Here is a 57,671-nt window from a genome sequence, read left to right on the forward strand (position 1 = left end):
ACCGCGGCAGCTTCGGCTTCCGGCTCGCTGTCGGACTCGTCCTCGTCCTCGTCGTCATCCTCGCTGCGATAGGGCACGCTTTCGGCGGTGATCACCTTCTGCACCGGCGGCTCGCCGTCGCTGCGGGTCTTGCTGCGCTCCAGGCTGAAATCGGACGGGCCCAGCTCGTCGTCGTTCTTCACCAGGACGCGAATGCCGTAGCGGCCCTCGATCTCCTGCAGGACCTCGCGCTTGCTGTTCAGCAGGTAGATCGCGACGGTGGTGGGGACGATCAGCGTGACCTCGGCGCTGCGCTCGCGGATGCCCTCGTCCTCGGCGGCGCGGATCGCCCTGATCGCGGCCGATTCCACCGACCGCACATGGCCCTGGCCGTCGCAATGCGGGCAGACCACCATCGACTGCTCGACCAGGCTCGGCCGCAGCCGCTGGCGGGACATCTCCAGCAGCCCGAAGGAGGAGATCCGCCCCACCTGGATCCGGGCGCGGTCCAGCTTCAGGCATTCCTTCAGCTTGCGCTCGACATTGCGGGCGTTGCGGCCGTCGTCCATGTCGATGAAGTCGATGACGATCAGACCGGCCATGTCGCGCAGGCGCAGCTGGCGGGCGACCTCTTCGGCCGCCTCCATGTTGGTCTTGTAGGCCGTCCCCTCGATGTTGTGCTCCTTCGTGGAGCGGCCCGAATTGACGTCGATGGCGACCAGCGCCTCGGTGGCGTTGATGACGATATAGCCGCCGGACTTCAGCTGGACGGTCGGATAGAACATCTCGTCCAGCTGGTTCTCCACCTGATAGCGGTGGAACAGCGGGATCCGGTCCTTGTAGGGCTGCACCCGCTTCGAATGGCTGGGCATCAGCATCTTCATGAAGTCCTTGGCGTGGCGATAGCCGTTCTCGCCCTCCACCAGGACCTCGTCGACATCCTTGTTGTAGACGTCGCGGATCGCCCGCTTGATCAGGTTTGCCTCCTCATAGACCAGGCAGGGCGCCATGGAGGCCAGGGTCAGTTCGCGGATATTGTCCCAGGTGCGCAGCAGGAACTCGAAGTCGCGCTTGATCTCCGCGCGCGTGCGCTCCATCCCGGCGGTGCGCACGATCATGCCCATCCCCTCGGGCACGTCGAGCTCGCCGGTGATCCCTTTCAGCCGCTTGCGGTCGGTGGCGGAGACGATCTTGCGGCTGATGCCGCCGCCATTCGGCGAATTCGGCATCAGGACGCAGTAGCGGCCGGCCAGCGACATATAGGTGGTCAGCGCCGCGCCCTTGTTGCCGCGCTCTTCCTTCACGACCTGCACCAGCAGGATCTGGCGCCGCTTGATGACTTCCTGGATCTTGTAGCGACGGGTCAGGGGCCGGCGCTTGCTGCTGCGGCGGCGGACCTCGTCGACCGCATCGCCGCCGAAGGCCTCGACCTGGTCGTCCCGCTCTTCCGCCGGACGGTCCTCGTCATCGACCTCGGCCAGCATAAGGGCCTGCGGCTCCTGCGTGCCGTCGACATCCCCGGCTGCGTCCCCTGCGGCGGTCGGCTCATCCCGCTGCGGCCGGCCGTCGCTCCCCGCTTCGGTGTCCTGGTCGCCATGCGCCACGGCCGAGGTTTCCCGGTCGTCGTCATACCGGTCCTCGTCATACCGGTCGTCGTCGTCCTGGTCGCCGTCATGCCGGCTGTCCGTGTCGGCAGCGGCCGGCTGCCAAGCCCCGGCATTGCCCCCGGCATTACCCTGCGGGTCCTCGTCCGCGCCAAAGCCGAACAGGCGCGCCACCCGCCGCAGGCCGCTGCGCTCGGGCAGGGTCGCTGCGGGCAGGTCGGCAGGGGAGGCAGGCTGGGCCGAAGCCTCCGGCTCGGCGCGAGCATATTCGTCGTCGCCGGTCGGGGCATCCGCCGCCCCGGCAGGAAGCGCCGCGGCAACCTGGCCGGCGGGGGCTCCCTCCTCGGCCGTGGCATCGCCGCTGCTGCCGGCATCGCTACCCTGGGTCTCGCCGCCCTGGGTCTCGCTGCCCTGGGTCTCGCTGCCCTGGGCGTCGCGGCGTCCCCGGCCGGCGGCCGCCCCCTCCTTGCCGGAGGTCTCTTCCTCTTCTTCCTCGTCGTCGTCGTCATCCTCGTCGGCAGCGGCGGCTTCGGCCTCCTCCTGCTTCAGGCGCTCCCGGTCGGCGACGGGGATCTGGTAGTAGTCGGGATGGATTTCGTTGAAGGCGAGGAAGCCGTGCCGGTTGCCGCCGAAATCGACGAAGGCGGCCTGCAGCGACGGCTCGACCCGGGTGACGCGGGCCAGGTAGATATTGCCCTTGAGCGGACGCCGAGCGGCGGTCTCGAAGTCAAACTCCTCGACCCTGTTCCCCTTTACGACGACGACCCGCGTCTCTTCTTCGTGGGTCGCGTCGATCAGCATGCGTGTTGCCATGTGTAGACGTGCTCCGTAGCGGTCGGACCGCTGCCGCGCCGCCAGGGCGCAGCAAGATCGGACAGCCGCAAAGGCGGGCAATCCGGCCGCTTGTAGGTGGGGGCGAGCGGCGCGGGCGCGGTCGCGCGGGCATTGGGATGCGCGCGGCAGCGTGGCGTTCGGTCGCCGGGATGGTTGTGTCTGCGCGGTCGGTTCTCGGCCGTGGCGAACATGCCCGGCCCTGGGCCCCCGGCGTCCGCGCGGGGCGCCGTCCGGCGGCGATGGCGCCGGGCCGCGCAGGCCCTGCGGTATCGTCCGTCCTGGAAATGTGGGGCAGGTTCAGATGCATTCCTTGCCGACTCTGTCGGGTTTCTCCTTGCCGCCGCCGGCCGGGGACCCGGTTCGACGGCGGCCGATCCGCCTCCGTCCCTGGCCTTGCGGTCCGGAGCGAGGGCGTTTGCCGCTGTTCCCGGCGCTACTCCTGGCCGAAGCGACCTGACAGGGCAGGTCCGCTCGGGCGGCTGAGGGCGGCGGGAACCGCGGCAGCATCCGGCATATCCGGTTCGCCAGACATGTCACGCCAACGCTGGGATTCGGTCCGAGCTTCGCCTCTGTGCCAAGCCAGCGACGGGCCGCCTCCGAAGGGGGCGGCGGGCAACCAGCATAGCGGTTGATGCATGGCCGGCACCGGCCCGTCCCTCGGCTTCGAGCCTCGGCTGATCGGGCAATGGCCTGGCAGCAGCATCGGCAGAGGGCGACGGCAGGGCGATGTCTGGCCCTTCGATGCCCTGGATCCGTGTCAGGACCCTGAGATGCAGTGCAATTGTAAACCGCAGTGCGGCAATATGCCAGTGCTCCGCGCTGCATTGCGGCGGGCCGCTTCACAATCGCCGGATCGCGGCCGACGGAGGGACGGTTTCCTTGTGTCTGAAGCTCCGCATTGGCAAGATCTGGTAGAGTGATGCGCCCAAGGCCCAATATGTCTATGACCGGTCACATTCTGCCACGTGCCATGGCATGGTCGCGATCCGTCATGGCCCGACCTCGGGCTTCTCTCTGCCTGCCGGTCTGGGCCTGTCTTCTGGTCGCGGCCTGCCTGTTGCTGCCGCTTCGCGATGCCATGGCGTCGCCGGTCGTCCATGCGGCACGAATCGGCGAACATGGCGAAGTCACCCGCTTCGTACTGGAGACCGACCGTCCGCTGGACGGTCATCTGTTCTACCTGCAGAACCCGGACCGGATCGTGCTCGACCTGCCGGAGGCGGAGTGGGAACTGTCGGCAGCGGACGGCGATGCCATGGGCGGCTTTACCGGTCGCGGCGTGATCCGCGCCTTCCGCTATGGCCTGTTCCAACCCGGGACCTCGCGCCTGGTGCTGGACCTTGCCCGACCCGCGACGGTCGCGCGGCAGTTCCTGCTGCAGCCTGCCGGCGCCATGCCCCATTACCGGTTTGTCCTGGACCTGGAGCCGGCCGACAGAACCGCCTTCGGCCGGGCCGCGGGGAGCACGGCGCCCAAGGTGCAGCGGGCGGCGATTCCCGCGCCGGCGGTGAAGCCGCGCGGCGACACCGACAGGCAGGTGGTGGTGATCGATGCCGGCCATGGCGGCGTCGACCCGGGCGCGATCGGCATCAGCGGCCTGCACGAAAAGGACGTGACCCTGGCTGTCGCGATCAAGACCGCCAACCTGCTGCGGCGCAGCGGCCGGTATGACGTCTACCTGACCCGCGACCGCGACGTCTTCCTGAAGCTGCGGGAGCGGGTGGCGATCGCGCGTGCGCGCGGCGCCGACCTTTTCGTCTCCATCCATGCGGATTCGGTGGGAGATCCCTCGGTGCGGGGCGGTGCCGTCTATACCCTGTCGGAGACCGCCTCCGACAAGGAGGCGGCGGCCCTGGCCGCGCAGGAGAACAAGGCGGATCTGATCGCCGGTGTCGATCTGGGTGGCGAAAACGACGATGTTGCCTCGATCCTCATCGACCTGGTGCAGCGGGACACCAAGAACCGCTCGGCGGAGATGGCCAGCTTCACCGTCGACGAACTGCGACAGCAGGCGCGAGTGCGCACGCGCCCCCATCGCTTTGCCGGCTTCCGGGTGCTGAAGGCGCCGGACGTGCCCTCGGTGCTGGTGGAACTGGGCTTCATGTCGAACCGTGACGACGAAGCGATGCTCCGCGGCGATGCGGGCCAATTGCGACTTGCGCGCGCGATCGCGGCGGCCATCGACCGTTTCCTGGCGCGGCGGGAAGCGGCGGTCCGCCAATAGGCCCGCGCCGGACGAGGACGGGGGGCAGGCATGCGCCGGGAACGGCCGGCTGTGGCGCGGGCGCCACATCATCGCCATATTGAGCGCGCTAGGCTGCGCTCCGGGAACCGGTCCGCCGGTCCCGCGGTTCACCCCAGGGTCCCATGAGCATTCTCAGATTCTTCTCCTTCCTCGTCCTGCTCGGCGTCATCGGTGCGATCGCCGTCGCCGGGGTCGTGGTCTACGGGCTTTGGCACTACGGGCGCGACCTGCCGGAATATGCGCAGCTGGCGGAATACGAGCCGCCGGTGGCCAGTCGCGCCTATGCCGGCGACGGCCGCCTGCTGGCGGAATTCGCGCGCGAGAACCGGCTCTACGTGCCGATCGAGTCGATCCCGAAGCGGGTGAAGGACGCCTTCCTGGCGGCCGAGGACAAGTATTTCTACGACCATAAGGGCGTGAACTTCCTGTCGATCGGCCGGGCCGTGCTGCAGAACGTTCAGAACTACCTGGACAACCGGCGTCCGGTCGGCGCCTCCACCATCACCCAGCAGGTGGCGAAGAACTTCCTTCTGACCAACGAGGTCTCCGTCGACCGCAAGGTGCGCGAGGCGCTGCTCGCCATGCGGATCGAGAAGGCGCTGTCCAAGGACCGGATCCTCGAACTCTACCTGAACGAGATCTTCCTCGGCCACCGTTCCTACGGGGTCGCCGCCGCCGCGCTGAACTATTTCGACAAGACCCTGGAGGAGCTGACCATCGAGGAGGCGGCCTTCCTCGCCGCCCTGCCGAAGGGGCCGAGCAACTACGATCCCGAGCGTCACCCGGCGCGCGCCAAGCAGCGGCGCGACTGGGTGATCGGCGAGATGGCCGAAGCCGGCTTCATCGGCGCGGCAGAGGCGGTGGCGGCGAAGGCGGTACCCCTGACCCTGCGGCCCCGCCGCAAGGTCGAGACGGTGGATGCCGACTGGATCTCCGAGGAGGTGCGCCGCACCCTGCTCGACCGCATGGGCGAGGAGGCGGTCTATGGCGGCGGCCTGATGGTCAGCAGCACCGTCGATCCCGATCTGCAGGCCCTGGGCGAGCGGGTGCTGCGCGACGGCCTGGAAGCCTATGATCGCCGGCACGGCTGGCGCGGCCCGCTGGCCGAACTGTCGATGGATGCCCTCGCCAGCGATCGCGCGGCGGCGGCGGCCCTGGCCGAACTGCCGGACAGCAAGGGGCTGCGGCCGGGCTGGGAGCGGGCGGTGGTCACCGATATCGACGCCAAGGGGGTGGGTATCGTCTTTGCCGACGCCCGCAGCGGCCGCATTCCCTTCGCCGCGATGGAATGGGCGCGCCCCTGGCGGGAGGAGCAGCGGGTCGGCCGCGAGCCGCGCAAGCCGTCGGACGTGCTGAACCCCGGCGATGTGGTGGCCGTGTCGCCGCGCAGGAACAAGGAAGGCGCGGCCGTCGAGGGCGAATTCGCGCTGGAACAGGTGCCCGACGTGAACGGCGCCCTGGTCGCCATGGACCCGCATACAGGCCGGGTGCTGGCGATGGTTGGCGGCTGGGACTTCCAGTCCAACCAGTACAACCGCGCCACCCAGGCCAGGCGGCAGCCGGGCTCCGCCTTCAAGCCCTTCGTCTACGCCGCCGCGCTGGACAGCGGCTATACGCCGGCCACGATCGTCGTCGACGGGCCGATCTCGCTGCCGCAGGGACCGGGCCTGCCGGACTGGACGCCGACGAACTATTCCAACCGCTACTACGGCCCCTCGACCATGCGCCTGGGGCTGGAGAAGTCGCGCAACCTGATGACCGTGCGCATGGCCCATGACATCGGCATGGAGAAGATCGTCGACTATGCCAGGCGGTTCGGCGTGGACGAGAACATGCCGGCGCTGCTGGCGATGTCGCTGGGCTCCGGCGAGACGACCCTGATGGACATGTCCGCCGCCTATGCCGAGTTCGTCAATGGCGGCAAGAAGATCACGCCGACCCTGATCGACCGGGTGCAGGACCGCAACGGCCGCACGGTCTATCGTCACGACACGCGGCCCTGCGACGCATGCGAGCCCCTGGACTTCGCCACCGCCGAGGTGCCGCGGATTCCCGATACCCGCGAGCAGATCATCGATCCGCATACCGCCTATCAGGTCGTCTCGATGCTGGAAGGGGTGGTGCAGCGGGGCACCGGCGCCAGGATCAGCGCGATCGGCAAGCCGCTGGCAGGGAAGACCGGCACCACCAACGATTCCAAGGATGCCTGGTTCATGGGCTTCTCCCCCGACCTGGTGGTCGGTGTCTTCGTCGGCTTTGACGATCCGAAGACCCTGGGCCCGCGGGAGACCGGCAGTTCCGCGGCCGTCCCGATCTTCAAGGCGTTCATGGAAGAGGCGCTTGCCGACGATCCCGGTACGCCGTTCCGGGTGCCGCCGGGGATCCGCCTGGTCCGGGTCAATGCCGCGACCGGCGAGCCCGCCCGCTATGGCGACACCAAGACGATCCTGGAGGCGTTCAAGCCGGGCACCGAGCCCAATGCCCTCGACCGGCCGCGCGGTGCCGCCTGGGGAAGCGGTGGCTTCGATGACGGCGACGGGATCGACCGCGCGGGCCTGAGCGGGACCTCGGCCGCCCCGGACCGCCGTGAGGCCGTCACCACCGGCACCGGCGGCCTCTACTGACCCGGATGGCCGGGCCCGGCCGCGGATCTGGTCTTGCAGCCCGCGACGATGACCGCTATCTGACCGTTCCCGCCATCGGCCGGCCCTGGACCCGCTTCCAGCCGCCAGCCGGCGGCCACTATCGAATGGGTGTTTCAACATGCGAGCGGAAACGCAGACGCTTGTCGACCGGATCAAGCAGGGGCTGGCCCTGCTGAGGAGGCATCTTTGACTGGGATAATGCCCTTCTCCGGCTCGATGAGCTGAACGCCCTCTCGGAGAATCCCGAGCTCTGGAACGACCCCGCGCGCGCGCAGGACCTGATGCGCGAGCGCACCCACCTGCAGGATGCGATCGCAGCCCAGCAGCGGCTGGAGCAGGAACTGGACGACCAGGTCGGCCTGATCGAACTGGGCGACGAGGAAGGCGATGCCGATGTCGTCGCCGAGGCCGAGGCTGCGCTGGAGAGTCTGCTGCAGGATGTCGACCGGCGGCGCCTGGAAAGCCTGTTGTCCGGCGAGGCCGACGGCAACAACGCCTTCCTGGAGGTGCATGCCGGTGCCGGCGGCACCGAGAGCCAGGACTGGGCGGAGATGCTGCTGCGGATGTACACCCGCTGGGCGGAAGCCCATGGCTACGGCATCGAGTGGATCGAGGAGAGCGCCGGCGAAGAGGCCGGCATCAAGTCCGCCACGATCAAGGTCAAGGGCCGCAACGCCTATGGCTGGCTGAAGACCGAGAGCGGCGTGCACCGCCTGGTGCGGATCTCGCCCTTCGACTCGAATGCCCGCCGCCATACCAGCTTCGCGAGCGTCGGCGCCTATCCGGAGATCGACGATACGATCGAGGTGGAGATCGAGGACAAGGACCTGCGGATCGACACCTATCGTGCCTCCGGCGCCGGCGGCCAGCACGTCAACCGGACCGACAGCGCGGTGCGGATCACGCATGAACCGACCGGCATCGTGGTGCAGTGCCAGAACGATCGCAGCCAGCACAAGAACCGGGCCGCGGCGATGAACATGCTGCGGGCAAGGCTTTACGAGCTCGAACTGCAGAAGCGCGACGCCGAGCGCCAGGCGATGCACGAGTCCAAGTCGGATATCGGCTGGGGACACCAGATCCGGTCCTACGTGCTGCATCCCTATCAGATGGTGAAGGACCTGCGGACGAGCACCGAAACCTCCAATGCCCAGGGAGTGCTGGACGGCGACCTCGATGCCTTCATGGCGGCGGCGCTCAGCGACCGCCTCGGCGACAGCGACACGGACGAATAGGCCGCCGGCGGTCCCGACCGCGAACGAGGATCGTCAGGCGTGATGCTGTTCGTTCTGGCCTATCCCGAACTCGCTCCCGAAGCCGCGAGCGCGATCGAGGCGCTGCGGCGCCGGCATGAGCCGGACAGGGCGGCGCTGGTGGCGGTCCATGTCACCCTGGTCTTCGGCGTCGCGGGGATCCAGGTCGATGCGCTGGTCGCCCATGCGGCTGCGATCGCGGCGACGGAGCGTCCCTTCCCCTTCACCCTGGACTCCACCGAACCGTTCATCGGGGCGGGGGAAGCGAAGCTCTTCCTCAGGGTGGGGCAGGGCGACGACAGCTTCCGGCGGCTCCATGCAGGGCTCTATACCGGCATCCTGGCACCGCACCTGCGCAGCGACCTGCCATTCGAACCGCACATGACGATCGCGACGGTGCGTCAACCCGTCACCCTGGATTCCGCCCAGACCGATGCCGGCCGCCTCGACCTGCCGCTGGCGGGCAGGGTGCGGGCCCTGACGGTGGCCGCCCTGGACGGTCCGGTCCTGCGCGACCTGGAGCAGTTGTCCCTGGCCGGCTGACGCTCCGGCAACTCCGGGTCCTCAGGCGGTGGCCCAGAACGCAAGCAGCGTGGACGCAGGCTAGAGCATTCCCGGGTTTGCAGGAAAACCTGTCGTTCTCCGGCGTGACCCGTCCACGGGCTTCGCCCGTAAACCCCATTCCGCCAGCCGCTCAGAAGCCGCAAGACTGGTGGAATGGATCCCGGCTCAAGGCCGGGATGACGATCGAATTCGCGTCGCCGTTTCTACCCAAGTTGGGGACGCTCTAGGTCGTGCGGCGGCGAAGGACAGGGCCGCCGCACGCCGGTGATCAATCCTTGCGGAAGCCCCCGTCGGGCTTGGCGACCGCGACCGCGACATTGCTGCGGTCTTCTTCCTGCGCGCGCCGCCAGGGCGGCGTCGTGGCAGGTGCGTTGCCGAACTGCAGCGGTGCGCCATGTTCGGTGGCCAGCACGGGCTTGCCCGGCTCCATCGCCAGCGTGTCGCCGCTGCCGGCCTCCTCTGCCTTTGCCGGGCCGCGCTCGACCGCCTTGCCGGCGCTCTCGCGCGGGTTCTCGGTGTTCTGGCACAGGCCCTGGATGAAGGCGCCCGCCTCCACCGACATGGTGCGGTGGAACACGTCGCCGTGGATCTTGGCGCTGCGCTCGATCGCCACCGTGACCACCCGGAGGCAGCCGGTGACCTCGCCACGGATCAGGGCATCGTCGGCAACGACCTCGCCCAGGATCCGCGCGCCTTCGCCCAGGGTCAGGCGTTCCGCCTTCACATCACCGATGACGGTGCCGTCGACCTGGATCTCGCCGTCGCTGTCCAGGTTACCGGTTACCGTCAACCCGCTCGAGATCAGCGATGGCGGCCCGATCGACTTGCCACTGGCCGACTTTTTGCTGGTCTTTTTTGCTTGTCCGGAAAACATCTCGTCCTGCCCGAATGAAGTTCATGGGATTTAGTGCGTTTTCCTGGTAGCGGACCTCATAGTGCAGATGGGTCCCGGTGCTGCGTCCGGAACTGCCCATCGTGCCGATCTTGTCGCGGAAGTCGACAATGTCGCCTTCGGAGACCATCAGCCGGTCGAGATGCGCGTACCGTGTCGTGATGTCGAAGCCGTGGTCGATCTCCACGAAATTGCCGTAGCCGATCTTGCGGCCGGCGAAGATGACCTTGCCGGATGCGGTCGCCAGCACGGAGGTGCCGCGGTCGTCGGCGATATCAAGTCCGGAATGGAACGCCCTGCGGCCGGTATAGGGGTCCTTGCGGTAGCCGAAGCTGGAGGAGAAGCGGCCGGTATCGGTCGGCCGCACCAGCGGCAGATGGCGGAGCAGGGTGCGCATCGCGTCGAGCCGGGCGAAGCGGCTGTCCAGGGCCTCGACCCCGGCGCCGAAGGCACCCGAGGGTTCGACATCGGCGCGGGTCAACGCGGCCTGGACAAGGGATTCCTCTTCCTGCCACTGCCCCAGGGTTCCGTTCGCCCAGGCGGTCTTCAGGTCGACGGCCTTGGCGCCGATCCCGGCGCCCATCACGAACTTCGGCGGCCCGAACTCCGGCAACCCGAACTCCGGCAACCCGAATTCCGGCGGCCCGAATTCCGGCGGCATGGCACCGACTTCGGATGCGCTGCTGTGGAACGGTCCGCCGACGCCGTCGGCCCTGGCGGCGGCCTCGGGCAGGAGCCGGCCGAGCAGGCCGTCGATATCCAGGCCGGTCAGCTTCAGGCTGCCGTACAGGGTGTTGATTTCATCGTCGGTCTGGCGGCCGGCGCGGTTCAAGATCTCGGCCTGGCGGGCGACCAGGTCGGAGATCTCGCGCTCGATCTGCGCCTTGCGGCTTTCCGCGCCTTCGAACAGGTCCAGGCTCTGGCGGCGGGCGATCTCCGCCTCGACCAGGCTGGCATTCAGCCGGGCGATCTCGTAGCGCAGGTCCCTGTGTTCGGTGCGGGCCTGCAGCAGCTGCTGCTCGGTTTCCGCCAGGCCGTCGTTCAGTGAAGCGATCTGGTCCTGTGCGGAGGCGTAGCGCCGTGCAAGGGAATCGTTGCTGCGCAGCAGGGCTTCCGACCGCTCGCGCTCGGCAATCAGCCGGTCGTCCATCATCGCCAGCTCGATGCCGGAATAGCCCAGCCACCCGCACAGGGCCGTCACCGCGAGGGCGATCGCGGTCTGCGACTTCCAGCCAAAGTTGAAATAGCGGACTTCACCGCGGCTGCGGTAGATCAGCTGTCTGTCCGGGAATGCACGCCGGAAATTGCCGGTCCCGGAAAGGCTCTTGCCTCCCCTCATGACCCCCCTCGTCTCTCAGATCTGGTCCGAACCGGGATCCCGCCGCGCTGCCGCGACAATGGACCCGCCCCATCGAGCTGTTGCATCCATCGAGCTGTCGCATCCATGGACCTGCGCGACCGCCACACCGCGCAGCCTTTCCGGGATCCGCCGCCCTTCGGCGCCGGATCCCCGCCCGGCGGACTTCCCGGATCCGAACTCCGCCGCAGACTATGACAAAAAGCAGGGTGGCGGCGCAACCTTGCCACCGGCACCCGATACCTAAGGTCGCGCCTCAGCCGGCCTGGACCGCGGCAAGCACCTCGTCCGCATGGCCGGCCACCTTCACTTTCGGCCAGATCGCCTTGATCCGGCCGTCGGTGCCGATCAGGAAGGTCGACCGCTGGATCCCCATCGAGGTGCGGCCGTACATCGTCTTCTCGACCCAAACGCCATAGGCCTCGCAGACCTCGCCCTCGGTATCGGCGACCAGGCGGATCCCCAGCTCATGCTTGGCGATGAACCTGTCATGCTTGGCCACACTGTCCTTGGAACATCCAAGGATCGTCACCTTTGCCTTCCTGAAGGCGGGCAGGGCCTCGGTGAAGGCGATCGCCTCCTTGGTGCAGCCGGGCGTGTCGTCCTTCGGGTAGAAATAGAGGACCACCGGCCCCTGCTTCAGCGTCTCGGCGAGCGAGATCTCGCCACCGCCATCCGCCGGCAGGGTGAAACCGGGTGCCGTGTCGCCGACCGACAGACTGGTCATGATCTCGCCGCTCCCTTGTCGCTCATCGTTGCGCCGCGCGGCGGGTCCGTCCCGCGCCGGCGCTCCTGTCGACACATAGCCCGTTCGCTCGATCCGGCAAAGCGGCCCGTTCCGGTGCCGGCCGCCCGCCCGCATCGCCATGCCGCCGCCGGCTTCAGTGTCCGGCCTCCGCCGCCGGGAGGCCGCGCGGCCCTGCAGCGGGCGACCGGCGCCGGACCATGGTCGCCAGCCAGCCGAAGAACAGTCCCGTCGCCAGCGCCGACAGGTCGAAGCCGGCGAGGACCCAGTCGCCCGCAGGCAGGGTGATGCCCAGATGGCGGTCCGTGGTGAGTGCATTCACCACCGGCAGCAGCGCGAACCCGCCGGCGGCCAGCGCGCAAAGCTCCGGCCAGGCGCGCGGCAGCGGACGCCAGATCGCGTAGAGGAAGCAGAGGCCCCAGGCGATGAACATCGCATTGGCCTCCCAGGGGCCACGGTCCGGGATGCCGACGGGCAGCAGCCGGTTCGCCCAGAAATAGGCGGCGATGCCGACCGGCAGGCCGATGATGGTGCCGAGGTTCAGCACGTCCACCGCGCGGATGCCGGGATGCGGCCGCCCGGCCCGGCCGAACCCGGCGAGCTTCGCCTTCCGCTTGCTCGACCAGAGCAGCAGCCCGGTGGCGATCATCGCCGTTCCCGCCAGGCCGGCCAGCACGAAAAGCGCGCGCAGGACCGGACCGGCGAAATGCGCCTCGTGCAGGCCCAGCAGCAGGCCGGTAAAGAGGCCGGTACCGGTGCGGATGTCCTGGTCGACGGCCGTCAGGGCGCCGCTGGCGCCGTCGAAGCGCAGCATCCGGCGGGTCCGGCTGACGGTCATCTGCTCGTGGTAGAAGGAGACCCGGGCATTGTCGCGGCCGGGATTGTCGATCGTGATGAATGCCGTGCTGTGGGGGCCCCAGCGACGCTCGGCCTCCGCCAGCATCGGCGCCAGCGGCGCCAGCGCCGCGGCCGGGCGGTCGGCACCGCGCTCCGCCTCCTCGTAGCCATAGGCCTGCGCATAGACCCGGTCCCGGGCGGCGCTGTCGGGATAGAGCGCATCGACCGCCACCGGCATGTAGGAAAAGGTGAAGAAGACCAGCCCCGACCAGGTGATCATCAGATGGAAGGGCAGGGCGCTGACGCTCAGCAGGTTGTGGCCGTCCAGCCAGCTGCGCTGCCCCCGGCCGGGGCGAAAGGTGAAGAAGTCGGCGAAGATCTTCCGGTGCACCACGATGCCGCTGAGGATCGCCACGAACATGAACATCGTGGCGATGCCGACGATGCGGAAGGCCCAGTCGTAGGGCATGTAGTGCAGGGCGTGGTGCATCTGGTAGAGCAGGTCGCCGCCACCGGTCGCCCGCACGCTCTGTTCCGCCGGCAGGCCGGTGCGCGGGTCCAGATGCTCGTGGTGGAACCTGCCGCGCCCCTGGCTCGCCGCCGGCCGGTCCCGCCAGCCGATCGAGAAGTCCGCCGCCGCGCGGCCGGCGGGCATGCGCACCAGCCAGTATTCCTCCTCCCCGCCGCGGGCATGGTGGCGGGCCTCCGCCAGCGCCAGCATCTGCGCCGCGGCCGGCCCTTCGGCACTGCTGAGCGGCAGTTCCGGGCGCATCCAGCGGTCCACCTCGGCATTCACATAGCCGAAGGTGCCGGTCAGGAAGACGAAGAACAGCAGCCATCCCGTCAGCAGGCCGGCCCAGGTATGCAACCAGGCCATCGACTGGCGGAGCGTTTCCTTCATTTTTCCCTCGAGCGATGGGACTGGGGGCGATGGGACTGGGGGCGGTGGGCCTGGGGGCGGTGCGGAGCCGGCTATCGCCCGCGCCGTGGCGTGCGCAGGGTCACCATCATCGCGACAGCCAGTGCGGCGACGGTGATCAGGGCGAACCAGAGCACCGGGCCGATGGCCCAGCCGGCGCCGGCGATACTGGTGGCGAAGGCAAGTGCCAGCAGGCTCCATCCGGCGGTTCGAAGGCCCAGGGCGCGGCGCGGCGGTAGGGGCCGGCCCAGGATGTCGCGATGATGCTTGTGCATCGCCAGCGCCAGCAGGGCGAAACCCAGGAGCGCAAGCAGCAGGGCGAGAACCTCGGTCACGATCCGACCTCCACAAGGAGCAGCGCGACGGCGGCGGCCGGCGGGACGGCGGCAATGGCGAGCCAGAGCCAGGCGCGCCGTGCGCTGCGGGCATGAAACACGGCCATCACGATGCCGGCGAAGATCGGAAAGGCGGCGATCGTTGCCACGAGCAGCGCTTCCGGCCGGCCGATGCCGAGCAGCGGCAGGAGCGCGGCTGCGGCGAGCACCAGCAGCGTCGCATAGGCATAGCCGCCCACCACGGCGGCGAGAATCCGGGCTGCGAGCGACAGGCGGCGCGCCGCTGCGGCGGTCATCGGCCGGCCTGCACCGCCGGGGCGCCCTCATGCCTGCTGCCCAGCAGCACCGGCGCCTGTCGCCACGGCATGCGGGAGAGCCAGCCAAATGGCAGCCCGGCCCAGCTATGCAGCCAGGCCATCGACTGGCGGAGCGTCTCCTTCATGTCACCTCTGTCAGCGAGAGCGGTGCAGTCAGTCTGTGATGTGCTGGCGAATTCGCCGGATGATATCGTTTATGAAATGCATTCGCAATTGCAGTACGATGCCCAGCCCTGGATCGGGACCCCCGGGGCGGCAGTGTCGCCGGCGCGGCCGGAACGGCTGCCGTTCAGGCCGCACAAGGTCCAGCTGTACCGCTTCCGGTTTGCCGCTTCCTGGAGCATTCCCGGATTTTCGCCAGAACCTGTCGTTCTCAGGCGTGACCCGTCCACGGGCTTTGCCCGTGAACCTCAATCCGCCAGCCGGTCAGCTGGCGGAATGGACCTCCGATCAAGTCGGGGATGAAGAACGGGGTGGGTGACCGCTTCCAGCCCCGGAAGCTGCGTCTGGGTTACGATCGGATCGCGGGAGATGGCACCGCCGCGCGGGCGTTGGCCGTTGCCAGCAGGTCGCTTGCCACCCCGTACTGTCGCGGCTCACGCGTTCCCGGCGCGGCGCGGAAGCCTAAGGCGACCGGAGACGATCGTCAGTTGTGGAGCGCGGTGTTCCCGGCCTCATCACCTGCGGCAGCGGATGCGGCATGGGCTGCCTTCGCGTCGGAAGCCTCCCAGACCATCCGCTTGCCGCGTTCCCGGCCCAGCAGCTCGATCGGGTCGTGATTGTCGATATGCCCGAACTGGCCCTTGTAGACGCTGTAGCCGCAGAGCTCCTGCAGCCGGCGGGGGAAGGTGACCGCGACCTCGCGCGGGATGCCGAGCTGCAGGTTTTCCTGCTGGCGCATCCAGCCCCAGCAATAGGCGCAGGAGAAGGCATAGCGGCGCCGGTCGGAATTGTTGCTGCCGGCGCCGTGCCAGAGCGCGCTGTCGAACAGCATGATGCTGCCCGCCGGCATCGTCGCGGCCACGGTGTCGTAGTCGCGGCCATAGTCCGGCGCCCGGTCCAGGCGATGGCTGCCGGGCACGATCCGGGTGGCGCCGGTTTCCTCCGTGAAGTCCGACAGCGCCCAGATCGCGTTCAGGGTGATCGGCATATGCGGCCGCGGCAGCGGCAGCAGCTGGGTGTCGGCGTGCAGCGGCTGCGCCGCCTGGCCGGGGCCGACCACCAGGGAACAGTAGGAGGACAGCAGCAGCTCCGGGTCCAGGACCGCCTCCGCCACCGCCAGCACATCCGCATGCAGCGGCACCTGCCAGAACGCCGGGTCGTAGGTCAGCAGGTTGTTGATGCGGACCGTGTTCCGCCCCTCGAAGCCGGTCCGGGCCGGCCCCAGGCCGTGGTCGCGCTGGATGCGGTCCAGCGCGTCGATCAGCGCCGCGACGGCGTCCGGCGCAACCGCATCCCGCAGCACCGTGAAGCCATCCTCCCGCAGCCGCGCCAGATGGCCGTCGACAGCATCCTTCTTCATCATCGCCAGTTCCCGTCCCGGAGCCGCCAAGTGCGGCGCAACGATCCGCCATGGCGGACGGCAGGGTCAAGCGTCGCCCTGTGTCCGCACCGTCAGCTCTCGGTGCCTTCGCCCAATGTCCGAACGTAGAGGTCGATGACGGCGTCGCGCGCCGACCGCAGGTCGCTGCTCAGAGTCTCGAAGTCGGTCGCTCCGGCGGCCCGCGCCAGGGTGACCTGGAACTGCGGCGAGTCCATGTCGGTGGTGCCACCGCGCCCGGCGGCCAGGCGCTGGGCGATCATCACCGTATTGGCCAGGTCGCGGGCGCGCCGCAGGGCCGCGGCCTCGTCCGCGGTCAGGGCGCCGGCCGCGACCAGTGCTGACACAGCCGCGCCGGCTGCCGGCGTTCCGTCGCCCTGGGCCGGGGTGGTGGCCGCCGCGTGGATCAGTGCCAGCGACTGCCAGATGAAATCCATGTCCGCCAGACCGCCTGGGCCATGCTTCAGGTCCCACGGCGCCGAGCCGGGATGGGTTTCGCGCATGCGGCGCCGCATGGCCGCGGCATCGGCACGGACGCTGTCGGCATCGCGCTCCCTGGCGAACAAGTCGTGGATCTGCGCGGCGAGGTCGTCCGCCAGGCTCTCGTCGCCGCAGACCAGCCGCGCCTTGGTCAGCGCCATCAGCTCCCAGGTCTGGGCATCCTCGGCATAGTATTTCGCGAAGGCTGCGAGCCGGGTGGCGACTGGCCCCGACTTGCCGGAGGGGCGCAGCCGCATGTCCACTTCGTAGAGGCGTCCGTCCGGTGTCATCGCCGTGACCGCGGAGATCAGCCGCTGGCTGAGGCGCGCGAAATACGTCCCCGCGGCCAGCGGCTTGGGGCCGTCCGAGGCCTCCGCATCGGCCGCATGGTCGTAGACGAAGACCAGGTCCAGGTCGGATTCCGCCAGCATCTCCCGCGCGCCGAGCCGTCCCATCGCCAGCACGACGAAGCGGCCGCCCGGCAGCCGTCCGTGGCTGGCCTCATGCTGCGCCCGGGCATTGGCCAGGGCGGCGTCGAGGGCGCAGTCCGCCACATCGGTCAGCCAGCCCATCGCCTGGCCGATTTCCGCCATACCGTGCAGCGCCTGCACGCCGGTCTGCAGTTCGCGGTCGCGCACCCAGCGGCAGGCCGCGCGCAGCACATCCTCCTCGTGCCGGGCATGGGACAGGCGGGTCTGCAGCTCCGCCTGCAGCTCCCCCCGGTCCGGCAGCGGTGCGTAGAAGTCCGAATCCAGCATGGCGTCGAACAGGATCGGATAGCGGCTCAGATGCCGGGCGAGGTCCGGGAAGCCCCCCATGATCTCCGCCAGCAGGCCCAGCAGCGAGCGGTTCGCCAGCAGCAGCGCGAAAAGCTGGATGCCGGCCGGCATGCGGGACAGGAACTCGTCGAAGCCCTTGAAGGCCAGGTCCGGGTTCGGCGTGGCGGCAAAGGCGGCCAGCAGGTCCGGCATCAGCCCGGTCAGGCGTTCGCGCGCGGCCCGGGTCTTCAGTGCCGGATAGCGCGACCGGTGCCAGTCGCGGACGATCCGCGACACCGCCTCCGGGTCGCCGAACCCCATGCCGGCCAGGTTTTCCAGGGTGTCGGGATCGTGGTCGGTACCGGTGAAGACCAGGCTACCGCTCTGCCGTGCCTCCGGCTCGGGGTCGGCGAACAGTTCGTCGAAATGGCGCGACACCATGGTCAGCACCCGGGTCAGGGTGGCCTCCAGCGCGGCGCGGTCCGGAAAGCCCATGAAGGCCGCATAGCGGGACAGCGCCTCTGCCTCCGCCGGCACCTTCTGGGTCTGCTGGTCGTCGATCATCTGCAGCCGGTGCTCGGCGATGCGGAGGAAACGGTAGGCATCCTCCATCTCGCGACAGGTCTGGATGTCGATGCGGTCGATGTCGGCAAGGGCGTGCAGGGTTGCGACCGTGCCGCGCAGCCGCAGTGCCGGCTCCCGGCCGCCGGCGATCAGCTGCTGGGTCTGGGCGAAGAATTCGATCTCGCGGATGCCGCCGCGGCCGACCTTCAGGTCGTGGCCGGCCGCCGCGATCTGGCCATGCCCCTTGTGGCTGTGGATCTGGCGCTTCACCGCCATGATGTCGGCGATGGCCGCGAAATCCATGTTGCGCCGCCAGACGAAGGGCGTGATCTCGTCCAGGAAATGCCGGCCGAGATCCAGGTCGCCGGCACAGGGGCGCGCCTTGATCATCGCCGCCCGTTCCCAGTTCTGGCCATAGCTTTCGTAATACGAGATCGCGGCACCGACCGGCAGCGCAACCTGCGTCGCACCCGGATCCGGCCTCAGCCGCAGGTCGGTGCGGAAGACATAGCCGTCGCGGGTGCGGTCCTGCAGCAGCCGGGTCAGCGCCTGGGTGGCCCGCACGGCCGCCTGCTGCACCGCGTCGGCGGGCCGTCCGAGCCATTTGCCCAGACGCTCCGCGTCGTACAGGGCGATCACGTCGACATCGCTGGAATAGTTCAGTTCCCCGGCGCCGAGCTTGCCCATCGCCAGAAGCACGAAGCCGCAGCCGTTCAGGTCGGCGTCCTGCGGGGCCTCGGTCGTCGCCTGGGCGGCCAGTGCCGATTCCAGGGCCACACCGATTGCCGCGTCGGCGAACGCCGACAGCGCCGTCACGACCCGGTCCAGCGCCCAGGCGCCCGACAGGTCGGCCAGCCCGACGATCAGCGCCGCGCGGTTGCGCGCCTGCCGCAACAGCGGCGCCGCCTCTTGCGGGCGCAGCCGCGCCCCCGGCGCCGGCAGGCCGTCCAGCAGCACCTCCAGGCAGCGGTCGGGACCGTCCAGCATCAGGTCGGCCCATTGCTCCGGTGTCCGCAGCAGGCAGGCGGACAGGAAGGGGCTGTTGCCGAAGACGGCCGCCAGAAGGGCCTCCGCGTCCGGCTGCGCCTGTGCCTGCTGCAGGCGCGCGGCGGCATCGCCTTCCGCCGCGGCGACCAGCTGTTCCAGCCGCTCGCGCCCGCGCGCGACGGCATCCTCGTCGGCCGCGGCCGGCGGCAGCCGGCATTCGGCGGCGATCGTTCCGTTGCCTGCGACGGAACCCTGCACGGCGTTCTCCCTTTATCGTTCGGGGCCGGCCTGCGATCGGCGGCATGGATGCTCGCCGTTGCAGGATATTGTGGATATCCTGCAGCCAGTCCCACATTCCGGGGTGATTCTAGTTGCGGGCGGGCCTTGCTGCGACCTGTCTCCAAATGGCTGTACCGTGGCCTCGCGGCCGGACTGGCGGGCCTGACGGTTCTTCTGGCCATGCTGTTCTGGCGCCTGGCGACAGCGGGACTGAGCCTTTCCTTTGTGACGCCCTACGTCAACGCGGCGCTGCAGGATGCCGTGCCGGGCTACCAGGTGGCCGTCGGCGATACGGAACTGTTCTGGCAGGGGCTTGACGCGCCGGTCGGGGTGATCGCCTCCGATGTGCGGGTGGCGGCCACAGGCGCGGGCTCGGCGGTGACGATTCCCCGCCTGCACCTGGATTTCGCCGCCGCCGCGCTGCTGCGTGGCGAACTCAGCCTGACCCGTGTCGAAGCGGACGGCGCGCTGCTGAACCTCACCCGCAATGCCGACGGCGAACTGGGCCTGGCGGTGACGCCGAGCGATGCGACCGAGGGCGGGCCGCCCGGCGAGCCGTCGATGCAGCTGGAGGCGGAGGATCCCGGGCGCCTGGCGGCCGGCGCCGATCCGGAGCGGGCCTCGATGCTGGCGAATATTGCCGGCGAGCTGCTGCAGGCGCCCAGGGACCAGGCATCCAGGGACGGCGGCACCCTGGCCGGGCTGGACGCGGTGGGCGTGACCGGGTCGCGCCTGATCGTCGACGATGCCGTGACCGGGCGCTCCTGGCAGGCCGACAATGTCCGGATCGCCGCTGAACGCGGCGATACCGGCATCGTCCTGCGCGGCGCCATGGATCTGGATCTGGGCGACGGCCGGCGCCTGCCGATCAGCCTGACCGGATTTCACCGGCGCGGCAGCAACGCCATCGACGCCCGGGTCGCCGGCGGCCCGGTCTATCCGGCGGAACTGGCCACCGGCGGCCAGGACGACTGGTTGCAGACGGTGGATGCGCCATTGCTGTTCGAGGCGGGGTTCCGGTTCGACGGCTCCGGCCTGCCGGCGGTGATCGACGGCCGCATCACCGGGGCCGTCGGGCGCCTGCGCCTGCCGTCCACGATGGCGGAGGCGCTGCCGCTGTCCGACCTGGACCTGCGTTTCCGCCTGCACCCGCGGACGAAGCGGTTCGACGTCACCCGCCTGTCGGTCAACCTTGCCGGTGCGCCGCTGTCGGGGCAGGGGGCGCTGACCTGGTCCGGCACGGCGCTGGAGCCGCTGGTGCCGGAGGCGCTTGTCGCGGCGGTAGCGGCGCCGCGGCTGGAAAGCGTGGAGTGGCGCGGGCAGGTCGGACCGGTCCGCGGCGTCAGCCTGCGCGACGGCCGCCTTCACGTCGCGACCGACGGGGTCCCGGAACCGCCCAGCGGGCTGCCATCGGCCATGGTCGCGCTGGAGACCCCGCTGGACCTGAGCCTGGCCTACCAGGCCGCCGGCGCGCGGCCGGGCGTGCTGCGCGCCGAGGCCACAGTGGCAGGCGCCCGTCTCGACCTGCCGGCCTATTTCGACCATCCCCTGAGCCTGACCGACCTGGCTGTCGGCCTGCGCTTCGACGCGGCTGCCGGCCGGTTGGATGTCGGCCATGCTGCACTGCAGGCGGAGGGGGTCGCCGCGTCCTTCAACGGCAGCCTGGACCTGGCGGAGCAAGGCGCCGGGGAGCGCGGCGGCGACGGGACGGGGCAGCCGTGGCGGCACCTGACGCTGGAGGGCGATTTCGGCAGCATGACCCTGGCGCAGCTGCTCGCGCTCTGGCCGAAGCCGTTCGCTGCCATCACGCGCGACTGGTTCGAGGCCAATCTGGAGCAGGCGCTGCTCCAGGCGCCGCGGATCGAGGTGGACATGGCGGCGGCCGACCTGACGGCCGGCGACCTGCCGGAGGGCAGCATCGACCTGCGCTTCGGCCTGGCCGATGCCGTGCTTCACTACCTGCGGCCGATGTCGCCGATCCGGGGCATGTCGGCAGAGGGCCGCCTGACGCAGGATGCCTTCACCCTGACCGACGCGGCCGGGACCCTGGACGGCATGCGGATCAGCGACGGCTCGGTGACGATCGCGCGCCTGCAGGAGCCTTTGCCGCTGGCGGACATCCGCTACCGGATCGAGGGCGCCATCGCCGGCATGCTGGCCCTGCTGGGCCAGAAGCCGCTGGAACTGCCGCAGCGGACCGGCCTGGAGCCGGGGGCGGTCGGCGGCAATGCCGGCCTGGACGTGAGCCTTGCCTTTCCGCTCCGGGACGGGCTGGACATGACGGACATCGCCTTCGGGATCGCCGGCCCGCTCAGCGGCGTCGAGATGCGGGATGTGATCGGCGATATCGACCTCAGCCGCGGCGCCCTGCAGGTTAGCGCCGACCGCGACGGGCTGGACGCCAAGGGCGAGGGGCGGCTGGCCGGCGTGCCGGCGGGGATCGAGTGGCGGCAGCCCATCGATAGCGGCGACCCGGCCCGGTTCCGCATCCGCGCCAGGCTGGACGACCTGCAGCGTGCGCGCTGGGGCGTCGATCTGGAGCCGTTCGTCACCGGCCCGGTCGGCGCCGATCTCACCTTCCTGGAGCGGGGCGGCGGCAGCTGGGAGATGGGCGCCAGCCTGGACCTGGAGGCCGCGCGCCTGGCGGTGCCGGCGCTGCACCTCGACAAGCCCGCAGGCACGCCGGCGACGGCGGCCCTGCGCGGCGAGGTCGGGCCCGACGGGGTCAGCGCCCTGTCCGTCGACAACCTGGTCGGTCCCGACCTCGGCGTCACGGCGCAGGTGAGCCTGGCCGACGGTGCCGTCAACCGGGTCGACCTGTCCCGCCTGGAGATCGGCGCCTCGGACATGTCGGGCTGGGCGCAGGCCAATCCGAACGGCATCTGGTCGGTCTTCCTGCAGGGGGCGCAGGCCGACCTGAGGCCCTATCTCGACGGCATGGCCGACGGCGTCGATGCGGAAGGGGCGGCCGGCCGGCGCACGCCGCCGCCGACAGGCGTCAGCGCGGACCTGGTGCTGAATGTCAGCCGGGCGATCATCACCGACGACTTCGTCACCACCGACCTGGCGATGGAGGTGGGGTTGCGCGACGGCCTGATCGAACGGCTGCAGGGGCAGGCGGTGCTGCCGGCCGAGCCCGCGGGCGTCGGCGCTGCCGGGGCGGGACCCGGCACGATCCGGCTGCGCGCGGCCCGCGACGGGCAGAGCCTGCGCTTCGCCCTGAACAGCGACGATGCCGGTGGCTCCTTCCGCAGCATCGGCTTCGACAAGATGCGCGGCGGCAGCCTGGTGGCGGTCGGCACGGCACCGGTCAGCGATCCGGGGCGGATCTCCGCCCGCGCGGTGGTGCAGGACACCCGCATCGTCGAGGTGCCGGAGCTGGAGGCGCTGGTGTCGGATCCCTCGGAGCGTGACGCGGCGGGGGCGCCGGCGGGCCGCGGCGTGCCGGTGGAGGTGGCGGAGATGGAGGTGGCGCTGGAGGGGGCGACCCTTCTGGTGCGCGAACTGCGTGCCCGCGGCCCCGGCATCGGCATCACCCTGCAGGGCGAGATCGGCCTGGAGGTGGATCGCGCCGCCCTGACCGGCACGTTCGTGCCGGCCTATGCGCTGAACAATGCCTTCGGCGAGATCCCGATCATCGGCGACCTGCTGATCGGTCGCGAGGGGGAGGGGCTGATCGGCTTCACCTTCCGCGTCTCCGGCCCGCTGGATGCGCCGGATGTCGACGTCAATCCGCTGTCGGGCCTGGCGCCGGGCTTCCTGCGCCGGATCTTCGAGTTCACGCCGCCGAACCTGGGCGGCCCCGATGGCTGATCTGGCGGTTGATCTGGCGGCTGAAGCGCGACCGGCGGCAGGCTATTCCGCCGGACGCACCAGGATGTGCCGCTTGCGCCCCGCGCTCAGCTTTATCGAACCCTCGCCGCCCAGCGCGTCCAGCCCGATCGCCTCCATCTCGCCGGCCACCGCCCGGTCGTTGATGCGAGCGCCGCCGCCCTGGATCAGCTTGCGGGCGGCACTGTTGGAGGCGGCGAGGCCGGCACGGGCGAACAGCTGGAAGGCCGGGATGCCGGCGGCCAGGTCGGCACGAGCGACCTCGACCACCGGCAGGCCGGCGCTGGCGGTGCCGGCCTCGAAGGTTTCCGCCGCGGTCCTTGCCGCCTGCTCCGCCGCCGCGCGACCATGGCAGAGGGTCGTCGCCTCGTTGGCGAGGACCTTCTTCGCCTCGTTCAGCTCCGCGCCCTGCAGCGCCTCCAGGCGGGCGATCTCGTCCATCGGCAGTTCGGTGAACAGCTTCAGGAAGCGGCCGACATCGCCATCCTCGGTATTGCGCCAGAACTGCCAGTAGTCGTAGGGGCTCAGCGCGTCCTCGTTCAGCCAGACCGCGCCTTGCGCGGTCTTGCCCATCTTCGCGCCGGAGGCGGTGGTGATCAGCGGGCAGGTGACGCCGAACAGTTGCGCATCCTCGATCCGCCGGGTCAGCTCGATACCGTTGACGATATTGCCCCACTGGTCGGAGCCGCCCATCTGCAGGCGGCAGCCCAGGCGCCGGTACAGCTCCAGGAAGTCATAGGCCTGGAGGATCATGTAGTTGAATTCCAGGAAGGTCAGCGGCTGCTCGCGCTCAAGGCGCATGCGGACGCTGTCGAAGGTCAGCATGCGGTTGACGGAGAAATGCCGGCCCACATCGCGCAGCAGCTGGATATAGCCCAGCTCGTCCAGCCATTCCGCGTTGTTCGCCATCACCGCGTCGCCCGGCCGGTTGCCGAAGGTGACGAAGTTGGCGAACTTGGCCTTGATGCTGTCCATGTTGGCCCCGATCTGGGCCTCGGTCAGCAGCTGCCGCGTCTCGTCCTTGCCCGACGGGTCGCCCACCTTGGTGGTGCCGCCGCCCATCAGCACGATCGGCTTGTGGCCGGTGCGCTGGAACAGCCGCAGCATCATGATCGAGAGCAGATGCCCGACATGCAGGCTCGGCCCGGTGCAGTCATAGCCCACATAGGCCGTCAGCCGGCCGGCCAGGGCCGCCTCGTCCAGCCCCTCCATGTCGGTTGCCTGGTGCAGGTAGCCGCGTTCGGTCAGAACGTGCAGGAAGTCCGAGCGTGCCCCGGTCATGACGATATGCTTCCGGTCGGATGGATGATGCGGGTCAGGGTCGTGGTGGCTCGTTTAGCACAGACGTCACCAGCGGCAATAACTAATCGGCTGGCGCCGCCCCGGCGAGCAGCGAGTCAGGCAGCATCGCCTCCAGGCTTTCCAGCCGGTCGGCTTCCTCCGCCGGCTTTTCCCAGCGGATCCGCGAGATCCGGGGAAAGCGCATCGCCAGCCCCGACTTATGCCGGCGGGAACGCTGCACGCTGTCGAAGGCGACCTCCAGCACCAGGCCGGGCTCCACTTCGCGCACCGGGCCGAAGCGGTTGACGGTGTTCCGCCGCACCCAGCGGTCGAGCTCCACCAGTTCCGCATCGGTGAAGCCGAAATAGGCCTTGCCCACCGGGGTCAGCTCGCGCCCGGCCTCGCCGTCGCGCCAGGCGCCGAAGGTGAAGTCGGAATAGAACGACGACCGCTTGCCGTGGCCGCGCTGCGCATACATCAGGACGCAGTCCAGGGTCAGCGCGGTCCGCTTCCACTTGAACCAGGGTCCCTTCGGCCGGCCGGGCAGGTAGGGGCTGTCGCCCTGCTTCAGCATCAGCCCTTCCACCGAAGCGTCGCGCAATACGCTGCGCAGCTCCGCCAGCTCTTCCCAGTCCGCAAACGGCACCAGCGGCGACAGGTCCATGCGGTCGGGTTGCGTGCGCGCCTGCCAGGCCTCCAGCCGGGCGCGGCGGGCATCGAAGGGCAGCGGCCGCAGGTCCTCATCGCCTTCGAACAGGATGTCGTAGAGCCGCAGATGGGCCGGGTGCGTGCGCATCAGCGGGGCGGTCACCTTCTTGCGGTTCAGGCGCTGCTGCAGGTCGTTGAAAGGGCGGATCGCGACCCCGTCGGGCGCCGTCCCGGCATCCGCCACCAGCAGCTCGCCGTCCAGCACCGCATGCAGGCCCATCGCCGCATCGGCCAGGTCGGGGAAGGCGGCAGAGATCTCGTCGCCGGCGCGGGAATAGATCCGCACCCGGTTGTTTTCCGCCGCCAGCTGCACCCTGGCGCCGTCCCACTTGTACTCCGCCCGGTAGGCCGCCGGGTCCATGCCTGCCAGCGCCGCCTCGTCCAGCGGGTTGGACAGCATCAGCGGCCGGAAGCCCAGCCCGGTGGCCGGCACGGGGCGCGGCCCACGACCATCCAGCCATACGAACAATTCCTCATATGGTGGTTCAAAACCGTGCCATAACTCCTCTATTTCATTGATATCGACCTTACCCCACTCGGCCAGGGCAAGCTTTGCCAGGCGGGCCGAAACGCCGACCCGCATGCCGCCCGTGACCAGCTTCAGCAGGGCGAAGCGGCCGCTCTCGTCCAGGGCGGAGAGCCAGCCGTCGAGCAGTGCCGGGACCTCGCCCCGTCGGGCGGCCGCGAAGCGCTCGACGACCTGCGTCAGGGTCGGGGCCTGGCCCGCCGGCGCGGATGCCGGCCACATCAGGCTGACCGTCTCCGCCAGGTCGCCGACATAGTCGTAGGACCAGCCGAACAGCACCGGGTCGGTGCGCTCCGCGATCAGGGCGCGGATCGCTGCCGGCTTCACCTGGCGAAAGCTCAGGTCGCCGGTCAGGGCCGCCAGGCCATAGCCGCGGGCCGGGTCCGGCGTGCGGGCCAGATAGTCGGCGATCAGGCGCAGCTTGCCGTTGCGTCCCGGCGTGAAGGCCAGCCCTTCGATCAGCGCCGCGAAGTCACGCATCGGCGCTGTCCGTCGCGCCAGGGGCAGACAGGTCGGGCTCCTCGTCCTCGTCGCCACGACCCACCAGGGCCAGGGCGCGGGCGCGATGGCCTGCGGCCGTCGCGGCATGCATCAGCGCCTCCTCGCGGCCATGGGTGATCCAGACCTCGGGCGCGCCCATCTCCGCGATCGTCTGCAGGAGCTCGTCCCAGTCCGCATGGTCGGAGATCACCAGCGGCAGTTCCGCATTCCGCTGCCGGGCGCGGGCGCGCACCCGCATCCAGCCTGAGGCCATCGCGATGCGCGGATCCGGCAGCCGCCGCAGCCAGCGGTCGCCGGCGGCCGACGGCGGTGCCAGCACGATCTCGCCTCGCAAGGTGTCGCGGTCCGGCGCCTCTGCCACCGGCCGCAGCGGTCCGAGGGCGATGCCATGCGCCTCATACAGGTCGCAGAGTGCCTGCAGCGCACCGTGCAGCCAGATCGGGCGGTCATGGCCCGCCTCGCGCAGCAGGCGGATCAGCCGCTGGCACTTGCCCAGGGCATAGACGCCGACCAGATGGGTGCGCTCCGGGAACAGGCGCAGGGAGGCGAGCAGCTTGCCGATCTCCGCGGCATCGTCGGGATGGCGGAAGACCGGCAGGCCGAAGGTCGCCTCGGTGACGAAGACATCGCACCGCACCGGTTCGAATGGCGCGCAGGTCGGGTCGCGGCGGCGCTTGTAGTCGCCCGACACCGCCACCCGGCAGCCGCGATGCTCCACCACCGCCATGGCGCTGCCCAGGATATGACCGGCGGGATGCAGGGTCAGGCGGGTCTCGCCGATCGTCAGGGGCTCGCCGCAGGGCAGGGCCTGGAAGTGCCGGGCCGCGCCGTCGCCGTAGCGGCTGCGCATGATCGCGATGGTTTCCGGCGTGGCCAGCACATGGCCATGCCCGGCGCGTGCATGGTCGGCATGGCCGTGGGTGATCACGGCGCGGTCGACCGGGCGCGAGGGATCGATGTGATAGCCCCCCGGCGCGACCAGGAGGCCACCGCCGCCGCCCGGCGGGGCCGGTGCGATCCAGTCCTCGGGGCGCATCATGCCGGCCCCTGGCAGGGCCCGGCCGGATCGGCCATGCTGCCACCATGCGCTGGGCGATCGGAACGATGAGCGGGACCTCCCTGGACGGGATCGACGTGGCCGCGCTGCGCACCGACGGGCAGCGGGTCCTCGGCAGCGGCGCCTCCGCGACCTATCCCTACGACCCGGCGGTGCGGGAGGCGATCCGCGCGGTGCTGGGAGAAACCGATCCCGACCGCCTGGCCGCGGCGGAAGCGGCGGTGACGGTGGCGCATGCCCGGGCCGTCACCGCCTTCCTGGCGGAGCATGCCATCGCGCCGGCGGATGTCGCCGTCGTGGGCTTTCACGGCCATACCGTGCATCACGACCCGGATGCCGGCCAGACGGTGCAGATCGGCGATGGGGCGGCGCTGGCCGCGGCCCTGGGGATCGATGTGGTGTACGACTTCCGCACGGCGGACATGCGGGCGGGCGGGCAGGGCGCGCCGCTGGTGCCGGTCTTCCATGATGCCCTCGCAAGCGGACTGGAGCGCCCCCTCGCCATCCTGAACATCGGCGGGGTGGCCAATGTCACCTATCTGGGGCCGCAGGCGCATCCGGGCCAGTCCGGCGCGCCGGCGGAAGAGTTGCCCATGCTCGCCTTCGACACCGGCCCGGGCAATGCCCTGATCGACGACTGGATGCGCCGCCATACCGGTTCCTCGCTGGACGCGGGCGGTGCCATGGCAGCTGGCGGTTCGGTGGATGCGGCGCGGCTGGACGCCTTCCTTGCCCTGGACTGGTTCCGCCGGCCGCCGCCCAAGTCGCTGGACCGCAACAGTTTTCCGCTGTCGCTGGCGGACGGGCTGTCGCCGGCCGACGGGGCGGCGACCCTGACGGAAATGACCGCCGCCGCCATATCCGCCGCGGTGCGGCACATGGCGGTACCGCCGCGGCGGTGGCTGGTCTGCGGCGGCGGGCGCCACAACCGCAGCCTGATGGAGCGGTTGCGCCGGCGTTTGCAGGCACCGGTCGCGCCGGTGGAGGCGGTGGGCTGGGACGGGGATGCGCTGGAGGCCCAGGCCTTCGCCTTCCTGGCGGTGCGCCGGCTGCGCGGCCTGGCGATCACCACGCCCGGCACCACCGGTGCCGCCCGGCCGATGCCGGGCGGACGGATTGCGCCTGCCCCTGGCGGGACCGGCGGCCTTGCCCTCTAGCAGGGCCCTGCGGCCGTGTCAGGCTGGCTCGGTCTGGGCGGAGACCTTGTCGAGATACTGGTCCACCGCCGCCGACATCTCCTCGAGATTTTCCTCGAACAGGTGGTTGGCACCTTCGACCGACTGGTAGTCGATGGTGATGCCCCGCTGGTTGGACAGGCGGTTGACCAGCTTCTGGACCTCGTTTTCCGCGATGACGTCGTCCTTCGTGCCGTGCACGAACAGGCCCGACGAGGGGCAGGGGGCCAGGAAGCTGAAATCGTAGATCCCGGCCGGTGCGGCGACGGAGATGAAGCCGGTGATCTCCGGCCGGCGCATCAGCAGCTGCATGCCGATCCAGGCGCCGAACGAGAAGCCGGCGATCCAGCAGGCGCCGGCATTCGGGTTGTAGGCCTGCATCCAGTCCAGCGCGGACGCCGCGTCGGAGAGTTCGCCCTGGCCGTTGTCGAAGGTGCCCTGGCTTCGGCCGACACCGCGCGAGTTGAAGCGCAGCACCGAGAAGCCGCGGCGGGCGAACAGGTGGTACAGGGCATAGACCACCTTGTTGTTCATCGTCCCGCCATAGCGCGGATGCGGGTGAAGGATCAGGGCGATCGGCGCATTGTGCGCCTTGCCGTGCTGATAGCGTCCTTCCAGGCGGCCTTCCGGGCCGTTGAAGATGACGTCGGGCAATTGCTCCTCCAATCGGAACGGGGTTGGACCGGGCCGGCCTGTCGCCGGCGGTCCCGCCTGTGGCGGTTCCCCGCCGGCGGGCGGTCCGGACTGCGGACGCCTGCCGGTGCGGAACCACGTGCGCGGATCCTCTGCGAATCCCTGTCCTACCCGGTAGCCAAATCCAGATGCGGCCGGGCACCTCGCCGATGCGCCCGGCCCGCCGTGCCGGCAGCCGGTCGCTGCGCGGTCGACCGCCACCCTCGGCGGCGGCAGAGCGGGCGCGAAGTCCTGCTCCCGGTATTGGCTGGCAACCTACGACCCTCGGCCGCCGGATGCCAGAATTTCCTTTGTCGCGGGCCATCTTCGCATGAGGAAATGTCAGCGTGTCCTAATCTTGACTCATGGAGTCGAGAAATCGCTTGACCCGCATCCGCCAATGGCCATTTCCTTTCGAGGCCGTCGGCCCTGGCCGACGCTTTTGTATGTTGGCTCGCTGCGGTGTCCGATCAATGGCGCTGCCGGGCAGCCGGCGGATCATTGGCGGGGCGATGGCCAATGCCGGACGCCGGCGTCCCGGGCGGAATGAACCGCCATGGGGTCGAGATCGGGGGATGAGCGATGCTGCAGATGCTGGCGAGCGATATCGATGCCGTGATGCAGAGGGACCCGGCGGCCCGCAGCCGCCTGGAGGTGGTCCTCTGCTATCCCGGCTTCCATGCCATTGCCTCGCACCGCCTCTGCCACTGGCTGTGGCGGCGCAATATCCGCCTGCCGGCCCGCTGGCTGGCGCAGGTCGCCCGCTCCATCACCGGGATCGAGATCCATCCCGGTGCGGTAATCGGCCAGCGCTTCTTCATCGACCACGGCATGGGCGTCGTGATCGGCGAGACGGCGGAGATCGGCGACGATGTCACCCTGTACCAGGGGGTCACCCTGGGCGGCACCGCTCCGGCGGTGAATTCGCAGGCGCAGGCCAATACCAAGCGCCATCCCACCCTGAAGGACCGGGTCATCGTCGGCTGCGGCGCCCAGGTCCTGGGACCGATCACCGTGGGCGAGGGCGCCTCGGTTGGCGGCAATGCGGTGGTCACCCGCGATGTGGAACCGGCGACGACGGTTGTCGGTATTCCGGCCCGGGTGTCCGGCCGGGCCAAGCCGACGGAGGCGGAGCAGGTCTCGCCGTTCCCGAACTACGGCCTGCGCAACGGCGATGTGAACGACCCGGTGCTGCGGACCATCGACACCCTGGCGCAGGAGGTCGAGCGCCTGTCGAAGAAGGTCGAGGACCTGGAGAAGCAGCGCGAAGCGGACGCCGAAGCCCGGCGCTGCGCCTGAGGTATGGCGCGTTCGCTGGACACGACAGGGGGTCGCCGGCCCGCCGGCGGCGCCGGGCCGCAGGGCCGGGCGCATTACGCCGTCCTCGCCCTGACGGAGATCGCCCTGCGGGACTGTTCGGCGCCGGTGCCGCTGAGCGAAATCGCCGCCCGGCACGACCTTTCCCTGCGCTATCTGGAACAGATCTTCGTGCGGCTGCGCCGTGCCGGGCTGGTGCGCAGCGTGCGCGGCCCCGGCGGCGGCTATTGCCTGATGCCCGACGCCCGCACCGTCAGCATCGCAGCGATCATGGCGGCGGTGGAACCCGATTGCGATACAACCGGCGGCCGCGCGCCGGCCGGCGGTTCCGGTGACGGCAGCGGCAGCGACGAGTGCCCGGTCTGCCGTCTCTGGGACGCATTCCACAGCCACGCCCTGCGCTACCTGGAACAGGTCAGCCTGGCGGATGTGGTGGCGGGCCGGATCCCCGAGGGCATCCTCGCATCGCGGGAGAGGACCGGCCCGGCCGGGCCTGCGGGCCCTGCAGCGCCAGGTTCGGCCGTGACCGCGCCGGCGGCCGACGGCGCCATCTGATCGCGCACCCGTCGTCGCGCAGGTACCGGCAACATGAACGATTCCCCGCAGGTCTATTTCGACTACAACGCCACCGCACCGGCGCGGCCGGGGGTGGGAGCCGCGATGGCGGATTGTCTGTCGCGGCCCGGTAACCCGTCATCCGTGCATCGCAGCGGCCGGCGCGCCCGCCAGGCGCTGGAGGCCGTGCGGCGGCTTCTGGCAGGCACGGTGGCGGCACGGCCGGAAGAGATCGTCTTCACCTCCGGCGGCACGGAGGCGAACCATCTGGCCCTGCGCGGCGCAGGTGCCGCCGCGGTCGCGGTCTGCGCCGTGGAGCATGAATCGGTGCTGGAGCCTGCCCGCCGCCTGGGTCTGCCGCACCGCGTGGTGCCGGTCGCCGCCGACGGCCGGCTGGACCTGAATGCCCTGCAGGAGATCCTGCAGGAACTGCCGCAGCCTGCCCTGGCGGCGGTGATGCTGGCCAACAACGAGGTCGGTACCCTCCAGCCGGTGCCCGAGGCGGCGGAGATCGTCCACGCGGCCGGCGGGCTGCTGCTCTGCGATGCGGTGCAGGGTCTGGGAAAGACCGACCTGGACTTCGGCGCGCTGGGCGCCGACCTGATGACTCTTTCGGCGCACAAGATCGGCGGTCCGCAGGGGGTCGGCGCCCTGGTGGTGGCCGACGATGTGCGGCTGCAGGCGCAGATGCTGGGGGGCGGGCAGGAGCGCGGCCGCCGCGCCGGCACCGAGAATCTCCCCGGCATCGTCGGTTTCGGCGCGGCACTGGAAGCGAGCGCCGATCGCAGCTGGCTGCCCCGGGTCACCGCCCTGCGGCAGGACCTGGAGGCGCGCATCCAGGCGCTGGGCGGCGTCGTCCAGGGCAGGGACGCGCCGCGCCTGCCGAACACTGCGGCAATCACCATGCCCGGCATGGCGGCAGAGACCCAGGTGATGGCTTTCGACCTCGCCGGTTTCGCCGTCAGTGCCGGCGCGGCCTGCTCCTCGGGCAAGGTGGCGCCGAGCCATGTGCTGCGGGCGATGGGGCTGGCGCCCGAGGTGGCGCAGGAAACGATCCGCGTGAGCCTGGGCTGGGACAGCAGTGCCGACGAGGTGGTGCGATTCGCCGAGGCCTGGGCCGCCATCGCCCGCCGTGCCGGCGACCGGCAGCGTCGCTCGGCGGGAACGGAGCGGGCCGCGGCGCAGCGGCTGGCCGCGTCCTGAGCGGCGCTGCCCGACATCGGCGCCGTTCCGGCCCTTCGCCCCGACGGCAACCGCGCCGGCGGCCGATACAATCTTGCCGCCCTGCGGCGTGAACGGTATATCGCGCCGTAAAGGAGTTCCGGATGCCCAGAATGGTCTTCATCACGCCGGAAGGTGAGCGGCAGGACGTCGATGCACCGACCGGGCTGTCGGTGATGGAAATTGCACATCTGCACGGCGTCGACCTCGAAGGTGCCTGTGAGGGGTCGCTCGCCTGTTCCACCTGCCATGTCATCGTCGAGCCCGACTGGTACAAGAAGCTGAAGCCGGCGGAGGAGGATGAGCAGGACATGCTCGACCTGGCCTTCGGGCTCGAGCCGACCTCGCGCCTCGGCTGCCAGATCGAGATGACGGAGGCGCTGGACGGGCTCACCGTCAGGCTGCCGACCGCCACCCGCAACCTGATGGACAGCTGATCCGAGCGGGGGCCGTTTCGATGTCTGTCAGCATGGAGTTCGAGGCCTATGTCCAGGACCTCCTGGAGCCTATGGGCCCAATCGTCATCCGCCGCATGTTCGGCGGGGCCGGCGTCTATTGCCGGGGCGCGATGTTCGCACTGATTGCCGACGACACCCTCTACCTGAAGGCCGGGCCGGACAGCAGCGGCGCCTTCAGGGCCCTGGGCTGTGAGCCGTTCTGCTACGAGGATGGCAACGGCCGGGTGGCCTCGATGAGCTACTACGAACTGCCGCCGCACCTGCACGACGACCGGTCGGAGCTGATGGACTGGGCGCAGCAGTCGCTGGACATCGCGATCCATGCCCGGCTGAACCGCCCTGCGCCGCGCCGTCGGCGGCCGGCCCTGAGGCGCTGAAGTCCTGAGGCGCTGAAGTCCAGAGCCGCTGAAGCCCATAGGCGCGCGAGCGGCGATGGCTTGCTGTGGCCGGACCGGTGTCCGCGACCGGCGGCCGGTCAGACGGCCGGACTCTTGGCGGCGCCCGCCGTCTCCGGCAGTTCGCGTTCGCTGACCACCCGGTTGCGGCCGGCGCGCTTTGCGCCGTACAGGGCCTCGTCCGCGCGATGGACGAAGCCGGGCAGGGTCTCGCCCGGCGCATAGACTGCGGCGCCGATCGAGATCGTGATCCGGCCCATATCCTCGCCGGTGCTCTTCTTCACCAGCTTCTTGCCCTGCAGCGCGGTGCGGATCGTGTTGGCGACGATGACGGCGTCCGCCAGGGTGGTGCCCGGCAACAGGATGGCGAATTCCTCGCCGCCGTAGCGGGCGGGGAAGTCCTGTCCCTTGACGTTTTCGACCAGGGTGCGCGCCATCAGTTTCAGCACCTGGTCGCCGACCTGGTGGCCCCAAGTGTCGTTGAAGGTCTTGAAATGGTCGATGTCGACCAGCAGCAGCGACAGCGGCGTGCCGCTTTCCTCGGCGAGGTCGGCCAGCCGCATCAGCTGTTCGTCGAACGACTTGCGGTTGGCGACCCCGGTCAGGGCATCGGTCTCCGCCTCGTGCTTCAGCTCGTCGACGCTCTTGCGCAGTTCCTCGATCTCGCGGGTCGACTTGTGCAGTCGCTCCTCCAGGGTGCGGGTCTGGACCTGCATCTCCTTGGTATCGGTGATCAGATTGGTGATCAGCGAGGTCAGGCTGGTGCTGTCCTTCACGCTGACCGTCATCTGGCCGGTGAAGTTCTCCAGCGCCTGGCCATAGGCCTTTGTGTCGCCTTCCGCGGTGCCGACGAAGGCCTGCACCTTGGACATCGTGCTCTCCAGCCGGTCCGCGATCTCGGTCAGGGAGACCTGCTGGTCGTCGACGCCGAAAAACTGGTCATAGATGTCGGCGACGGTCTTTTCCGTGAACACCTGATGATTCGCGATCACGACATCGAGCGCCCGCCGCAGCCCGACGGGCCTGTCCGCGTGATAGTTGTACCACAGCCGGAAGTTCCTCGGTGATGGGGCCATTTCGTGCTCCACCATCGACTCCATGGCCTGCGCGGCGAGATCGGCGCTCCGTTCCGGCGGATCTGAGGCCTCGTCGTTGATCATATGCGGTCTGCAGTTCTCTCGGTGCCGGAACCCAATGGCGCAACAGGGCGGTGTCGAGGTCACGCGTCCGCCGGCCGCGACGGGGCCGGGCAGGCAGAGGGGGCAACGGCTACGCCTCTAGGGCAACCTTGCATCAAGCGGCCGCCGATGAATAGCCGCCAAAAGACGGTCCGATGCTTCCGCGCGCGCGACGGTCAGGGCTTCCAGGCGCCGACTTCCTGCTCCGACAGCTTGCCGTCGCCGTTTGTGTCGGCGCCGGAAAAGCCCTGCATCTGGTGGCCGACGAACTCCTCCTGCGAGAGCTTGCCATCGCCGTTGCGGTCGGCGGCTGCGTATTCCGATGGCGCCGCGCCGGGCAGCTCGGTGATCATCAGGACGCCGTCGACATCCTTGTCGGAGAAATAGAACACCTCCACCAGCCGGTTCCGGTATTCCTCCGCATCGACCATGCCGTCCTGGTTGCGGTCGGTCAGGGCGAAGGCGGCATCGGCCTCGTTGGTCTGGGCGAGCAACGGCGGGCCACCGACGGCCATTGCCAGCAGTGCCGCGCACAAGGCCAATGTCGCGCGGGACGACAGGATCGGGCGGCGGGCATCTCGGGCGTGCGGAACGCGCATCTGTCTTGCTTCCTCAGGCTTGGTTCGACAGGTCCGGTGCGGCTCGCGCCGACCCGGCCGGTACGTACGCCGGGCAGACGGCGCCTTCTGGGTAGCCAAGATTATGCGAAGCGCATCGGGACCGCGCAATACGGGCCCCGCCGGTACCCGTCCGAAGACCGGCCAGATGGTTGGGCAGATGGCCGGGCAGGCCGGGCTGGCGCTAACCGGCCTCCTGCTCCCGCAGCACGAAGCGCTGCACCTTGCCGGTCTGGGTGCGCGGCAGGTCGGTGACGAACTCGATCGCGCGCGGATACTTGTAGGGGGCGATCTCCGCCTTGGCGAAGTCCTGCAGTTCCCGGGCCAGTTCCGGCGACGGATCGACCCCTTCCCGCAGCACGACGAAGGCCTTCACGATCTGCCCGCGGGCCGCGTCGGGGGCACCAATCACGGCGCAGTCCCTGACCTTGTCGTGCAGCAGCAGGACCGCTTCCACTTCCGGGCCGCTGATGTTGTAGCCGGCGGAGATGATCATGTCGTCGGTTCGGGCCTGGTACCAGTAGTAGCCGTCCTCGTCCGCCATGTAGGAATCGCCGGTGAAGTTCCAGCCCTGCTGGACATAGCTCTGCTGCCGTTCGGCATTGTCCAGGTAGCGGCAGCCGGTGGGGCCGCGGATCGCCAGCCGGCCCACGGTGTTCGGCGGTGCCGGCCGGCCCTCCGCGTCGAAGATGCAGGCCTGGAAGCCCGGAATCGCGCGCCCCGTCGCCCCGGGCCGGATCTCGTCGCCGGCAGTGGCAATGAAGATGTGCAGCATCTCGGTGGAGCCGAGCCCGTCGATGATCCGGATGCCGGTGCTTTCGTACCAGGCATCCCAGGTCGGCTTCGGCAGCGTCTCGCCGGCCGACACGCACTGCTTCAGGCTGGACAGGTCGTAACCGCCCAGCAGGTCCAGCATGCTGCGATAGGCGGTCGGCGCGGTGAACAGCACCGTCACCCCGTGCCGCTGGATCATCTCCAGGGTCTTGGTGGGGTTGTACTGCTCCACCAGCAGGGTGGAGGCACCGGCATGCATCGGGAACAGCACCTGCGCGCCGAGGCCGAAGGTGAAGGCGATGGGCGGGCTGCCGGTGAATATGTCGTCCGGCCCGGGTCGCAGCACATAGCGGTTGAAGGTGTCGCAGACCGCCATGATGTCGCGGTGGAAATGCATGCAGCCTTTCGGCTGGCCGGTGGTGCCGGAGGTGAAGGCGATCAGGCAGACGTCCTCGGCGGCGGTGCGCACCGTCTGGAACCGGGGCGGCTTGGTCGCCATCAGCGCCTCCAGCCCGTCGGGCAGGTCGTCCGCCGCCGAACCGCCGCCGTTGAAGTAGACCACGCGCTTCAGATCGTCGCTGCGCTGCAGGGTCTGCTCCATCTCCTCGGCCAGGCGGGAATCGCACAGCGCGACATGGATCCTGGCCTTCTGCGCCATGAAGGTCAGCTCGCGCCAGCGCAGCAGCGGCATGGTCGCCACCGCGACGGCGCCGACTTTCATCACCGCGAACCAGCAGGCCACGTACATCGGGTTGTTGGGTGCCCGCAGCAGCACCCGGTTGCCCGGAACCACGCCCAGATCGTCGACCAGCACATGGGCGATGCGGTCGACCTTCTCCCGCAGCTCCCGGTAGGTCCAGACCATCGTCTCGGTACGGAAGGCCGGGCGGTCGCCATGTACCTCCGCCTGCCGGTCAAGCAGCTCGGACGCACAGTTCAGCCATTCCGGATAGGCGCCGAGTTCAGGCACGCCGGTCAGGTCGATCTCCGGCCATTGCTCGCGCGGCGGCAGGTTGTCGCGTGCGAAGCTGTCGACATGGGCGGTCGCCTTCAATATGGCGCTGTCGGGCAAGGTTGCGCTGTCGGGCATGGGTCCTGGAACCTCGCGGATCGATGGGGCTGGCGATCAGTCGACCTGCGACAATGCAGCTGTCCGCCCGGGGATGGGCACGAAGTCGGGCAGGGGCATGTCGACCTGAACCACGTTCGAGGGCGCGCTGGCGCGGCCGGCGGCATCGTAGGCACGCACGTAGTAGAGGTAGCTGAGCCCGCCCAGCACGTTGCGGTCGGCGAACTTCGTCGACTTCACCGCTTCGACGCAGGTGGCCTCGCCCGGGGCCTCCGCGCGATAGACGTCATAGCCCGTGACGTCGCCCCGCGCCTTGTTCCAGGACAGCCGCACCTGGCCATCGCGCAGCTCCGCGCGCAGGCCGGCACCGTCGCCCCAGTCGGGGCCGGAGGCATCGGGCCGGTCGGGTGGCGCCTGCCGCGCGCCCTTCGGCCAGAGGAAGCAGTGAACCTCCTTGAAGTTCTCGTCCAGCGCCTTGCAGACATTGCAGTAGATGCAGCGCAGGATCTGGTCGCTGCGTGCGTCCTCCACCTTTCGCACCCAGTCGGGATCGGCGAGCAGCTGGCGCGCCATTCCGACGATGTCCGCCTTCCCCTCCTGCAGCAGGGCCTCCGCGTCGGACGGGTCGCTGATCTTGCCGACCGAGATCACCGGAACCTTGTGTCCCTTGTCGTTGATATAGGCCTTGATCGCAGCCGCCAGGTGGGCGTGGGGCAGGGGCGGGTACAGGTCGCCCGGCATGCAGCGGTCGCCGGAATAGCCGGTATAGGGATAGAGCGGCTGGCCGTCGCGATGGACGGCATCCTCGAACTTGCCGCCGACCGACAGCGAGATGTAGTCGACGCCGCATTGCGCCATGCGCAGGGCGATGCGCTTGGCATCTTCCACCGTGTAGCCGTCCTTGATCGCCTCCTCCGCCAGGAAGCGGACGCCGACCGGAAAGCCACTGCCGACGGCGCCACGCACCGCCGCCATCACCCGGCCGAACATCGCCAGCCGGCCCTCCAGGGTGCGGCCGTCGAAGGCATCGCGGCGCGGGTTGTGGCGCGACAGGAAGGAAGACAGCGTATAGGCATGTGCCGAGTGCAGTTCGATGCCGTCATAGCCGGCCTCAGCCGCACGGTAGGCGGCGTCCGCGAACTGGCCGATGATGGTCTCGATATCCGCCTCGCTGAGGCTGTCGATGGTCTGCCGCCAGCCGGACCTGGCCACCTTCAGGAAATGGATGATCTGCGGCACCACCTTGGAGTCGGAGGTGTCGTGCACCTGCCGCGCCAGGTCGCGGTGGCCGGCGACGAACGCGTCCTCCGACAGCCGCAGCAGCGGCCCGGACTTGTTGGAATGGACGGCGGTCGCCTCCACCACGATCAGGCCGACATGGCCCTGCGCATAGCGGACATAGCGGTCGATGATGTCCTGGTTGACATGCCCGTCCTCGCCGGAAAGACGGGTCACCATCGCCGGCACCGCCACCCGGTTGGGCAGCACCATGCCGTTGATGTCGAGCGGCTGAAGCAGCTTCATCAGGCGCCTCCCGCGGATTTTCCTGCCGGACCGGCATTGCCCTGCCGGTACTGCTGGTAGGTCTGGCCGGAGATCACCAGCTTGTTGATCTCCGTCGTGCCCTCGTAGATGCGCAGCGCGCGGATCTCCCGGTACAGCCGCTCCACCATGTTGCCGGAGACGACGCCCATGCCGCCCCAGAGCTGCACCGCCTCGTCGATCACCTTCTGCGCCGCCTCGGTCGCGTACATCTTCGCCATGCTGGCCTCCCGCGTGACCCGGGCGGCGCCGGAATCCTTCGTCCAGGCGGCGCGGTAGACCAACAGGGCGGAGGCGTCGACCATCGTCGCCATCTCGCCGATCTTCGCCTGGGTCAGCTGGAAGTCCGACAGCCGCTGGCCGAACACCTTGCGATCGTCGGCGCGGGCCAGCGCCTCGTCCAGCGCGCGGCGCGCGAAGCCCAGGGCGGCGGCGCCGACGGTGGAGCGGAAAATGTCCAGGTTGGACATGGCGATCTTGAAGCCCTCGCCGGGCTTGCCCAGCAGGTTCGCCTTCGGGATCCGGCAGTCGGTGAAGCGCAGGGTGCCCAGCGGATGCGGCGCCATCACGTCGATCCGCTCCGCGACCTCGAAGCCGGGGCGGTCGGCCTCCACGATGAAGGCGGCCAGGCCCTTCGCGCCGGGCGCATCGCCCAGCCGTGCGATCACCGAATAGACATTGGCGATGCCGGCATTCGAGATCCAGGTCTTCTCCCCGTTCAGGACGTAGCTGTCGCCATCCTCCACTGCGGTGGTGGAGATGTTGGCGACGTCGGAGCCGGCATTGCGCTCCGACATCGCCAGGGCGGCGATGGCGCGGCCCTCGCCGATCGCCGGCAGGTGGCGGGCGCGCTGTTCCGGCGTGCCGAACAGGGTGATCGGGCCGCTGCCCAGGCCCTGCATCACGAATGAGAAGTCGGCGATGCCGTGGCGATAGCCCAGGATCTCCCGTGCCAGGCAGAGCGATCGCACGTCCAGCCGTTCGTGCGTCCCGCCGGCTTCCGCCGGCACGGTCAGCTTCAGGAAGCCGGCTTCGCCCAGCGCGGACACGCAGGACTTCGCGAAGTCGAACACGTCGCCTTCGTCGTCATGGTCGTCGAAATGCGCGGCGGCGAACGCTTCCAGCCGGCCGGCAAGGTCGCGATGGGCGTCCGTGAAGAACGGCCAGTCGAGGTATGACCTGTCAGGCATGTCCGGTAGTCCCCATCTGATTCTTTTTGTCAGTTGCCCTCGAAAACGGGCTTCTGCTTGTTCACGAAGGCGTAGTAGGCGCGGGCGAAGTCCTTCGTCTGCATGCAGATCGCCTGCGCCTGCGCCTCGGCCTCGATCGCCGCCTCGACATCCATGCTCCATTCCTGGTGGATGCATTTCTTCGTCATCGCATGGGCGAAGGTCGGTCCGTCGGCCAGGGCGGCGGCGGTCTTCTGTGCCTCCGCCAGCAGCGCCTCCGGCGCGCAGAGGCGGTTGAAGAAGCCCCAGCGCTCGGCCTCCTCGCCATCCATCGCGCGGCCGGTATAGAGCAGCTCCGCCGCACGGCCGGAACCGATGATGCGGGGCAGGATGTTGCAGGCGCCCATATCGGCGCCCGCCAGGCCGACCCGCACGAACAGGAAGGCGGTCTTGGACCGCGCCGTGCCCAGCCGCAGGTCGGAGGCCATGGCGACGATCGCGCCGGCGCCGGCGCAGATCCCGTCGACGGCGGCGACGACCGGTTGCGGGCAGAGGCGCATCGCCTTGACCAGGTCGCCTGTCATCCGGGTGAAGCGCAGCAGGCCGTCCATGTCGCCGGCATCCTGCATGCCGATCAGCGGGCCGATGATCTCGTGCACGTCGCCGCCGGAGCAGAAATTGTCGCCGGCGCCGGTCACCACCACCGTCTTCACGTCCTTCGCATAGGCCAGGCGGCGGAAGGTGTCGCGCAGCTCGGCATAGGACTCCAGGGTCAGCGGGTTCTTCCGTTCCGGCCGGTTCAGGGTGACCGTGGCGACCTTGCCCTCCACCGACCAGGCGAAGTGCTGCGGCTTCCAGTCGGCGGCCATCTCGCCGCCCAGCCGGCCCTCCGACAGCGGGCCGACCGGGATCTCGACTGGCTTCGGCGCCGCGGCGGCGTTCTCGTTCATTCGGTTGCTCCGTTCTCATAGGCTTCGGCCGACCGCTTGAGCCGGGCCAGAAGGTGCAGAAGCTGCTGCTTCTCGTCATTGTCCAGGCCGGCGACCATGCCGTCGATCCAGCCGGCATGGGCCGGCGTCATGGCGCCGAAGGCCTGTACCCCGGCAGGCGTCAGCGCGACGGTCTGCCGACGCCGGTCTTCCGCCGCAGGACGGCGCGCCACCAGGCCTTCCTGCTCCAGCCGTTCGGCCAGCCCGGTGACATTGCCGTTGGTGACCATCATCCGCGCCGACAGCTCGCCCATGCTCAGCCCCTCGGGGGCGCGATACAGCTGCGCCAGCATGTCGAAGCGGGGCAGGGTGGTGTCGAAGTCGCGGCGCAGGCCGCGCCGGACCTGGCGCTCGATGATGCTGGTGCAGGCCAGCAGCCGCAGCCACAGGCGCACGTCGAGCCGTGTCTCGTCATCCTCGGCGCTTCGGTCGGCGGCCGCGGCCGTGTCGCCGGCAGGGCCCTTGGCGGTCGCGCCCGGGTCCAGCATCGCGCTCACTTCAGCACTTCCCCGCCATCGACCGGCAGGCAGGTGCCGTTGACCGCCGCCGCTGCCGGCGACAGCAGGAAGGCCACCGCCTCCGCCACTTCCTCCGGCTGCACCGGCCGCCCCTGGGGATTGCCGGCGACCAGGCTCTTCAGCGCCTCCTCGCGGCTGCGCCCGGTCTTGGCGGTGATGTTGTCGAGGGTGGCATCCAGCATGTCGGTCGCTGTGTAGCCGGGGCAGACCGCGTTTACCGTAATGCCCTTGCCGGCCAGTTCCACCGCAAGGGCGCGGGTCAGGCCGACCAGGCCGTGCTTGGCGGCGCAGTAGGCGGCGACATAGGCATAGCCGGTCAGACCGGCGGTGCTGGCCACGTTGACGATGCGGCCTTGGCCTCGTTCCACCATGCCGGGCACCACGGCACGGGTGAGGGCAAAGGCAGAGGTCAGGTTCACCGCCAGCATTTCCTGCCAGTGCGCGTCGGTCATGCGCGCGAAGGGCGTGCTCTTGCCCGTGCCGGCATTGTTCACCAGCGCCGCCAGCGGGCCCGCCTTCGCCTCCAGCGCTGCCAGCGCCGGGCCGATCGCATCGATGTCGGTCAGGTCGACCGCGGCGGACTGCAGTTGCGCGCCGGTCTCCGCCCGGAGTTCGGCTTCCGCCTCCGCCAGGCGCACCGGGTCTCGCGCCAGCAGGCTGACGTGGGCGCCGGCCGCCGCCAGGCGCCGGGCAATCGACAGGCCGATGCCCCGGCTGGCCCCGGTCACCAGGACATGCTGCCCCGACAGGGCGGGGTGCGTGCCGGCCTCTTCAGCCCTCTGCTGCATGCGGGACCTCCGCTTTCAATTTATTTTAAGCTTAAACTAAACGCCCGCGCGGATGCCCGCAAGGCCCGCGCTCAGGCAAAGGCCTTGAAGGTGATCAGGGTGAAGGTGTCCTTCACGCCATCCAGGGTTTGCAGGTTGGATACGACGAAATGGCCGATGTCCTGGCCGTCCGGCAGGTAGCATTTCATCAGCAGGTCGTACTGGCCGGAGACGGAATGCACTTCCGAGACCTGCTCGACCGATTCGACGGCCTCCACGGCCACGTCATAGGCCCGGCCGAGCTCGCACTTCACCATGACGAAGATCGTTTGCATGTCGGTCTCTCCCGCAGTCCTGCCCGGCCGGGCGGCTGGCGCATCCAAAGGCCGGCCCGGGCCGCAAAGCTGCCGTGCCGGCGCTTGGCGTGCAAGGGGCGTCGGCGGGATGCGGCCCGGACGCCGCGCCTATTGCGCCGCGTCGCCAATGCCGGCGAAGCGGCGCACCTGCCGCGACACTGCCGCCAGCATGCCGCCGCGGTCGATCGGCTTGGCGACGAAATCGTCCATGCCGGCATCCAGCATCTTCTGCCGGTCATGGGCCATGACATTGGCGGTCAGCGCGATCACCGGCGTGTCGCAGAGCGGCGGCAGCATGGCGCGGATCTGGCGGGTCGCCGCGATGCCGTCCAGTTCGGGCATGTGGATGTCCATCAGGATGGCGTCGAACCGCTGTACCTGCAGCGCCTCGACCGCCTCGCGGCCATTGGTCACGGTTGTGACCCGGTAGCCGGCGCCCTCCAGCATCGTCTTGGCGAGGAACCGGTTCACCTCGGTATCCTCCGCCACCAGGAGATGCGACTCACCGGCGGCTTCCGGCGCGGCGGCGGACTCCTCGCCCAGCATCAGGCAGGGTTCCTCCGCCACGGTGGTGGCGATCGTGAACCAGAAGCGGCTGCCCTGCCCGGGCAGGCTGTCGAAGCCGATATCGCCGCCCAGCATCCGGGTCAGGCGGCGGCAGATCGCCAGGCCCAGACCTGTCCCGCCGTAGCGCCGCGCGGCCGAGCTGTCGGCCTGGGCGAAGGGATCGAACAGGCTGCGCGCCTGCTCTTCGGAGATACCGATGCCGGTATCCTCCACAAGGAAACGCAGCACCAGCGGCGTGCCCGGCGCGGCGCGCGCAGGCTCGCCATTGGCCGGCAGGCCGTCGACGGAGATCCGGACGCGGACATGGCCGGTATCGGTGAACTTTACCGCATTGCCGATCAGGTTCAGCAGGACCTGGCGCAGCCGGCCGGGATCGCCCTCCAGCCAGGGCGGGATGTGCAGCGCCTCGCCGACCTCGATGCGCAGGCCCTTTTCCGCCGCCCGCAATGCCAGCAGGTCGACCACGTCGCTGACCACATGGCCGATGTTGAAGACCTCGTTGTGCAGCTGGAAATTGCCGGATTCCAGTTTCGACAGGTCGAGGATGTCGTTGATGATGGTCAGCAATGCATCGCCGGTCCGCCGCATCGTGGACAGGTAGTCCCGCTGCAGCGCGTCCAGCCGCGTCCCCTCCATCAGGTCGATCATGCCCAGGATGCCGGTCATCGGCGTGCGGATCTCGTGGCTCATCATCGCCAGGAAGTCGGTCTTGGCGCGGCTGGCCTCCTCCGCCTTCTGGCGGGCCGCGGCATAATCCTCCGCCAGCTGGACCAGATGCGCGGACTGCTGTTCCATCATCTCCTGCGAGCGGGCGAGGTCCTCGACCGCATGGCGCAGGCGGGATTCGCTCTCGGTCAGGCGCAGCTCGCGTTCGCGCGTCTCGGTGACGTCGCGGACCGAGACCAGGATATCGCCGCCCGCCACCATCTGCAGCGCCACCAGCACCCGCCGGCCGTCGGCAAGCTGCCATTCCCAGCGCGACGGCGTGATGTTCTCCCCGGTGGGGAGGGCGCGGCGCAGCAGCCGCGGCGGGATCCAGCCCAGCCGCCGCGCCTGCCGGGCCAGGCTGCACATATGCCGACCGGGCTCCAGCAGCGACACGAACTCCGCATCGGTCAGGCGCGCCATCTGGGCGTTGTACAGGAGCAGCCTGGCCTCCCGGTCGAACACCATCATGCCCTCGCCCAGGGCATCCACCGCGGCGCTCAGCCGGGCCTCGGTCTGCTTCACATAGCTGATGTCGGTATAGACGCCGATCAGCTCCCCCCGCGGGTCGCGATGCTCGTTGACCAGCAGCCAGCGGCCGTCGCGATAGCGCTGCTCGAACTGGCCGCCCCCTTCGGCATGGATGCGCATCCGCCGTGCCAGCCAGGCATCCGCACCTTCCGGCGCATGCAGGTAGCCGCTGCGGACCGTCATTTCCGCCAGTTCGCGGAAGGTCGCATTGGGCTCCGCGACTCCCAACAGTTGAGGGAAGAAAGTCTCCATCGCCTCGTTCCAGTCCAACAGCCGGTCCTCGCTGTCGAAGCGAAGGACGCCGATGTTCACGGCATCGAGGGCGGCCATGACGCTGCCGGAGCCGGTCGCATGGGACGGCGCGTCGGGCCTGGCGGCGCGAGCCCGGTGGCCGAGCAGGAGATCGCCCCGCAGCAGCGCGATCAGGGCGAGGCCGCCCAGCGCCAACCCGGCCGGCGGCAGCCATCCGGACCAGGGGACGGTCCAGAACAGGGGGGCAAAGGCAGTGGCCGCCATGCCGCAGGCGATGGCGCCGACAAGAAGTCTGCGGCGATGGTGCCGCATCAGGGCCCGGATCGGCGAAATGGGCGGTGGCACGGATCCCTGTCCCGCATCGGTTCCGTGGTCTGCAGATTTAACCTGGACTGCAGGAGAACTGAGGCTACACCCGCCGAGGCTTGCTGGCCAAGCGGCACTGCGGCGGTTCAGGTCCTGAGTTCGGCGACCAGCAGATCAACGAACCGCCTGACCCGCGGTTCTACCAGCCGCCGGCCCGGGTACAGTACGACGATCCGGGCGGCCCCGAAGTCCAGGTCGGGCAGCACCTCCTGAAGATCGCCGGCGGCCAACTGCCCGGCGACCAGGAACTCCGGCAGGAAGGCGATGCCAAGGCCGGCGACGGCGGCATCGCGGAGTGCCTCGCCGCTGTCCAGGCGCAGCCGGCCGCTGGCCGGAATCCTCTGCCATGTCCCCGCGGCATCGCGATGACGCCAGCGCTGCGTCCCGCTGCGGCTGTGGAACAGCAGGCAGTCGTGGCGCGCCAGCGCGTCCGCATGGGCCGGCATGCCGCGCGCGGCAAGATAGGCAGGGGCAGCGCAGAGCATCGCGCGGTAGCCGGCAATCGTGCGACAGATCAGTCCGGCAGGTGCGTCCGCCCCACCGATGCGGACGGCCAGGTCGAAGCCCTCCTCGACGATATCGACCGGCCGGTCGGTGAGGCTGATCTCGATCCGGACCTCCGGCCAGCGCTGAAGGAACTGCCGGACCAGCGGCAGCACGACAATGCGGCCGAAGGCGTCAGGCAGGGTGAGTCGGAGCCTGCCCCGCGGCATGCCGTCGTCAGCGGCAAGGCCGGCTTCCGCCTGGTCGAGTGCCTCCAGCACCCGCAGACCGTGGTCGTAAAGGCGCCGGCCGTCGTCCGTCAGGGCGATCGCACGGGTGGTGCGGTGGAAGAGGCGGCGGCCCAGCCTACTTTCCAGCCGGGCGACAGCCTTGCCCGCTGCCGATCCGGTCAGCCCCAGGGTGCGGCCGCCGGCAACGAAACTGCCGCCGTCGGCGACGGCCATGAAGACGAGGATCTCGTTGAGGCTGTTGTGCCGGCTCACGACACAGGGGCCTGCCGTCCGTTGTGCGTCGCGGACCGGGGGGAGCCCGGTTCCGCACTGAGCGGAACCCTGTTCCGCAAGAGCCGGCCCAGATTCAGATCCGCCGGGTCGGGAAAGCGGGGACAGGCGAACATGCCTTCCCCGCCGCCGTCGTCATGCCCCGACCCCAGGCGCACAGGCAGCAACCGAAGGAGATCGGGATGACGATGGGCATTGCGCGCATCAATCCGCCGGCATTGTTCGATTCGACGCAAAACCACCATTCCCAGGTGACGGTGGTGGAGGCCGGGCGGCTGGCATTCTGCTCGGGCCAGGTCGCCTGGCGGCCGGGGGGACTGGATGTGCCCGCCCGTCTGGCGGACCAGGCGGAGGTCGTGGTCGGACACCTGCGGACATGCCTGGATGCGGTCGGCGCCGACACCCCGGATATCGTGATGCTCAGGGTCTATGTCGTGGACCTGACCCCGGAGCGGGTGGGGGAGGTGATGCCCCACCTGCGCAGCTTCCTGGGTGCGGCGCAGCCCAGCCTCACCGGCATCGGCGTCCAGGCGCTGGCGGGCCCGGACCTGCAGATCGAGATCGAGATGGTGGTGCAGGTACCGTCCTGAGCGAAAGGCGGGGGACAGGCCGATAAGCCTGTCCTCGCCGATTGCCGTCGGGCCGAATGCCGCAGTTCTGGTCTTCAGGCCCTCAGCCCTGCTGGCGCCGCGCGGGACGCATCAGGAAAGCGGGGACATGGTCGCCCATGCCGACCACCGGCTTGCCGCCGTCATTGCTGCGTTCGCCGCCAGAGCGGGTGTTGCGCCGGCGGCTCTCGCCGCGGCGACCGCGGGAGGGCGGCTCGTTCTTGCGGTGCTGGGGGGCACCGGCCTGCGGCTCCTTGCCGGTGTTCGATGCCGACTTCCGCTCCTGCCGGTCGTCCGCCCCTTCGGACGGAGCTTCGGCCGTTTCCGCGACCGCGGCAGCGGCCTTGCTGTCGGCCGGCTTGCTCTCGGCAGCCTTGTTCTCGGCAGCCTTGTTCTCGGCGGCCTTGCTCTCGGCCGCCTTCCGGCGGCGCGGGCGCTTCTCCTCGCGGGGCGTGGCGCTCTCCTCGCGGGATGCGGCGCTCTCCTCGGCTTCGGCCCGTACCTCATCGGCCGCCGGCTCGTCGGCGGTGCTGGCCTTGCGCGACCGGCTGCGATCGGAGGATTTGCCCTCGTCGCGCCGGCGCCGGCCGCCACGGGAGCGGCGCTCGCCGCGGTCGGCGTCATCGTCGGCATCGGCCGGTGAGGCCTCAAAACCCTCCAGGGTCTCCAGCGGGATCTCCTTCTTGATCAGCGAGCGGATGCCGGCCATGAACTTGTCGTCCGACGGCGTCACCAGCATGTAGGCGCGGCCGGTCTTGCCGGCGCGGCCGGTGCGGCCGATGCGGTGGACATAGTCCTCCGAATTCATCGGCACGTCGAAGTTGAAGACGTGGCTGAGGCCCTGGATGTCCAGGCCGCGCGCGGCGACGTCGGAGGCAACCAGCAGGCTGATCTTGCCTGTCTTGAAATTGTCCAGGGTCTCCATCCGCACCGCCTGCGACAGGTCGCCGTGGATCGCACCGGCATTGAAGCCGTGCTTTTTCAGCGACTTGAAGAGAATGTCCACATCCTTCTTGCGGTTGCAGAAGATGATCGCGTTCTTGACGTCGGCCTGGGCCAGCAGCTGCCGCAGGGCGGCGCGCTTGTCGCGGTTGGCGACCTCGATGCGGGTCTGGGTGACCGTTTCCGCCGGCGAGGCCGGCGGTGCGACGGACACTTCCTTCGGGTTGGTCAGGAAGGCATCGGCCAGGCGGCGCATCTCCGGCGACATGGTGGCGGAGAAGAAGAGCGACTGCCGCAGCGGCGGCATCAGCTTCACGATCCGCTCCACGTCCGGGATGAAGCCCATGTCCATCATCCGGTCGGCCTCGTCGATCACCAGGATCTTGACGCCGGAGAGCATCACCTTGCCGCGCTCGAAATGGTCGAGCAGGCGGCCCGGGGTGGCGATCAGCACGTCGACGCCGCGGTCCAGGAGCTTGTCCTGGTCGCCGAACGACATGCCGCCGATCAGCAGGGCGGTGGAGAGGCGGTGATACTTGCCGTACTTCTCGAAGCTGCTCTTGACCTGGTCGGCCAGCTCGCGGGTCGGCTCCAGGATCAGGGCCCGTGGCATCCGCGCCTTGGCCTGGCCGTCGGCCAGGATGTCGATCAGCGGCAGGGTGAAGCCGGCGGTCTTGCCGGTGCCGGTCTGCGCGACGCCGACGATGTCGCGTCCCATCAGGACGTAGGGGATCGCCTTGCTCTGGATCGGCGTCGGCGTCGAGTACCCGGCGTCCGTGACGGCACGCAGGGTTTCAGGACTTAGTCCAAGATCTTCAAACGACATGAAAAGGTGAATACGCTTTCTGTCTGGGGGCAGGCCTCGCGCGGTCCCTTTCGACCGCGGCGCGGGCCGCGCATTTCGGGCGCAATCGCCCCGCTCGCCGGAGCGCCTTCGGGTGGCGGACGGTACCAGAAACCCCTCGATGTCGACCTTGTCAGGCGGCGTGCCTGGAGGCGGTCATGCGGGTAGCCCGTGCTTTGCGGGCCCGTTGTGGTACCGGTCGTCGCCGTCCTTGTCGTCGCCGACAGGCACGGCTCGCAGTGCCACCGTCCCGCGCGCCAGATCCGGTTGCAATCTTCCCTGCATACCGGATGCGCCGATGGCCGCTATGTAGGCGCCGCCGCGCCTTCTGTCAATGTATCGTTTCGGCCGAATTGCCGCACTGCAGCAAGGCGGCTCGCCCATGCCGCAGGCTGCCTATCGCCGGTCGAACGGCGGCACGCCCCGGGGCCGGTTCGGATTGGCGTTGGGCAGAAGCGCCAGCATCACCTGTGCCAGCATCGACCGGAAGGCGGGATCCTGGGGGCCCGTGATGCCGCCCTGTTCCGCCACCAGGATCGACCCCATGCGCTCGCCGATGCAGAAGCCGGCCGCCAGCTTCACCCGACCGGCCCGCGGCGTGCCGGTGCCGATGCGCCCGGGGGCGGTGCAGGCCCGATCGGTCAGCGGGCCGTCGAAGCCCGGGCTGAAGACCAGGATCGCGCGGAAGTTCGTGTTCACGTCCGGCCCGGGCATGGTGGTGGCGTCGGTCGGACCGATCCATTGCGGCAGGCTGATGCGCTGCGCGATCGCCTGGTCGTCCATCCGTGCGGCGAACGGCTGGCCGTAGATCTCGACATAGAAGGCGCCGCTCTCCGCCGCCGTCTGCACGAAGGACGGGTCGTAGGGGCTGGTCTGGCTGTTGTAGGTGATCCACAGCCCGTCATCCAGGTCACCGCCGGCGCAGCCCGCCAGCAGCAGGGCCGCACCTGCCGCAGCGAGCCATCGTCGCAGGACTGTCAGGTTCGGGGCAGCGCAGGTCGTCCACATGGCGGTCGCATCCTGAAGCTTGACTTGCCGGCGGGGCCGCGGGCCCGGCGGTCGCATCGTGGCTCAGACGTCGATGGCGTCGAGGTCGACGAAGGCGGCATTGTCCTGGATGAAACGATAGCGCAGCTCCGGCTTGCGGCCCATCAGCTCCTCGACGATGCGCGCGGTATGGCCGTTGGCGTCGTTCGGCACCTCCACCTTCAGCAGGGTGCGCTTCGACGGGTCCATCGTCGTCTCCTTCAGCTGGCCGACCGGCATCTCGCCCAGGCCTTTGAAGCGGCTGATATCGACCTTCTGCTTGCCCTTGAACGTGGTCTTCAGATGCTCGTTGCGGTGCGCGTCGTCGCGGGCATAGACCACCGTGCCGCCGGCGCTGAGGCGGTAGAGCGGCGGCTGCGCCAGGTAGAGATGGCCGTCGCGGACAAGGCCGGGAATTTGGGTGAAGAAATAGGTCATCAGCAGCGAGGCGATATGCGCGCCGTCGACATCGGCGTCGGTCATGATGATCACCTTGTCGTAGCGCAGATCCTCTTCCCGGTAGGCGGCCCCGGTGCGGCAGCCCAGCGCCTGCATCAGGTCGGACAGCTCCTGGTTGGCGGAGAGCTTGCCGGCATTGGCGGAGGCGACGTTCAGGATCTTGCCGCGCAGCGGCAGCACCGCCTGGAAATTGCGGTTGCGCGCCTGCTTGGCACTGCCGCCGGCGCTGTCGCCCTCTACGATGAATAGCTCCGAGCCGTCGGCCGTGGTCTGCGAGCAGTCCGCCAGCTTGCCGGGCAGCCGGTGCTTGCGGGTCGCGGTGCGGCGGTTGACCTCGCGCTCCTGCTTGCGGCGCAGCCGTTCCTCGGCATTGGACAGGACGAAGCTCATCAGGTCCTGCGCCCGGTCCGGCGCGCCGCTCAGCCAATGCTCGAAATGGTCGCGGATCGCGTTCTCCACCAGCCGCGCCGCCTCGGCGCTGGCCAGCTTCTCCTTCGTCTGGCCCTGGAACTGCGGCTCGCGGATGAAGACGGACAGCAGGGCGACGGCGGAGCCCAGCACGTCCTCGGCGGTGATCTGCGCCGCCTTCTTCTGTCCCGTCATCTCGCCATAGGCCCGCAGGCCCTTCACCAGGGCGGCGCGTAGGCCGTTCTCGTGGGTGCCGCCTTCCGGCGTGGGCACGGTGTTGCAGTAGGACGAGAGCGAGCCTTCGCCTTCCGCCATCCAGCCGATGGCCCATTCGACCCGGCCCTCGCGCCCCTCCAGGGTGACCCGGTCGGCGAAGGGCTGCGGCAGCAGCTGCGGCCGGTCGGCCGTCGTCGCCGCCAGGAAGTCGGCGAGCCCGCCTGGAAAATGCAGCACCTCCTCCGCCGGGGTGTCGGCGGTGCGGGGCAGGCCTTCGTCGCAGGACCAGCGGATCTCCACCCCGGGGAACAGATAGGCCTTGGAGCGCGCCATACGGTACAGGCGGTCGGGGCGGAAGCGCGCGCTGGCGCCGAAGATCTCCGGGTCGGGGCGGAAGCGGACCAGAGTGCCGCGCCGGTTCGCCACGCTGCCGACCTTCACCGCCGGGCCCTGCGGCACGCCGCGGGAATAGTCCTGCCGCCACAGGGTGCGCTCGCGCGCGACCTCGACCGTCACATGCGACGACAGGGCGTTCACCACCGACACGCCGACGCCGTGCAGCCCGCCGGCGGTCGAATAGACCTTGTCGCTGAACTTTCCGCCGGCATGCAGGGTGGTCATGATGACCTCCAGCGCCGACTTGTCCGGGAACTTCGGATGCGGATCGACCGGGATGCCGCGGCCGTTGTCGGTGACCGTCAGCTCGCCGTCGGCGGCCAGCGATACCTCGATGCGGGAGGCATGGCCGGCTACAGCTTCGTCCATCGCATTGTCCAGCACCTCGGCGAACAGGTGGTGCAGGGCGCGGTCGTCGGTGCCGCCGATATACATCCCGGGGCGGCGGCGGACCGGTTCCAGCCCTTCGAGAACCTCGATATCCTGGGCGGAATAGCCTTGCAGCTTGGCCGCGGGGTCGTTGAAGAGATCGTTCATGAGCTATCGGCGCTTGCTATGGGGGGCGCTTGTACGGAGGCTCCCGCCGCCACGGGACGGTGCGGGCGGGAGGCTGCGGGACCGCTGAGCGCGCCGCCGCAGAATCGGCATTATACCAGTGAAGGGAGCCAGCCAAGGATGACAGATGCGCACGGTGCCGGCGCCGGGCAGGCCGAAGGGGGCGCGAACGCGTCGGGTCGGGGCGAGCCGGTGATCCGCACGGCGCCGATGCCGTCGGACTGCAACAACAATGGCGACATCTTCGGCGGCTGGGTGCTGTCGCAGATGGACGTGGCAGGCGGAATCGTGGCCTCGCGGCGGGCGCGCGGCCGGGTGGTCACCGTTGCGATCACGGCGATGCGATTCAACCAGCCGATCCGCGTGGGCGACGTGGTCAGCATCTACGGCCATGTCAGCAAGGTCGGCAAGACCTCGATCTCCGTGGAGCTGGAGACCATCGTCACCCGCAAGCTGGATCCCGACGAGATCAAGGTGACCGAAGGCACCTTCGTCTTCGTCGCCATCGATTCCGACGGCCAGCCGCGGCCGGTCGAGGCGCAGGGGCAGACGTGATGTCCGGGCAGGGCGGGCAGGGGCGCATTGCATCGCATCTGGCCATCGCGAGCCTGGTTCTGGCGGTCCTCCTGCTGGCCTGCGCCGGCGGCCGGCCGGCGCAGGCGGCGGAGGCCCTGCCGACCATGATGGCGGTGGACTGGCGGTTGATCTTCGACGGCGTGGTCGACGAGCAGGGCCGGGCGAGCGGCTTCTCGGCGCCCGGCGAGAACGGCTATCCGCGCGATTGCCGGGCGGGCGCCGAAAGCTGCCGCCAGGGCGCCTGCTGCAGCGGGCACTGCAACGCCTGGGCCGACGGGCTCGCCTCTGCGGACCAGCCCTGGCTGGCGACGGTGCGCCTGCGGCAGGATTGTCGCAGCCCGTGGATCAGGGCGGATTCCAGCCGCACGATGTTCCCGACGGGCTGGCCGGACAGCAAGGTGAAGGCGGTTGTCGTGTCCGCCTACGATGCCGGCCGGTCGCTGCCCGCGCGGGGCGACCTGTGGTGCGGCTGTGCCGGCGACATGACCATCTTCGGCCGCCAGACCCAGGGCGTCATCACCGCCGCCTGGCCGTCCCCGGACCAGGCCTGCGGCTGCGAACAGGTGCCGCTGCATAAGCGGTGAATGGCGGCCGGCACCGCCGGCACAAAAATATTGCCGTGCCGGGTCCTTGTGCGGCGGGGCGAGTCTGACGATTTGGAGGAACGGACCGGTCCGGGCGCCGCCAGGTCGCGGCGCTGCCGGTGCGTGGGGGTGGCATATCGATGCGCCAGTGGCGCTTCGTCGACGGATGGACCGCAGGACTGACGGCCGCGCTCGCGGCACTGCTCCTGCTGCTGCCCATTATGCTCCTGCCGGCCGCAGCGGCCGGCCCGGAGGACCTGCCGGCCTTGCAGGACAGCGCCGGGCTGACGCCGTTCGATTCCCCCCGCGACCAGGATGCCGTCCGCACCGCAGCGCATGTCGGGGCCCTGGGCCGTGCCGGTCAGGACAGGTCGCGGCCGGGCGGCCCTGGCGGCGACAGGGATCCGGAATCGGCGGCCGTGATGCCCGCCGTGCCGGGACCGGCCGCGCACGGTAGCTTCCTGGCGCAGCCCTGTGCCGGCGAACGCCCGGGCGGTCCGCTGCGGTCGACCCTCCGGCAGCGCAGCCCGCCGTTCGGGGCCTGACGGTCTGCGCCGTCGGCGGTGCCAGCCGGCGGCCCTCACGCACATCCCCGCATGTCCGCCGGCCCGGCGCTGCGCCGGGCCCGCATGGCCCGTCCGGATTCCATGAAGATCTCCTTCTGGCGGCTTGCCGCCTATGCCCTGCTCATCGTCTGCGGCCTGGCCGTGGGCGTTCCCGCCCTGCTCGGGCCCGCCGCCCTGCGCCACTGGCCCGACTGGCTGCCGCACCGTGCGCTCACCCTCGGTCTCGACCTTCGGGGCGGCTCCTACCTCCTGCTCCGCCTGGACGGCACGCAACTGCGCGCCGACCTGCGCGACGATGCCGTGCAGCAGGCACGGGACGCGCTGCGTGCGGCGGGGCTGCAGGCCCGGACCGTCACCGCCGGGACCGACGGCGCGACGATCGTCCTGACGGACGGAGCGGCCGCCGCTGCCGCCCGGACGGCCCTGGCGCGCCAGCTGGGAGCCGGCGTCGAGGTCGCGGTGGCGCGCGGCGGCACTGAGGGGACGGCTGTGCTGGAGCTGCGTCTCGCCACCGCCGCCGTGGCGGAGCGGCAGGCCGATGCACTGGCGCAGAGCATCGAGATCCTGCGCCGGCGCCTCGACGAGATCGGCGTCGCCGAACCGAGCCTGCAGCGGGTCGGCGGCGACCGCATCATGGTGCAGCTGCCCGGCGTCGAGGATCCGGGGACCCTCCGCAGCCTGCTGGGAAGCACCGCCCGGCTCGCCTTCCACCTGGGCACGCCGCTGGCCGCCGGCGCACCTGCACCTGCCGGGCTGAAGGTGCTGCCGGGCGTGGAGAGCGGCTCGCGCTACGCGGTGGTGCCGCGCCCTGCGCTGCTGGGCGAGCGGCTGCGCAACGCCACGGCGGGATTCGACCAGCAGATGGGCCAGCCCGTCGTCTCCTTCCAGCTCGACAGGGCGGGGGCGCAGCAGTTCGCCAGGCTGACGCAGCAGCATCTCGGCCGGCCCCTGGTGGTGGTGCTGGACGACAGGGTGCTCAGCGCGCCGGTGATCCGGGAACCGATCCTGGACGGCAGCGGGCAGATCAGCGGCGGTTTCAGCTTCCGTGAGAGCAGCCAGCTGGCAGCGCTGCTGCGGGCCGGCGCGCTGCCGGTGCCGCTTGAAGTGGAGGAGGCCCGCACCGTCGGTGCCGAGCTGGGGGAGGATTCCATCGCCCTCGGCGCCTGGAACGGGGCGGCCGGCTTCCTGCTGGTCTGCGGCGCAATGGCCTGGCTCTACGGGCGCTGGGGGCTGGCAGCCAGTGCCGCACTCGCCGTCAACGCCGTCCTGACCATCGCCGCCATGACCCTGCTCGGTGCCACCCTGACCCTGCCGGGGATCGCCGGCATGATCCTGGGACTGGGACTGGCCGTGGACGCCAATGTCCTGATCAACGAGCGGGTGCGCGAGGAGAGCCGCCGCGGCAGCGGCGCCGCGACGGCCTTGCAGGCCGGCTTCTCGCGGGCCTACCGGACGGTGGTGGATTCCAACGTCACCACATTGCTGGCGATGCTGATGCTGTTCTGGTTCGGCAGCGGCCCGGTCCGGGGCTTTGCGGTCACCATGGCGATGAGCATCGGCATCTCGATGTTCACGGCGGTGACGGTCGTGATGGCGGCGATGTCGGCCAGCCTCCGGTTGTGGCCGCGGCGCCGGTTCGAGATCCGCCCCTTCCTGTCCCGCCGGCTGATCCCGCTGGAACCGCGCATCAGGTTCATGCGGGCCCGCTATCTGGGCCTGGCGGTGTCGCTGGTCCTGTCCCTGGCATCGCTTGCCCTGGTCGCGGCGCCGGGCCTGAACTACGGCATCGATTTCCGGGGCGGCACCCTGATCGAGGCGACGGCACCCCGGCCGCTGCCGCTGCCGGAGCTGCGGACCGGGCTGTCGGCCCTCGGCCTCGGCGATGTCGGCCTGCAGCAGTTCGGCGACGGCCGCACCGTTCAGGTCCGCTTCGAGGATCGACCCGGCGGGCCGGCAGCGCAGGAAGCCATGATCGCCCAGGCCCGGCAGGCGCTGGCTGCCATTGCGCCGGACAGCCGGGTCGACCGGGTGGAGGTGGTCGGGCCCCGGGTCAGTGCGGAACTCGTCCAGTCCGGCCTGCTGGCGGTGCTGTTCGCCGCAGCCGCGATCTTCGCCTATATCTGGCTGCGCTTTGAATGGCCGTTCGCCGTCGGCGCGGTGGTTACCTTGTGCCTCGACGTCACGAAGGTCCTGGGGCTGTTCGCGCTGACCGGTCTGGACTTCGGCCTGACGGCCGTTGTCGCGCTGCTCACCCTGATCGGCTACTCGATCAACGACAAGGTCGTCGTCTACGACCGGATGCGGGAGAACCTGCGTCTCTGCAAGGCGATGACCCTGCGCGAGGTGATCGACCTCTCGATCAACCAGACCCTGGCGCGCTCCCTCTACACCTCCGTCACCGCGCTGCTGGCAATCCTGCCGCTTGCGGTCTGGGGCGGCCATGCGGTTCAGAGCTTCGCGATCCCCATGGCCTTCGGGATCGTGGTCGCCGCCAGCTCTTCGGTCTTCATCGCCGCGCCGATCCTGCTCTTCCTCGGCGACTGGCGCCGCCGCCGGCGGCCGGCTGCCGCCGCCCCGCTTGCCGCGGGCGCGTCCTGAACCGATCGGGCGGGCGACGAAAAAGGCGGCCCGGCTGGTGCCGGGCCGCCTCTGTCGCGCAGGCGATGCGCCGCCCCTGGGAACGCAGGGGGCGGCGCCGCGCCGCCCCTGGGAACGCAGGGGGCGGCGCCGCGCCGGTCAGACGCTGTAGTACATCTGGAACTCGATCGGGTGCGGGGTGTGCTCGAAGTTGTACACCTCCTCCCACTTCAGCTCGAGATAGCCGTTGATGAAGTCGTCGGTGAAGACGTCGCCCTTCTTCAGGAAGTCGCGGTCCGCATCCAGCGCCTCCAGCGCGTCGCGCAGCGAGCCGCAGACCTGCGGCACGTTGGCCAGTTCCTCCGGCGGCAGGTCGTAGAGGTTCTTGTCCATCGGGTCGCCGGGATGGATCTTGTTCTCGATCCCGTCCAGGCCGGCCATCAGCATCGCCGAATAGGCGAGGTAGGGGTTGGCGGCCGGGTCGGGGAAGCGCACCTCGACCCGCTTGCCCTTCGGCGAGGCGGAGAAGGGAATGCGGCAGGAGGCGGAGCGGTTGCGGGCGGAATAGGCCAGCAGCACCGGCGCCTCGAAGCCCGGGATCAGGCGCTTGTAGGAGTTGGTCGACGGGTTGGTGAAGGCGTTCAGCGCGCGCGCATGCTTGATGATGCCGCCGATATAGTACAGCGCCGTCTCCGAGAGGTCGTTGTAGCCGGAACCCGCGAAGGTCGGCTTGCCGTCCTTCCAGATCGACTGGTGGACATGCATGCCGGAGCCGTTGTCGCCCTTGACCGGCTTCGGCATGAAGGTCGCCGTCTTGCCGTAGGAATGGGCGACGTTGTGGACGCAGTACTTGTAGATCTGCATCGCGTCGCCGCAGCTCAGCAGGGTGCCGAACATGATGCCCAGCTCATGCTGGCTCGGCGCCACCTCATGGTGATGCTTCTCGGTCTTCACGCCCATCTCGCGGATGGTGGTGAGCATCTCCGAGCGCAGGTCCTGGCCGTGGTCGACCGGCGCGACCGGGAAATAGCCGCCTTTCACCGCTGGCCGGTGGGCCGGGTTGCCGCCCTCGTAGGACTTGTTGGAATTGTACGGTCCTTCCATGTCGTCGAGCACCACCGAGGTCTCGTTCATCGCGACCTTGAAGCGGACATCGTCGAACACGAAGAACTCGGCTTCCGGGCCGAAATAGGCGGTGTCGCCGATCCCGGTATAGCCCAGATAGGCCTGCGCCTTCTTCGCGATGCCGCGCGGGCAGCGCTCATAGGGCTCGTTGGTCAGGGGCTCCAGCACGTCGCAGAACAGCACCAGGGTGGTCTGCGCCATGAAGGGGTCCAGGACGGCGGTGGTCAGGTCCGGCATCAGGGTCATGTCGGACTCGTTGATCACCTTCCAGCCGGCGATCGACGAGCCGTCGAACATGATGCCCTCGACCAGGTGCTCCTCTTCCAGGTAGGTCGCGTCCAGGGCGACGTGCTGCCACTTGCCCCGCGGATCGGTGAAGCGGAAGTCGATGAACTTCACCTCCTTGTCCTTGATCATCTTCAGCACGCTGCTGGCATCGGACATGCTCTTCTCTCCCAAGTAGTGCCGTTACAGTGCATGAACGGGGAAACTGTTGCGGTTGCGCTCCGGCCCCGGCGGGCCGGCGTCCAGTGGCGTGCGGTCTTCGGCGCATGGCCTTCGGACGCGGTGGCCCCGGGGCGGGTCGCAAACCTGGCTGCCGCGCCGTCCCCACTTCGGCGGCAGCTGACCGGGACCTGCCCGGTCGCAATAGCATCTGACGTCAGATCGCGCTCGCGCCCTTTTCGCCGGTGCGGATGCGGATCGCCTCGTCGACGGTGGACACGAAGATCTTGCCGTCGCCGATCCGGCCGGTGCGGGCGGCTTCCATGATCGCCTCGATCGCCCGGTCGACCAGATCGTCCTCCAGCACGATCTCTACCTTCACCTTCGGCAGGAAATCTACAACGTACTCCGCACCCCGATAGAGTTCCGTATGCCCCTTCTGGCGGCCGAACCCCTTGGCCTCCATGACAGTGATGCCCTGGAGGCCGATCTCGTGGAGCGCTTCCTTCACTTCGTCCAGCTTGAACGGTTTGATAATCGCTTCGATTTTTTTCATCTGTCCGGTCTGTCTCGTGTGCGTGGCCGACGTCGCATTCGGGAAGGCGGCGTAACTGCGCGGCCGGTCCGCGGCCAGCCGCCGAAACAGCCGTGTCGCCTGGGCCGGTACCGCAGCTTCGCTGGGAAGGCGCGGCAGCGCTCCACCGCGGGTACGCACAGGGCGTGCCAAGACGGCGGCCCGCCATCGGCGGCGCGGGATCCCGCGCCTTTTCCGCATGACGTCCCGGCGGCACCCGTGCCCCCGGCCCGACAGGGGTGACATCTGCACAGCAATTGGGCAAGCCGCTGATCGGAAATGCATCGCCGGTGCCGGCGGCAGCCGCCCATTTCCTGGGCACGGCCTGCAGGGCGCAGGGCATGCCCGGACCACTTGACCGGTCGGGGTGGCGGCATTACAACCCCGGCCTCTTTGGTGGCCGCGGCGCACGCATGCGGTCCCGATGGCGAGGGTAGCTCAGCTGGTTAGAGCGCCTGACTGTGACTCAGGAGGTCGCGGGTTCGAGCCCCGTTCCTCGCCCCATCTTCCTTCCCAGCACTTCCGTATGCCAGGGC

At 69.6% G+C, this 57,671-nt stretch carries 45 protein-coding genes and 1 tRNA gene; 16 read left to right on the forward strand and 30 right to left on the reverse strand.

The window, feature by feature from the left end; genetic code table 11:
- Positions 1-2,396: Rne/Rng family ribonuclease (locus ACFOGJ_RS05745; RefSeq protein ID WP_379898841.1), on the reverse strand; the 2,396-nt coding region annotated here is incomplete at its 3' end.
- A gap of 1,012 nt (positions 2,397-3,408) precedes the next feature.
- Between ACFOGJ_RS05745 and ACFOGJ_RS05750 the strand changes: the two genes are divergently transcribed.
- The 4 genes from ACFOGJ_RS05750 (at position 3,409) to ACFOGJ_RS05765 (ending at position 9,103) form a co-directional block, all read left to right on the forward strand.
- Positions 3,409-4,641, forward strand: a complete 1,233-nt coding sequence (locus ACFOGJ_RS05750) for an N-acetylmuramoyl-L-alanine amidase (protein WP_379898843.1) — start codon at positions 3,409-3,411, stop codon at positions 4,639-4,641.
- A gap of 143 nt (positions 4,642-4,784) precedes the next feature.
- Entirely contained in the window at positions 4,785-7,286 is a 2,502-nt protein-coding gene (locus ACFOGJ_RS05755) for a penicillin-binding protein 1A (RefSeq protein ID WP_379898845.1), read from the forward strand.
- A 139-nt stretch (positions 7,287-7,425) separates the two neighbouring features.
- Positions 7,426-8,542, forward strand: a protein-coding gene (gene prfB, locus ACFOGJ_RS05760; protein WP_379898847.1) for a peptide chain release factor 2 whose coding sequence is annotated in 2 segments (ribosomal slippage) — positions 7,426-7,494 and positions 7,496-8,542 — 1,116 coding nt in all. Because the reading frame shifts where the segments join, the coding sequence is not laid out codon by codon here.
- Positions 8,543-8,584: 42 nt separating this feature from the next.
- Positions 8,585-9,103 carry a 2'-5' RNA ligase family protein gene (locus tag ACFOGJ_RS05765; RefSeq protein WP_379898916.1) on the forward strand — a complete coding sequence of 173 codons (519 nt, stop codon included), beginning with the start codon at positions 8,585-8,587 and terminating at the stop codon, positions 9,101-9,103.
- Positions 9,104-9,392: 289 nt separating this feature from the next.
- Here the strand turns inward: ACFOGJ_RS05765 and ACFOGJ_RS05770 are convergent, their stop codons facing one another.
- The 9 genes from ACFOGJ_RS05770 to ACFOGJ_RS05810 all read right to left on the reverse strand — a co-directional run bounded on the left by ACFOGJ_RS05770 (position 9,393) and on the right by ACFOGJ_RS05810 (position 19,113).
- Positions 9,393-9,914: a bactofilin family protein gene (locus tag ACFOGJ_RS05770; RefSeq protein ID WP_379898849.1), complete on the reverse strand. Its 522-nt coding sequence runs from the start codon at positions 9,912-9,914 to the stop codon at positions 9,393-9,395.
- On the reverse strand, positions 9,898-11,355 hold the full coding sequence (locus tag ACFOGJ_RS05775) for a peptidoglycan DD-metalloendopeptidase family protein (protein ID WP_379898850.1): 1,458 nt from the start codon (positions 11,353-11,355) through the stop codon (positions 9,898-9,900). Before ACFOGJ_RS05775 ends, ACFOGJ_RS05770 begins: the two co-directional genes overlap by 17 nt.
- Positions 11,356-11,629: 274 nt before the next feature.
- Positions 11,630-12,100, reverse strand: coding sequence for a peroxiredoxin (locus ACFOGJ_RS05780; protein ID WP_379898851.1), 471 nt, complete (start codon positions 12,098-12,100; stop codon positions 11,630-11,632).
- Between the two features lie 154 nt (positions 12,101-12,254).
- Entirely contained in the window at positions 12,255-13,856 is a 1,602-nt protein-coding gene (locus tag ACFOGJ_RS05785; protein WP_379898852.1) for a PepSY-associated TM helix domain-containing protein, read from the reverse strand.
- A gap of 71 nt (positions 13,857-13,927) precedes the next feature.
- Positions 13,928-14,209 carry a DUF3325 domain-containing protein gene (locus ACFOGJ_RS05790; protein ID WP_379898853.1) on the reverse strand — a complete coding sequence of 94 codons (282 nt, stop codon included), beginning with the start codon at positions 14,207-14,209 and terminating at the stop codon, positions 13,928-13,930.
- Positions 14,206-14,505, reverse strand: a complete 300-nt coding sequence (locus ACFOGJ_RS05795) for a DUF3649 domain-containing protein (RefSeq protein ID WP_379898855.1) — start codon at positions 14,503-14,505, stop codon at positions 14,206-14,208. The genes ACFOGJ_RS05790 and ACFOGJ_RS05795 overlap by 4 nt, the downstream gene beginning before the upstream one ends.
- Complete coding sequence (locus tag ACFOGJ_RS05800) at positions 14,502-14,651, reverse strand: hypothetical protein (RefSeq protein ID WP_379898856.1); 150 nt, start codon at positions 14,649-14,651, stop codon at positions 14,502-14,504. Before ACFOGJ_RS05800 ends, ACFOGJ_RS05795 begins: the two co-directional genes overlap by 4 nt.
- 521 nt (positions 14,652-15,172) lie before the next feature.
- Positions 15,173-16,051, reverse strand: coding sequence for a phytanoyl-CoA dioxygenase family protein (locus ACFOGJ_RS05805; protein ID WP_379898857.1), 879 nt, complete (start codon positions 16,049-16,051; stop codon positions 15,173-15,175).
- A gap of 89 nt (positions 16,052-16,140) precedes the next feature.
- Positions 16,141-19,113, reverse strand: coding sequence for a bifunctional [glutamine synthetase] adenylyltransferase/[glutamine synthetase]-adenylyl-L-tyrosine phosphorylase (locus ACFOGJ_RS05810; protein WP_379898858.1), 2,973 nt, complete (start codon positions 19,111-19,113; stop codon positions 16,141-16,143).
- 201 nt (positions 19,114-19,314) lie between these two features.
- Here ACFOGJ_RS05810 and ACFOGJ_RS05815 point away from each other — a divergent pair, with 201 nt between their 5' ends.
- Positions 19,315-22,947 (forward strand): YhdP family protein, encoded by a 3,633-nt coding sequence (locus tag ACFOGJ_RS05815; RefSeq protein WP_379898860.1) that lies wholly within the window; start codon positions 19,315-19,317, stop codon positions 22,945-22,947.
- Between the two features lie 42 nt (positions 22,948-22,989).
- Here ACFOGJ_RS05815 and tyrS read toward each other — a convergent pair whose 3' ends face one another.
- The 3 genes from tyrS to ACFOGJ_RS05830 form a co-directional block, all read right to left on the reverse strand.
- Positions 22,990-24,246, reverse strand: coding sequence for a tyrosine--tRNA ligase (tyrS, locus tag ACFOGJ_RS05820; protein ID WP_379898862.1), 1,257 nt, complete (start codon positions 24,244-24,246; stop codon positions 22,990-22,992).
- 82 nt (positions 24,247-24,328) lie between these two features.
- Positions 24,329-25,960, reverse strand: coding sequence for a cisplatin damage response ATP-dependent DNA ligase (locus tag ACFOGJ_RS05825; RefSeq protein ID WP_379898863.1), 1,632 nt, complete (start codon positions 25,958-25,960; stop codon positions 24,329-24,331).
- Positions 25,953-27,020: a ligase-associated DNA damage response exonuclease gene (locus ACFOGJ_RS05830; RefSeq protein WP_449288574.1), complete on the reverse strand. Its 1,068-nt coding sequence runs from the start codon at positions 27,018-27,020 to the stop codon at positions 25,953-25,955. Before ACFOGJ_RS05830 ends, ACFOGJ_RS05825 begins: the two co-directional genes overlap by 8 nt.
- Before the next feature lie 44 nt (positions 27,021-27,064).
- Here ACFOGJ_RS05830 and ACFOGJ_RS05835 point away from each other — a divergent pair, with 44 nt between their 5' ends.
- A complete protein-coding gene (locus ACFOGJ_RS05835) occupies positions 27,065-28,195 on the forward strand; it encodes an anhydro-N-acetylmuramic acid kinase (RefSeq protein WP_379898864.1) in 1,131 nt (376 codons plus the stop codon).
- A gap of 18 nt (positions 28,196-28,213) precedes the next feature.
- Here ACFOGJ_RS05835 and ACFOGJ_RS05840 read toward each other — a convergent pair whose 3' ends face one another.
- Complete coding sequence (locus tag ACFOGJ_RS05840) at positions 28,214-28,867, reverse strand: alpha/beta hydrolase (RefSeq protein WP_379898865.1); 654 nt, start codon at positions 28,865-28,867, stop codon at positions 28,214-28,216.
- A gap of 600 nt (positions 28,868-29,467) precedes the next feature.
- On the opposite strand from ACFOGJ_RS05840, the gene cysE reads away from it, so the two are divergent.
- From cysE to ACFOGJ_RS05865, 5 genes are all read left to right on the forward strand, one after another.
- A complete protein-coding gene (cysE, locus tag ACFOGJ_RS05845; RefSeq protein ID WP_379898866.1) occupies positions 29,468-30,184 on the forward strand; it encodes a serine O-acetyltransferase in 717 nt (238 codons plus the stop codon).
- Between the two features lie 3 nt (positions 30,185-30,187).
- Positions 30,188-30,757: an RrF2 family transcriptional regulator gene (locus ACFOGJ_RS05850; protein ID WP_379898867.1), complete on the forward strand. Its 570-nt coding sequence runs from the start codon at positions 30,188-30,190 to the stop codon at positions 30,755-30,757.
- Between the two features lie 33 nt (positions 30,758-30,790).
- Positions 30,791-31,960 (forward strand): cysteine desulfurase family protein, encoded by a 1,170-nt coding sequence (locus ACFOGJ_RS05855; RefSeq protein ID WP_379898868.1) that lies wholly within the window; start codon positions 30,791-30,793, stop codon positions 31,958-31,960.
- A gap of 122 nt (positions 31,961-32,082) precedes the next feature.
- Positions 32,083-32,415, forward strand: a complete 333-nt coding sequence (locus tag ACFOGJ_RS05860) for a ferredoxin family 2Fe-2S iron-sulfur cluster binding protein (protein ID WP_379898869.1) — start codon at positions 32,083-32,085, stop codon at positions 32,413-32,415.
- Between the two features lie 20 nt (positions 32,416-32,435).
- Entirely contained in the window at positions 32,436-32,813 is a 378-nt protein-coding gene (locus tag ACFOGJ_RS05865; RefSeq protein ID WP_379898870.1) for a TfoX/Sxy family protein, read from the forward strand.
- Positions 32,814-32,911: 98 nt separating this feature from the next.
- On the opposite strand, the gene ACFOGJ_RS05870 is transcribed toward ACFOGJ_RS05865, so the two are convergent.
- From ACFOGJ_RS05870 to ACFOGJ_RS05920, 11 genes are all read right to left on the reverse strand, one after another.
- A complete protein-coding gene (locus tag ACFOGJ_RS05870; protein WP_379898871.1) occupies positions 32,912-33,991 on the reverse strand; it encodes a GGDEF domain-containing protein in 1,080 nt (359 codons plus the stop codon).
- Between the two features lie 194 nt (positions 33,992-34,185).
- A complete protein-coding gene (locus ACFOGJ_RS05875; RefSeq protein ID WP_379898872.1) occupies positions 34,186-34,608 on the reverse strand; it encodes an EF-hand domain-containing protein in 423 nt (140 codons plus the stop codon).
- Between the two features lie 202 nt (positions 34,609-34,810).
- Positions 34,811-36,490: an AMP-binding protein gene (locus ACFOGJ_RS05880; RefSeq protein ID WP_379898873.1), complete on the reverse strand. Its 1,680-nt coding sequence runs from the start codon at positions 36,488-36,490 to the stop codon at positions 34,811-34,813.
- A gap of 36 nt (positions 36,491-36,526) precedes the next feature.
- Positions 36,527-37,993, reverse strand: a complete 1,467-nt coding sequence (locus tag ACFOGJ_RS05885; RefSeq protein WP_379898874.1) for an oxidoreductase — start codon at positions 37,991-37,993, stop codon at positions 36,527-36,529.
- Positions 37,993-39,201, reverse strand: a complete 1,209-nt coding sequence (locus tag ACFOGJ_RS05890) for an acyl-CoA dehydrogenase family protein (RefSeq protein WP_379898875.1) — start codon at positions 39,199-39,201, stop codon at positions 37,993-37,995. Before ACFOGJ_RS05890 ends, ACFOGJ_RS05885 begins: the two co-directional genes overlap by 1 nt.
- 29 nt (positions 39,202-39,230) lie before the next feature.
- Entirely contained in the window at positions 39,231-40,130 is a 900-nt protein-coding gene (locus ACFOGJ_RS05895; RefSeq protein ID WP_449288575.1) for an enoyl-CoA hydratase family protein, read from the reverse strand.
- On the reverse strand, positions 40,127-40,657 hold the full coding sequence (locus ACFOGJ_RS05900; RefSeq protein WP_379898919.1) for a MarR family winged helix-turn-helix transcriptional regulator: 531 nt from the start codon (positions 40,655-40,657) through the stop codon (positions 40,127-40,129). The genes ACFOGJ_RS05895 and ACFOGJ_RS05900 overlap by 4 nt, the downstream gene beginning before the upstream one ends.
- Before the next feature lie 5 nt (positions 40,658-40,662).
- Positions 40,663-41,475, reverse strand: a complete 813-nt coding sequence (locus tag ACFOGJ_RS05905) for an SDR family NAD(P)-dependent oxidoreductase (RefSeq protein WP_379898876.1) — start codon at positions 41,473-41,475, stop codon at positions 40,663-40,665.
- A gap of 71 nt (positions 41,476-41,546) precedes the next feature.
- Positions 41,547-41,789 (reverse strand): Lrp/AsnC ligand binding domain-containing protein, encoded by a 243-nt coding sequence (locus ACFOGJ_RS05910; protein ID WP_379898877.1) that lies wholly within the window; start codon positions 41,787-41,789, stop codon positions 41,547-41,549.
- 129 nt (positions 41,790-41,918) lie between these two features.
- Positions 41,919-44,210, reverse strand: a complete 2,292-nt coding sequence (locus ACFOGJ_RS05915) for a response regulator (protein ID WP_379898879.1) — start codon at positions 44,208-44,210, stop codon at positions 41,919-41,921.
- Between the two features lie 107 nt (positions 44,211-44,317).
- A complete protein-coding gene (locus ACFOGJ_RS05920; protein ID WP_379898880.1) occupies positions 44,318-45,217 on the reverse strand; it encodes a LysR family transcriptional regulator in 900 nt (299 codons plus the stop codon).
- Between the two features lie 200 nt (positions 45,218-45,417).
- Between ACFOGJ_RS05920 and ACFOGJ_RS05925 the strand changes: the two genes are divergently transcribed.
- Complete coding sequence (locus ACFOGJ_RS05925; RefSeq protein WP_379898881.1) at positions 45,418-45,825, forward strand: RidA family protein; 408 nt, start codon at positions 45,418-45,420, stop codon at positions 45,823-45,825.
- Between the two features lie 82 nt (positions 45,826-45,907).
- Here ACFOGJ_RS05925 and ACFOGJ_RS05930 read toward each other — a convergent pair whose 3' ends face one another.
- The 3 genes from ACFOGJ_RS05930 to parE form a co-directional block, all read right to left on the reverse strand.
- Complete coding sequence (locus tag ACFOGJ_RS05930; RefSeq protein WP_379898882.1) at positions 45,908-47,611, reverse strand: DEAD/DEAH box helicase; 1,704 nt, start codon at positions 47,609-47,611, stop codon at positions 45,908-45,910.
- Positions 47,612-48,025: 414 nt separating this feature from the next.
- A complete protein-coding gene (locus ACFOGJ_RS05935; protein ID WP_379898883.1) occupies positions 48,026-48,637 on the reverse strand; it encodes a hypothetical protein in 612 nt (203 codons plus the stop codon).
- A 63-nt stretch (positions 48,638-48,700) separates the two neighbouring features.
- Positions 48,701-50,671, reverse strand: a complete 1,971-nt coding sequence (gene parE / locus ACFOGJ_RS05940) for a DNA topoisomerase IV subunit B (RefSeq protein WP_379898884.1) — start codon at positions 50,669-50,671, stop codon at positions 48,701-48,703.
- A gap of 138 nt (positions 50,672-50,809) precedes the next feature.
- Here parE and ACFOGJ_RS05945 point away from each other — a divergent pair, with 138 nt between their 5' ends.
- The 3 genes from ACFOGJ_RS05945 to secD all read left to right on the forward strand — a co-directional run bounded on the left by ACFOGJ_RS05945 (position 50,810) and on the right by secD (position 55,013).
- A complete protein-coding gene (locus ACFOGJ_RS05945) occupies positions 50,810-51,244 on the forward strand; it encodes an acyl-CoA thioesterase (protein WP_379898885.1) in 435 nt (144 codons plus the stop codon).
- Entirely contained in the window at positions 51,244-51,849 is a 606-nt protein-coding gene (locus tag ACFOGJ_RS05950) for a hypothetical protein (RefSeq protein ID WP_379898886.1), read from the forward strand. Before ACFOGJ_RS05945 ends, ACFOGJ_RS05950 begins: the two co-directional genes overlap by 1 nt.
- 596 nt (positions 51,850-52,445) lie before the next feature.
- Positions 52,446-55,013: a protein translocase subunit SecD gene (gene secD / locus ACFOGJ_RS05955; RefSeq protein ID WP_379898887.1), complete on the forward strand. Its 2,568-nt coding sequence runs from the start codon at positions 52,446-52,448 to the stop codon at positions 55,011-55,013.
- 138 nt (positions 55,014-55,151) lie between these two features.
- On the opposite strand, the gene glnA is transcribed toward secD, so the two are convergent.
- Both glnA and ACFOGJ_RS05965 read right to left on the reverse strand, forming a co-directional pair.
- On the reverse strand, positions 55,152-56,561 hold the full coding sequence (gene glnA, locus ACFOGJ_RS05960; protein ID WP_379898888.1) for a type I glutamate--ammonia ligase: 1,410 nt from the start codon (positions 56,559-56,561) through the stop codon (positions 55,152-55,154).
- Between the two features lie 217 nt (positions 56,562-56,778).
- A complete protein-coding gene (locus ACFOGJ_RS05965; RefSeq protein WP_379898920.1) occupies positions 56,779-57,117 on the reverse strand; it encodes a P-II family nitrogen regulator in 339 nt (112 codons plus the stop codon).
- Between the two features lie 445 nt (positions 57,118-57,562).
- Between ACFOGJ_RS05965 and ACFOGJ_RS05970 the strand changes: the two genes are divergently transcribed.
- Positions 57,563-57,639: transfer RNA gene (locus tag ACFOGJ_RS05970), tRNA-His, on the forward strand.
- Positions 57,640-57,671 lie beyond the last annotated feature (32 nt).

Source organism: Marinibaculum pumilum (genome assembly GCF_042646425.1).
Classification (GTDB): Bacteria; Pseudomonadota; Alphaproteobacteria; order Ferrovibrionales; family Ferrovibrionaceae; genus Marinibaculum; species Marinibaculum pumilum.

Bases quoted from the DNA above. Each gene is read 5' to 3' on its own strand.
- ACFOGJ_RS05885 (WP_379898874.1), bottom strand. From the start codon at position 37,993: ATGAAGCTGCTTCAGCCGCTCGACATCAACGGCATGGTGCTGCCCAAC.
- ACFOGJ_RS05925 (WP_379898881.1), top strand. From the start codon at position 45,418: ATGACGATGGGCATTGCGCGCATCAATCCGCCGGCATTGTTCGATTCG.
- parE (WP_379898884.1), bottom strand. From the start codon at position 50,671: ATGAACGATCTCTTCAACGACCCCGCGGCCAAGCTGCAAGGCTATTCC.
- ACFOGJ_RS05895 (WP_449288575.1), bottom strand. From the start codon at position 40,130: ATGAACGAGAACGCCGCCGCGGCGCCGAAGCCAGTCGAGATCCCGGTC.
- ACFOGJ_RS05965 (WP_379898920.1), bottom strand. From the start codon at position 57,117: ATGAAAAAAATCGAAGCGATTATCAAACCGTTCAAGCTGGACGAAGTG.
- ACFOGJ_RS05750 (WP_379898843.1), top strand. From the start codon at position 3,409: ATGGCCCGACCTCGGGCTTCTCTCTGCCTGCCGGTCTGGGCCTGTCTT.
- tyrS (WP_379898862.1), bottom strand. From the start codon at position 24,246: ATGACCGGGGCACGCTCGGACTTCCTGCACGTTCTGACCGAACGCGGC.
- ACFOGJ_RS05775 (WP_379898850.1), bottom strand. From the start codon at position 11,355: ATGAGGGGAGGCAAGAGCCTTTCCGGGACCGGCAATTTCCGGCGTGCA.
- ACFOGJ_RS05950 (WP_379898886.1), top strand. From the start codon at position 51,244: ATGTCCGGGCAGGGCGGGCAGGGGCGCATTGCATCGCATCTGGCCATC.
- secD (WP_379898887.1), top strand. From the start codon at position 52,446: ATGTCCGCCGGCCCGGCGCTGCGCCGGGCCCGCATGGCCCGTCCGGAT.
- ACFOGJ_RS05855 (WP_379898868.1), top strand. From the start codon at position 30,791: ATGAACGATTCCCCGCAGGTCTATTTCGACTACAACGCCACCGCACCG.
- ACFOGJ_RS05935 (WP_379898883.1), bottom strand. From the start codon at position 48,637: ATGTGGACGACCTGCGCTGCCCCGAACCTGACAGTCCTGCGACGATGG.
- cysE (WP_379898866.1), top strand. From the start codon at position 29,468: ATGCTGCAGATGCTGGCGAGCGATATCGATGCCGTGATGCAGAGGGAC.
- ACFOGJ_RS05880 (WP_379898873.1), bottom strand. From the start codon at position 36,490: ATGCCCGACAGCGCAACCTTGCCCGACAGCGCCATATTGAAGGCGACC.
- ACFOGJ_RS05805 (WP_379898857.1), bottom strand. From the start codon at position 16,051: ATGATGAAGAAGGATGCTGTCGACGGCCATCTGGCGCGGCTGCGGGAG.
- ACFOGJ_RS05905 (WP_379898876.1), bottom strand. From the start codon at position 41,475: ATGCAGCAGAGGGCTGAAGAGGCCGGCACGCACCCCGCCCTGTCGGGG.
- ACFOGJ_RS05930 (WP_379898882.1), bottom strand. From the start codon at position 47,611: ATGTCGTTTGAAGATCTTGGACTAAGTCCTGAAACCCTGCGTGCCGTC.
- ACFOGJ_RS05765 (WP_379898916.1), top strand. From the start codon at position 8,585: ATGCTGTTCGTTCTGGCCTATCCCGAACTCGCTCCCGAAGCCGCGAGC.
- ACFOGJ_RS05865 (WP_379898870.1), top strand. From the start codon at position 32,436: ATGTCTGTCAGCATGGAGTTCGAGGCCTATGTCCAGGACCTCCTGGAG.
- ACFOGJ_RS05795 (WP_379898855.1), bottom strand. From the start codon at position 14,505: ATGACCGCCGCAGCGGCGCGCCGCCTGTCGCTCGCAGCCCGGATTCTC.
- ACFOGJ_RS05945 (WP_379898885.1), top strand. From the start codon at position 50,810: ATGACAGATGCGCACGGTGCCGGCGCCGGGCAGGCCGAAGGGGGCGCG.
- ACFOGJ_RS05870 (WP_379898871.1), bottom strand. From the start codon at position 33,991: ATGATCAACGACGAGGCCTCAGATCCGCCGGAACGGAGCGCCGATCTC.
- ACFOGJ_RS05835 (WP_379898864.1), top strand. From the start codon at position 27,065: ATGCGCTGGGCGATCGGAACGATGAGCGGGACCTCCCTGGACGGGATC.
- ACFOGJ_RS05850 (WP_379898867.1), top strand. From the start codon at position 30,188: ATGGCGCGTTCGCTGGACACGACAGGGGGTCGCCGGCCCGCCGGCGGC.
- ACFOGJ_RS05785 (WP_379898852.1), bottom strand. From the start codon at position 13,856: ATGAAGGAAACGCTCCGCCAGTCGATGGCCTGGTTGCATACCTGGGCC.
- ACFOGJ_RS05780 (WP_379898851.1), bottom strand. From the start codon at position 12,100: ATGACCAGTCTGTCGGTCGGCGACACGGCACCCGGTTTCACCCTGCCG.
- ACFOGJ_RS05830 (WP_449288574.1), bottom strand. From the start codon at position 27,020: ATGATGCGCCCCGAGGACTGGATCGCACCGGCCCCGCCGGGCGGCGGC.
- ACFOGJ_RS05860 (WP_379898869.1), top strand. From the start codon at position 32,083: ATGCCCAGAATGGTCTTCATCACGCCGGAAGGTGAGCGGCAGGACGTC.
- glnA (WP_379898888.1), bottom strand. From the start codon at position 56,561: ATGTCCGATGCCAGCAGCGTGCTGAAGATGATCAAGGACAAGGAGGTG.
- ACFOGJ_RS05890 (WP_379898875.1), bottom strand. From the start codon at position 39,201: ATGCCTGACAGGTCATACCTCGACTGGCCGTTCTTCACGGACGCCCAT.
- ACFOGJ_RS05815 (WP_379898860.1), top strand. From the start codon at position 19,315: ATGCTGTTCTGGCGCCTGGCGACAGCGGGACTGAGCCTTTCCTTTGTG.
- ACFOGJ_RS05825 (WP_379898863.1), bottom strand. From the start codon at position 25,960: ATGCGTGACTTCGCGGCGCTGATCGAAGGGCTGGCCTTCACGCCGGGA.
- ACFOGJ_RS05800 (WP_379898856.1), bottom strand. From the start codon at position 14,651: ATGAAGGAGACGCTCCGCCAGTCGATGGCCTGGCTGCATAGCTGGGCC.
- ACFOGJ_RS05900 (WP_379898919.1), bottom strand. From the start codon at position 40,657: ATGCTGGACCCGGGCGCGACCGCCAAGGGCCCTGCCGGCGACACGGCC.
- ACFOGJ_RS05755 (WP_379898845.1), top strand. From the start codon at position 4,785: ATGAGCATTCTCAGATTCTTCTCCTTCCTCGTCCTGCTCGGCGTCATC.
- ACFOGJ_RS05875 (WP_379898872.1), bottom strand. From the start codon at position 34,608: ATGCGCGTTCCGCACGCCCGAGATGCCCGCCGCCCGATCCTGTCGTCC.
- ACFOGJ_RS05910 (WP_379898877.1), bottom strand. From the start codon at position 41,789: ATGCAAACGATCTTCGTCATGGTGAAGTGCGAGCTCGGCCGGGCCTAT.